We start from the raw sequence: 40,737 nt of genomic DNA on the forward strand, positions 1-40,737 counted from the left end.
GTAGCGGTAGGTGTAGTAGAGGAGGCCGTCGGGGCCTAGGTCTTGGCCCCAGGTTTCGGCTTGGTAGCTTAGGCGGAGGCGGTAGTAATCAGCCTGCAGGCCGAAGTACAGGCCCGCCAGCATGGCGCCTTCGGCCCCCGAGTTGGGCACGTAGAAGCGGGTACCGAGGCTGAGGCCGTGGCCGCTGACTTGGTCGCCGGCTTCGCTGGCGACTTTCGAGACGGAGGCCGGCACGGTGCCCGAAAGCAGCCGGGGGGACAGCGTGAGACTGAACTGCCGGGCCAGCCGGTATTCGGCCTGCAGCTCGTAGGTAGCCTCAAACAATGGCACAACGGCCAGCTTGAGCGCCAGCCGGGCCGAATCGGGGGCTATCTGGGCGCGGGTGGGGGCCGGGCTCAGGGCCAGCAGCGTGGCCAGGAGCCCGGCCCCGCGCCGGATAAAACGCAGCTGGCTCATTAGTTGGGCACCACCGGAATGCGGCTGAGCTGGGTCAGGTTGCCGGCGCCGGCGGCGGTGTAGCGGTACTGGTAGAGGCCGTCGGCGCCGGTGATGAGCAGCACGCCGCGGTGGGCAATGACGTCGGTGGCGGCGAGGTTGAACGACTGGAGCAGGCGCAGGGTGGGGGCCTGGCTGGTATCGAAAACCTTGATGCCGTTGTCGCACACGAACAGCTGGGAGCTGTCGGCACCCAGGCCGTAGGGCTTGGTGAGGGGGTAGGACTGGGCCAGCTGCGGGCGGCTCAAATCCTGCAAATCCACCACGTCGAGCTGATTGAGGCCGCGCGTGCAGGGGCCGTCGTTGCGCAGGGTCACGTAAGCGTACTGGCCGGCCACCACCACGGGGTCGCAGCTGACGGCGTGGGTGTAGGTGCCCACTAAGCGCGGGGTGGCGGGCGTGGTATCGAAGACGAACATGCCCGTCTGGCTCCCGATGAAGAGGTAAGGCGCCTGGGGGAAGATGGTTTCGACGCCGGTGCCCACGCTCACGACCGGGCCGGGGGCGGGCGTGCTGGGGTTGCTCAAGTCGAAGGTGCGCAGGTGGGTTTCATCGACGGCGTAGAGGGTGTTGCCCATGATGGCGAAACGAGCCATGGAGCCGGCCTGGCCGCTGGGGTTGGCCGAGTTGCCGCCGACGGGCGAGGCCGAGTCGGCGCTGTTGCAGCCGCTGCTGCCGAGCAATAGCGTGAGGCCCAGCAGGCCGCTCAGGCGGGAGAAAAGATTGGCTGGCATGGCTTAGCGTTTGTCCCAGCCCACGATGACCGTGTTGGCGGGGCGGTTGGCGGGTTGATAGGCAGTGGGCAGGGGCATGCCGAGGATGGGCGGGCTGAGTTCGGGCAGGGCGTTGCGGGTGCGGCCGGCGACGCGCGCCTGGGCGGGGTCGCTGATGTCGAACGTTACCAGGTCGGGGCCGCTGTCGGCGTAAAGCAGCGAGCCGCGCACGGCCAGGTCCACGTTGCCAGGGATGCGCAGGAACTGCACGGCTTTGGGGTGGGCGGGGTCGGCGTTGTCGAAGATATGAATGCCCTGGTACTGCTCATTCACAAATAAGTAGCGGTTGCTGATGAAGATTTTGCCGGGGTGGTGCAGCGCCTGGGGCGGCAGCCCGACAGCAGCGCTTTCGAGCTGCTCGCGGGCCATGAGCCGGGGCACGTAGGACACGGACATAACCGGCGATATGGAGTCCGCATTGCCGATGCAGCCGGCCAGGGCCAGACTCAGGCAGAATAAGTAAAGTTGACGCATGGAGTTGATTTAAGGGAGCAGGCGCAACCGCAGCGGGGCGGCCAAACGGGCGCACTAAAGTACAAGGGTTTTGGGCAGGACCCGGCTCCGGCTAAAATGGTTGCAGAGCGGGTTGTCGAAGGCTTGGGGCGTACTTTTGGGCTGGCCTACTTTATTTGCTGATGCTTCAATCGTCCGTCCCGGTGGCGCGGCTGGCGCCCACGCCCAGCGGCTTTCTGCACCTCGGCAATGCGGTGAACTTCGTGCTCACTTGGCTGCTCACGCGCCGGGCCGGCGGCCGCCTGTACCTGCGCATCGACGACCTCGACCGCGCCCGCCTGCGCCGGCCGTACCTGGACAATATCTTCCGCGTTATCGACTGGCTGGGCATCGACTACGACCACGGCCCCAGCGGCCCCGACGACTTCTTGCGCCACTACTCGCAGCTGCTGCACCTGCCCGACTACAACGCCGTCCTGCGCCGCCTCAGCCAGCAGCCCGGGCTGGTGCAGGCCGACGTGCGCTCGCGCACCAATCCGCAGGCATCTGCGGTGCCGCTCGATACACCGGGTGCCGCCTGGCGCGTGCCGGTGCCGTCCGGCACCCAAATTCACTTCTCCGACGGCTGGCAGGGCTCGCTCACGGTGCCGCTGGCTGCGCAGCTGCCCGACTTTATCATCCGCAAAAAGGACGGCGTGGCGGCCTACCAGCTGGCCTCGGTGGTGGATGATTTGCGGCTCGGCACCACGCTCATCGTGCGCGGGCAGGACTTGCTGCCCAGCACCGCCGCCCAGCTCTGGCTGGCCGCGCAGCTAACTGAAACGGCGCTTTTTAATACGCCCCGGGTGCAATTCTTTCATCACCCGCTGTTGACGGATGGGCGGGGGCAGAAACTCAGTAAGTCGCAACAGCAGCCGCTGGACGCGGGCGTGCTGGGCGAGGCCGACGGCCAACGGGCCGTATTGGAATCGGTGGCCGGGTTGCTGGCGCTGCCCGCCGCCGCCGCCGAAAGCCTGGATACCTTGCAGCGGGCAATGCGCGGCGTGCAGCTGCCCGCCCGTTAGGCGCAGGGTGCGCTTCACCGCACTTCGCGCTTAAATTCCTCGGCCCAGTGGTCGGCCAGGCGGGTGGGTTCCGGCAGCTTATAGCCTTTCAGGCAGGCCAGGGTGAGCCGCGTGGCGGTGGCCTGGTCGCAGCGGTGGCCGGGGCTCACGAAGAGCGGCAGCACCTTGTCTTTGCTGCGGATTACCTGGCCGATGAGCTCGCCGGTCTTGGCATCGGTGAGGGGCTCTATATGGCCTTTTTCGGGGGCGGGCTCGGTGAATTTGCCAGTCAGCTTCTGCTTGGCCACGCCGAAGGTGGGCATATCGAGCAGCACGCCGAGGTGGGCCGCGATGCCCATGCGGCGCGGGTGGGCAATGCCGTGGCCATCCACCATAATCACGTCGGGCTTATGCTGGAGCTTGGCGAAGGCGTGAATGACGTTGGGTGCCTCGCGGAAGGAGAGAAAGCCGGGCACGTAGGGCATGTCCACGGGGCCGTAGTTGTACACCTTCTCCACCAGCTGCAGCGACGGAAATTCCAGCACCACGAACACCGACAAAATGGTGTCGGGCGTGGGAAACGACGAGTCGCAGCCCCCGATGAGGCGCGGCTCCTGCGGCAGGGGCTCGTGGCGCAGGCGCTGCCGCAGCTCCTGCTGCTGGGCGGTGAGCTGGCTTACCAGAATGGGGTCGGGCGGGGGGCCGGGCGGGCGGTAGTAAGCCATTTTTTTGAGTTATGAGTTAGAAATTATGAGTTTTGAGTTGGGGTGATGAGACATTTCGGCTAACCGCGCTAACAAGCCTGGGACTTCTACTTTGAAATTCGCCGCCGCGATGCCTGAGCAGGAGCAAGCTCGGCTATAGCATCTTCTGCCTTGGTGGGGCGTATACGCAACCAGGGTTTGCGGTTACCAACTCACAACTCATAATTCTCAACTCATAACTCAAAACATGGCCCACGCCGAGCAAACCGCCGCCGACGGCTCCGGCTCCTGGCTGGAGCGCCGCTACTTTGTCGACCTGGCCCGGCCGCGCCTGACGCCCCTGGAGCTGATGGCGCAGGTGCAGAGCGAGCTGCCGAAGTTCTCGCCCGAGCTGCTGGCCGACTTCGAGCGCAAGGGCGGCGCCAGCGGCCTGCTGCGGGTCGGCGACGAGTTTCACATTGCCATCCTGGGCCCCTGGAACGGCTGCGTGCGCGTGACCGAGGCCGGCCCCACGTCCTTCGAGTTCGTAACCCTGGAGGGCCACCCCGAGGCCGGTCACATCCGCTTCGAGGCCCATTACCTCGACGCCGCCCCCGATGTGCTGCGGTTCGAAATCAGCTCCCGGGCCCGCTCGCGCGATGGGCTGGTAGCCTTCGTGTACGACACGCTGGGCGGCGGCAAGCTGATGCAGGAGGCCACCTGGACCGAGTTCTGCCACCGCGTGGCCGAGGCGGCCGGCGGCCAGGCCCTGGGCCCGGTAACCGTCGAAACCCAGCATATTGACGAAGGCGGCCATTCCCAACAATCCCGCTCATGAGTCAGCCTACCACCGCCCCGCCGCTCTGGGAGCAGCACCGCGCCCAGCTCGACGCCTACACCCACGCCGACTACAACTACGACACCACCCGCCAGAACGAGTACAACGCCGAAAACGGCTGGCGCATCGACGACTACGCCACCGACCTGCCCGCCGAGGCGCCCGGTCCGCCCGCCGCGCACGGCTCCTTCGCCGCGGCCCAGGAGGTGCTGCGCCGCTACTCCTTCCCGCCCCCCGACCTTATCACCGGCATCTTCGCGCCCGACGGCCCGCTCGAAAAGCGCATCATGCTGCTGCGGGCGCAGTTTCTGGGCTTTAAATTCTGGTTTGGCGTGCGCGTGAGCGGCGTCACCAATGAGGCCAGTCGCGACACGCCCGCCGGCCCCGAGCGGGTGTGGGGCTACGGCTACCGCACCCTCGAAGGCCACTTCGAGCGCGGCCAGATTGATTTCACCATTCACAAAAACCTGGCAACCGGTACGGTGCAGTTCCGCGTCCACGCCATGTCGCAGACGGGCAGCATCCGCAATCCGTTCTACTGGCTGGGCTTCCGGCTGTTCGGGCGCATGTTGCAGCGCAAGTTTGCCCGCGAGTCGCTGAAGCGTATGCGGGCGCAGGTAGCGGAGCTGATAAAGTAGGAGGGAGGAGATGTGATAAAGTAGAAGCGGGGGAGGGCGCAACTCCCCTCCTTGGAAAGGAGGGGATGTTTTGCCGCAGGCAAAACGGGGGTGGTTCGCCCGTCCGCGCCGGCTGGGCTTTCGAATATTATTTGGGGCTCAGGCAGCACGACGCAGGAATCCAAAAGCAGAATTACTGCCTTGTTCTAACGGCGCGGACGGGCGAACCACCCCCGTTCGGCGCTCTTCGCGCCTCACATCCCCTCCTTTCCAAGGAGGGGAGCTTCGTTCTCTCATACCCCCAATTACTGCCGACTAAACAAATACGGGTCCTGCTCCAGCCCATCATTCACCCGGATTTCCAATGTCTTCACCGCCCCATTCTCCACCGCGAAGATGGCCGGAAAAATCCCATAAGCCGCGTTGGAGTAGGTGCAGCGGAACTGCTCACCGTCCATGTAGTCGAGCGTGGCTATGAGCTTGGGGTGGTGGCTGAAACGAATGAGCAGCTGCTGCTTGCCCTGCGCTGCTACCGTAATGGGGCCGTAGAGCGGGTGCTCGTAGCTGCCGGCGTAGGCCGCGAGCTTGCGGGGGAGCTTGTTCTTTTTGGCTACGCGGGTGGCCTGGGCGGCTATGTCGCGGGCGGTTTCGTCGCGGCCGGGCTGGCCCAGCTTGTAGAGTTGGCGGCTGCGGTCCACGTAGGGCACGCCCAGGTAGGCATCCAGCAGCTGGTAGCGCAGGGCTTCGAAAAAGCTCTGGTTGTCCTGGTTGGTGAGTACGGCCAGGCCCAGGCTTTCCTCGGGCACGAAGCAGACGTTGGTGACGAAGCCATTAGCGCCGCCGGTGTGCCAGTAGATTTGGCGGCCGTTGTAGTCGGCGGCGAATACGCCCAGGCCATAGGTGCGGAAATGGCTGGGAAAAATCGGCGATTTGCTGGTGCCGCTGAGGGTGTTGCCCTCGCGGGTGCGGCGCAGCGTGGCCCAGGGTAACACCCGTTGCCCCTGATACTTGCCGCTATCGAGCTGGAAGCGCAGCCAGTGGCCGAGGTCATTCACGTTCGACACCATACTGGCCGCCGGGCCGAAGTTATCGACCTCGTCAAACGGCACCCGGGTGAGTGGGCCGAAGGCGTTGGTGTAGGGCAGGGCCACGTTGGGCCGCTGGGCGGCGCCAGTGGTGAGGGGATAGGTGTTGCTCATGCCCAGCGGCGTGAGCAGGCGCTGCTGCACCCAGCTTTCCCAGGTCTGGCCGCTGTTCACGACGGGGATAATTTCGCCGGCCGCCAGGAAGCCGGCGTTGCAGTAGCCATAGTTCTGGCGGAAGGGCTGCGTGGGCTTCAGCAGCCGCACCCGCCGGATGATGTCGGCCCGGCTGAGGTTGGAATCCCAGAAGGTAAAGTCGCCCTGAAAAGTCTTGGTGCCCAGGCGGTGGCTCAGGATGTCGCGCACGCTCACCAGCCGGGTGCTGGTGGAGTCGTAGAGGCGGAAATCGGGCAGATACTTGCGCACCGGGTCATCGAGCTTCAGCTTGCCTTCCTCCTGCAATTGCGAGATGGCCGTGCCGGTGAAGAGCTTGGAATTGGAGGCGATGAGAAAGAGCGTATTGCCATCGACGGGCGCGGCCTTGCCTGCTTCCTTGGTGCCAAAGCCCTGGCTGACGACCACCTGACCGTCCTTCACCACCGTCACGGCCAGGCCGGGGATGTTCCAGAGCTTGAGGCCGCGCTGCACGTAGCTGGCGAGGCTGTCGCGCACGAAAGCGGCACCATTGGCGGAGGGGTTCTGGGCAACAACGGGGGCGGCGGGCAGCGCCAGTAGCCCCAGCAACAGGGGCCGACGAAGAGACGAGTAATTCATACCCGAAAGGTAACGCCTGTCTGTCATGCTGACGAAGGAAGCATCCTCTCAGGGCAGAACAACTTAATTACTGCGTCGTTCGAGCTTGATAGGATGCTTCGCTGCGTTCAGCATGACAGTCGATGCCGTAAGTTTGACTTCCTATGCCCCGCCACCCGATTACCGACTTCCTCGGCACCACCGCCGGCCCCATCCTTGACGTGCGCGCCCCGGCCGAATACGCCCAGGGCCACATCCCCGGCGCCATCAGCCTGCCACTGTTCACGGATGAGGAGCGCGCCCGCATCGGCACGATGTACAAGCAGGTGAGCCCCGACAAAGCCGTGCTGCTGGGCCTCGATTTCTTCGGCCCCAAGCTGCGCACGATGGCCGAACAGGCCCGCCAACTCGCTCCCGGCCAGGAGGTGCGCCTACACTGCTGGCGCGGCGGCATGCGCAGCGGCGCCGTGCAGTGGCTGCTGGAACTGGCGGGCCTGCAAGTCAACTTGCTCGACAAAGGCTACAAAGACTACCGCCAGTGGGTGCTGGCCGAACTGGCCGCCCCGCGCCAGCTGCGCGTGCTGGGCGGCGCCACCGGCAGCGGCAAAACCGCCGTGCTCCACGCCCTGGCTGCCCAGGGCCAGCCCGTGCTCGACCTCGAGCAGCTAGCCCACCACCAGGGCTCGGCCTTCGGCGGACTGGGCCAGCCGCCGCAGCCCACTCAGGAGCAGTTCGAAAACAACCTCGCCGCCGCCCTGGCCGCTTTGCCCACCGACCAACCCATCTGGGTAGAGGACGAAAGCCGCACCATCGGCAGCGTGCACCTGCCCGCCGCCCTCTACGCTCAGATGCAGGCCGCCCCGCTGCTGGTGCTCGACGTGCCCCGCGCCGCTCGCGTGGCCTACCTCGCTGCCGACTACGGCCGCTACGATGCCGGGGCCCTGGCCGCGGCCGTGCTGAAGCTGCGCAAGCGGCTGGGCGGACTGGTGACCAAAGAGGCGCTGGGCGCTATTGCCGAGGAGGATATTCCGAAGATGGTGGAGTTGGTGCTGGGGTATTATGACAAGACGTATGCGTATGGACTGGAGGGGCGCCAGGCTGTGACGGTAGTGGCTGAGGGGACCGATGCGGTAGCTAATGCGGCGCTGGTGAGGCAAGCTGCCATCCAATGAAAGTGAAGCTGCGCAGGACTGAACCCCAACGGGGTTCCATAATCTAGTTCAGGGTTGGCGCAGCCTACCCTGGATTGTTTGAGAAGCCAACGGATGAACCCCAACGGGGTTCCGTAGACTCTCCCGGTAAGCTACGGAACCCCGTTGGGGTTCTTCGTACGGGAGCTTTCTTTGTCCCAGGGTAGGCTCCGCCAACCCTGGGCTAGGTTACGAAACCCCGTTGGGGTTTGCCCACACTACCCGCATGTCGCCGCTTTAGCTTGGCTGACTCTTGGTTGGGGCTGATTAACTGCTAACGATTTAACCCATGAATCCCGAAACCACCTCCACCCCCGAAATCCGCCTCACCCAATACTCCCACGGCGCGGGCTGCGGCTGCAAAATCGCGCCCGGTGTGCTCGATAAAATCCTGCACAGCAACCTGCCGCAACCCAACTACGAAAACCTGCTGGTGGGCAACGGCAGCCGCGACGATGCCGCCGTGTACCGCCTGCCGGGCCCGGATGGCCAGTGCGTCATCAGCACCACCGACTTCTTCATGCCCATCGTCGACGATGCCTTCGACTTCGGGCGCATCGCCTCGGCCAATGCCATTTCCGACGTGTATGCCATGGGCGGGCGGCCGCTGCTGGCCATTGCCGTGCTGGGCTGGCCCATCGACAAGCTGGCCCCCGAGGTGGCGGCCCGCGTCACGGAAGGCGCCCGCGCCATCTGCGCCGAGGCGGGCATCCCGCTGGCCGGCGGCCATAGCATCGACTCGCCCGAGCCCATTTTCGGGCTGGCCGTGACGGGTTTGGTTAATGAATCCAACCTCAAGCGCAACGACACGGCCACCGCCGGCAGCCGCCTCTACCTCACCAAGCCGCTGGGCGTGGGCATCCTCAGCACCGCCCAGAAGCGCGGCCTGCTCAGCCCCGCCGATGCCGACGTAGCCCCGGCCCAGATGCGCCAGCTCAACAAGATAGGCGCCGAGCTGGGCGCCATCGCCGGCATCACGGCCATGACCGACGTCACCGGCTTCGGCCTGCTCGGCCACCTGGCCGAGGTGTGCGAAGGCAGCCGCCTGCAGGCCGTCATCGACTACTCCCGGGTGCCGCGCATTGCCGCGGCCGACACGTACTTGCAGCAAGGCGCCGTGCCCGGCGGCACCATACGCAACTTCCAGAGCTACGGCCACAAAGTGAGCGAGCTAACGGCCGAGCAGAAACACTACCTCTGCGACCCCCAGACCTCGGGTGGCCTGCTGGTGTGCGTGACGCCCGGCCCGGCCGAGGACGAGGCGCGGGCCCTGTTTGCCCGGCATGGGCTGGTGCTGGAGTCGTTTGGGGAACTGCGGGCGTATGTGGCGGGGGAGCCGTGGATTGTGGTGGAGTAACGTTGCACCTACGTGCAGTTATCAGGCTCGTATGGCCACACAATCATGTCTTCATCGAACTCTTCCTCATCGTCAGCAGGAGGATATTCTAAGGAGATGTAACTCTTATATGCCTGGGTAATTTCTCTGATTTCCTTTTCTATCGCGTGAGCTTGGGAATAATTGTCGCCCCAATCCGTGATAGAAATCCCAAATACCACCTTTGCGTCGTAGGTGAATTTGATAATAACGGTCTTGATATCGGAACGTAGTGCGACCTGCGTGTAGAAATTGAAGCCGTGGGTTGGATTACGCTCGGCGTAGTCCGTTAATTCGGCGATGGAATGTATGTCAAGCTCAACCATTGGGACAGTCGGATATTTCTCACGAGGCCAGACCTGTAAGAATGTATCTGTCAGTGGCTCGAGGCCCGCGCGCCAGCAGAAACGAGCCAGAAAACGCTCGACAGTAGCCGAGTTGCGCTCCAGCGAAAGGCCATAGATGTCGTAAAACATACTACACCACGCGCATCATCGAATCGACGGCGGCCGTGGCCGAGGTGTGCTGCACCAGCGGCCACAAATCCTGCATGCCGTTGAAATGCAGGTACACGCGGGCCGTGGTCAGCACATCTTTCTCGCAGTAGGTTTTGATGCGGGCCAGGTCTTTCTCGACCCAGTAGGTGTGGCCCACCTGCGAGCCGTCGATGTCGTCTTTAGGGGAGGGGATGTTGAAGACCCCCGCCAGCAGCGGCAGGCTGATGAAGCCCTTGTTGTCGCCGAACTTCCAGAGGTCCATCGTGTCGAGCAGGTGGGGCAGTTCCCAGGGCTTGAAGCCGGCCACGTCGAGCATGGGCGGGATGCTCTGGCCGCAGATGAGCATGCGGCGGCCCAGGTAGCCGTAGTCGAACTCGCGGCCGTTGTGGGCGCAGAGGAAGTGGCCGTCGGGCGTGGCGGCTTCCAGCTTGGCGTAGCGGGCCGGGCCGTAGGGCTGGTAGCGGTCCAGAAACTGCCGGAAGCCGCGCAGCACCACGCACTCATCGTCGTCGGCAAAGGACTTGGTGCGGAACTCCAGGGTATTGTCGGGCAGGTAGCGGAAGAAGCCCACCGAGATGCACACAATCTTGCCGAACTCGGCGTAGAGGCCGGCGTTGGGGTAGAGCTCGGCGTGGGTCTGGCCGGCTTCGAGCTCCTTGGAGTGCCGTTTCGAGCAGAATTTCTCCCACAGCAGCGAATGCACCTCCGACAGCTCGCCGTGCGTGGCGTGGCCCGACACGGTTTCAATGTCCACAAAGAAGATGCGGTTGAGGTTGACGTGGCGGAGGATGTTCATGGCCGGCGGAGTGTTACGAAAAAGTAAAGATAAGCGCAGGGCCGCATCGGCGCAAACCAGGCCGGCCCCGGCCCGCAACCAGCAAACGGCGCGTACTTTCGCGGCCATGTTATTCAGCTTCGGCCTGCGCAGCTCCTTACTGCTGCCCTTCGTGATGCCCGGCCTGGTGGCGGCGCTGTGGCTGCTGGGGCGGGGATGGCGGCGCGGCACCCCCACCGACGGGCTGCTGGCCCTGCTCATCCTGCTGCCCACGCTGAACGTGGCGCAGTGGATGCTGGGCTACGCCGGCTGGTACGACAGTCACGACGGCTACTCCACCACCATGTTTTACGTGCCCTGGCAGCTGGGACTGGCCCTGGGCCCGGCATACTATCTGTATTTCCGCAGCCTCACCAATCAGGAATTCCGGCTGCGGCCGCTGCGGCGGCACCTGGGGCCGGGCCTGGCGCAGCTGGCCTTGTTCGGGGCCGCCGCCCTCTACGACCTGCTTTGGCTGCGCGGCCTGCGCGGGCAGCCCCTGCCGGAGCACTACGGCACCAAAGGGCCCGCCGCCGTGGCCCTCGATGCCCTGAGCACGCCGCTGGCGCTGCTGGGCTACGCGCTGCTGCTGGGCTACGGCCTGCGCATGCTGGCCGACTACCGCCGCTACCGCCGCTACCTCGACGACAACTTCTCGGACCCCGAGCGGCTGCGCTTCTCGGGCCTGCGCCAGCTGCTGCTGCTGCAGCTCACCTGGCTGGGGTTGAATCTGCTCTATACCGGCTTGGATGCCGTGCTGGGGCCGTTCAGCTACGACGAAGCCTGGAACTTCTTCGCCCTGCGCGGCGGGCTGATTTACGGGCTCATCGTGGTGGGCATTCAGGCCAACTACGCCGCCGCCAGCAGCCCGCTGCGCTTCGATGCCGCCCCGGCCCCCGTGCCGCCGGCGGCGGAGCTGCCGCCCGTTGTGCTGGCGGTGGAGGCCGCGCCGGCGGCCGCTGCGGCGGCCCTTGCGCCGGCTCCCGTTGCCGCCGCCGAGCTAACGCCCGAGCTGCTGGCCCTGCGCGAAAAGCTGCTGACTTTAATGGCCACCGAGCAGCCCTGGCTGGAGCCCGAGCTCAGCCTGACCGAGCTCGCGCACCGCCTCAAAGCGGCCCCGGCCCAGCTCTCGCGCACCATCAACGCGGGCTGCGGACAAAACTTCAACGACTTCGTGAACAGCTACCGGGTGCGGGCCGCCGCCGCCCGGCTGGCCGACCCGCGCTTTGCCCACTACTCGCTGATTGGCGTGGCGCTGGATTGTGGTTTCAATTCTAAATCAACCTTTAACCGGGTGTTCAAGAAGCTAATGGGCCACCCGCCCAACGAGGTGGCGCGGCCCAAATCATAACTTGGGACGTCCCAATTCGGGATATGGGGCGACGGGCGTGGGCTGGAAAAAGACCTTTGGGCCATTCTTTTTCCTCACCCCCATTACCCATGAAAAACCTCCTCCTTGCCGCCCTCGCCAGCCTGAGCCTGGCGGCGGCCCCCGCCACCCTCCACTCGCACCTGCTCATCGATGCGGGCAAACAGTTTCTGCTGGGCGGCGGCCAGCCCGGCGCCTTCACCGTGCAGGGCCGGAACGTGGGCCCCGTGCCGGTAGCAGTGCGCGAAGAGCCCCGCACAGGGCCAGCCATTGGGCGCGGCACGCTGGCCCCCGGCGCCACCGCCCGCCTGAAGTTTGCGGCCGGCTCCACCGCCCGGCTTATCAACCTGGGAACGAAGCAGGCCGTGCTGGAGCTGGACGTGACCGGCGACACCGGGCAGCTGCGCATGACCTACGAACCCGCCCAGCGCTAACCGGCCATGTCAAATAAAATAATCTGGCCAAAGGCAACGTTTGACCGTGCCCCAGCATCCATAGCCCGAATTTCGCTGCTTTACTCCTTCATCATGCGCCTAACTTCTATCTGCTCACTGCTGCTTTTGGCGCTACTGCTGGCCTCCTGGCCGATGTCCTCTCACGCTCAAGGCACCGCCACGGCCGCGCCGGTGGCTTCGCTGGGCAGCATCAGCGGCGTGGTGCTCGATTCATTGAAAAAGGAGCCCGTGCCCTACGCCACCGTGGCCCTGCTGCCCGCCGCCACTACCGACAACACGCCCGTGACCGGCGTGGCCGCCGATGAGCAGGGCCGCTTCAGCATCAGTAAAGTAGCGGCCGGTAACTACCGCCTGCAAATCAGCTTCGTCGGCTTCACTACGCAAAGTCGCAATATCACCGTAAGCGCCGGCGACGACACCAAGGTGGGCTCCATCCGGCTGGCCGGGGCCACCCAGCAACTGGGCGAAGCCGTGGTAGTGGGCACCAAGCCAGTGGTGGAAGTGCGCCCCGACCGCCTCGTGTACAACGCCGCCCAGGACGCCACCAACGCCGGCGGCAACGCCCAGGACGTGCTGCGCAAAGCCCCCCTGCTGGCCGTCGACGGCGAAGGTAACGTGACCATGCGCGGCTCGGCCAATTTCAAGGTGCTGATTAATAATAAGCCCTCGCCCACCATGGCGGCGAACCTCAAGGATGCCCTAAAAAGCATTCCGGCCGAAAACATTCAGAGCGTGGAGGTCATCACCACGCCGCCGGCCAAGTACGACGGCGAAGGCACGGCGGGCATCATCAACATCGTGCTGAAAAAGGGCGTGAACCAGAAGCTGAACGGCAACGTGAATGCCTTCGGCGGCAACCGCAACCGGGGCCTGGAGGCCGGACTGAACTTCCGGCAGGGCAAGTTTGGCTTCACCTCGTCGGCCAGCGTGGGCAACTGGTACAACCCCATGGAGTTCCAGCGCAACCGCACCAGCTTCGACGCCGCCGGCAACCTGCAAAGCCGCGTGACGCAGCGCAGCGAAGGCGACAATCAAGGCGGCTGGCAGTACGTGACGATGGGCCTCGACTTCGACCCTGCCGAGCACCACAGCTTCAGCCTGGCCGGCACCTTCAACCACTATGCCGGCGACAACAAGCAAACCCCGCTCAACCAGACCGTGCTGGCTGATGGCACGGGCAGCCTCTTCAGCCGACGCGCCGTCAATGTATTTAGCGGCACCAACGCCGACCTGACCGCCACTTACACGCGCACCTTTAAGCAGCCCCGCCGCGAGTGGAGCGTGCTAGGCCAGTATTCGACCAACGGCAGCACCTTCGGCTACGATTTCGACCAGTATTACAACCGCTTGCCCGATGCCCTGACAGGCCGCCCCGACTACACCGAGCGCAGCCGCGGCCGCCAGCCCGGCCACGAAATCACCCTGCAAACCGACTACGTGCAGCCCCTGGGCAAAGACCAGACGCTGGAATTTGGCGCCAAAGCCATTTTCCGCAACACCGGCTCCAACGCCGACGTGGACACGCTCACGGCGGCCACCGATACTGGTTTTGGCCGCTCGCTACGCCGGGCCACCGACTTCGATTACGACCAGAACGTGCAGGCGCTTTACGGTATCTACTCCTTTAAGCTGGGCAAGAAGCTGAACCTGAGCCTGGGCACCCGCGCCGAGCGCACCGACCTGAAAGCCAACTTCCGCACCACCGAAACCGGCTTTGCCCGTGACTTTATCTCGGTATTGCCCAACGGCAGCGCGCAATACGCCTTCAACGACACCACCAGCGTGCGCGCGGCCTACAGCCGCCGCATCACCCGGCCGTACATCGACTTCCTCAACCCCTTCGTCAACCGCGCCGACCCATCGAACATCAACTACGGCAACCCCAACCTCGACCCCGAGCTAACGGACTCCTACGAACTGAGCTACAATACGATGGTCAAGAGTGTGTCGCTGAATATGTCGCTGTCGGCCCGCCGTACCAACAATGCCATTGAGCAGGTCACCATTCCTTCCGACTCGGCGGGCGTGACGGAAAGCACTTTCCGCAACGTGGCGGCCAACGCTTACTACCAGTTCAACGTGTATTTCTCGGCCAAGCCCCTGCCCAAGTGGGACATCAGCGGCGGGCCCGACGTGCAGTACATCACCCGCCGCAGCCCGGCGCTGGGCATTCGCCGCGAGGGTTTCACTGGCGGCCTCAACCTGAACAGCTCCTACCGCCTGCCCAAAGATTTTACCCTCAGTGCCTTCGCCTTCGGCTCGTTGCCGATGCCCGATTTGCAGGGCCGCGGCCCCGCCAACCTGTTCTACGGCTTTGCGGTGAAAAAGCAGCTGCTCAAGAAGAAGGCCGACCTGACGCTGAACGTGGCCAACCCCTTCAACAGCTACTGGGCTTATCAAAACCGTCTCGATACGCCTTTCTTCAGCGAAAACAACGAGTTTCGAGCGTACCAGCGCAGCTTTCGGGTGTCGTTCAACTACCGCTTCGGGCAAGAGCAGCAAGGCAAGCAGCGCAAGCAGATTCGCAACGACGACGTGAAGGGCGGCGGCGGCCGCCAGGGCGGTGGACAGTAGCGCACCCCACCCCCCAGCCCCCTCCCCTTCGGGAGAGGGGGAGCCAATCATGCGCAGTATTGTTTTCAATTGAAAATCGTCAGGCTCCCCCTCTCCCGAAGGGGAGGGGGCTGGGGTTACTTCAACGCCCGCAGCACGTCCTGCCGGTAGGTGTTGCCCACCGGCACCTCGGCGCCGCCTACGCGCAGCACGTTGCCTCTCAGGCGCTCCACGCTGGCCAGATTCACCAGGTACGACTTGTGGACGCGCAGAAACCGGGCGCTGGCCAGCTGGCTTTCCATCTGCTTCATCGTCTCGGCGGTGAGCAGCACGCGGCCCGAGGCCAGGTGGCACTTCACGAAATTGCCGTAGCCTTCCACGAAGCACAAATCGGCCAGCCGCACCCGCTCGGTGCCGGCGTCGGTCTTCAGGAAAATAGAATCGGTAGCGGGCTCGGCGGGAGTGGGGGTGGGCACTGGTAGAGCCGGCGCAACTGCCGGGGCCGGGGTCGCAATATGGCCCGCGTGCAGCCGGTTGATGGTTTTAATAAACCGCTCAAATCGAATGGGCTTCAGCAGGTAGTCAACCACGCCAAGGTCGAACGCATCGAGGGCGTGGGCGGCGTGGGCGGTGCAGAGCACTACGGCCGGCGGCTGCGGCAGGGCGCGCAGCAGCTCCAGGCCAGTGAGCTCGGGCATGTCCACGTCCAGAAACAGCACGTCGACGGGTGTAGTCTGCAAAAACGTGAGGGCCTCGATGGCCCCGTAGCAGCTGCCGGCCCAGATGGCCAGGGCGGGCAGCCGGTCGAGGTACGTCCGCATGACGGTGTGGGCCAGCGGTTCATCATCAACCAGTAGACAGCGGAGCGGAGCGGGCATTGGAATTAAAAATTATGAATTAAAAATTAAAAATTGATTCCCAACACCCAACACCCAACACCCAACACCCAACACCCAATACCCAACGCCCAACGCCCAACACCCAACACCCAACACCCAACACCCAACAATCAGCTTTACAGTACCAGCGCTAGCGTAGCCTGGTAATGTGCTTCGGTAGCCTCTACCGTAAACTGGTGCCGATTTCCGGGATAAAACTGGTCCAGCCGCGCCCGCAAGTTAGGCAGCCCCAGGCCCGAGGGCGCGGGGCGGAAGTGCGGCGGCACGCTGTTGTCGGTGCGCAGGGTGAGGCCCACGTCGCTCTGGCTGAGTTGAATGCGAATGGTATTTTCGCCGCTGGGGCCGATGGCGTGCTTGAAGCAGTTTTCTACTAAGGGCAGCAGCAGCAGCGGGGCCAGCGGGCGGTCGGGGTAGGGGAGGTCGGTGGTGAATTCGACCTGGGTGTTGCTGCGCAGGCGCAGTTTTTCGAGGCCGATGTAGTTGGCCAGATATTCGGCCTCTGTCCCCACGGTCACGGTGTTTTGGCGCGAGCTGTCGAGCTGGTAGCGCATGAGGCCGGCCAGCTGCAGCAGCGCCTCGGGCATTTGCGCGGGGGCGGTGAGGCTGAGGCCGTAGAGGTTGTTGAGGGTATTGAACAGGAAGTGCTGGTTGACCTGCGCCTTGAGCAGGCTGAGCTCGGTTTCGAGCTGCAGGGCGCGGAGCTTTTGCATCTGGAAATGACTGATGATGCCGCGGCGGGTGTAGCGGATAACCGTGGTAACCAACAGGGCGAAGAGAATACCGGTGGACGCATTTGCAAAATCGGACAGGTCATACACTTCGTCGTTGCCAATGACCGTGATGCGCGGCGAGTCGAAAAAGGCATCGAGCAGGGTGCCAAACAGCACGATGCCCAGCGTGGCCAGCGCGTAGCGGCCGTAGCGGCGCTGCTCCAGCAAGCGGCCCAGTACCCAGAAATGCAAGTAGATGGGCACGGCCAGCAGCGCCAGGTGCAGCGGGATGCTGCGCAGCATTTCCTCGGCTTTGGCCGCCGGCAGCACCGCCAGAAACATCGCCGCGATGATGCTTACCAGCAGCAGCCAGCCCAGCAGGTGCCGCAGCACCCGGTTTCGCCAAAAACGATTGATTTTCATGCTGCAAAAGTATTGCCGGGTTCCCGCTGGCCGCAAACTGAAATGACGAACCGCGTTGGTCCGCCGGGAGTGGGCGTTGGTCATTTTCTGCCGCGTAAAGGTCACTAAAAATAGCGCATGCCGCGCCGGCTTCAGACCTTTGAGCCATCAAACCAACGCACCTGTTTTGCTTCTCACTATGAAGATTCATCTGTCCCTCGTGCTGCTGCGCTCCGTTAGCTATGTGCTGCTGCGCTCCGTTAGCTATATGCTGCTGGCCAGCCTGCTGCTTGCTACGGCCGCCCTGGCCCAGCCCACCGCCCCGCTCAGCGGCACCGTGATTGATGCCCGCACGCAATTGCCCGTGCCGTTTGCCACGCTGGCCGTGCCCGGCCGCCCGGGCGGCACGGTATCAAACATCGAAGGCAGCTTCCGGCTGGAACTGCCCGCCGGCACCGATAGCGTGCGGGTGCAGGCCCTGGGCTACGCCCCGCTCACGCTGGCCGCCCGGGCGCTGCCCATGCCGCTCATCCTGCGCCTGCAGCCCCAGAGCTATACCCTGCAGGAAGTGGTGGTGACGGCCCTGAAGCCCGACGCCCTGCTGCGGCAGGCCGTGCGCAACACGACGGCCCGGCTGGCCAGCCCGTTGGGTTTGCAGGCCTACTACCGCGAGTTTACCAACTACAACGGCCAGGTAGCCAAGTTTGCCGATGCGCTGGTGGACTACTACATCGAAGGCAACCCGCGCCGGCCGCGCAGCCCGCAGGTGCAGGCGCGGGTGCAGCAGTCGCGCGCCGGCCAGCTGGCGCTGAGCAAGCAGGATGCGGCGGCAGCCATTCCCAACCCGGTGAGCGTGGATAAAATAGGGGCCTTTTATGACCCGCTCTACCACAATCCTTTCCTCGACAGCACGAAGTTCAAGCTCTACACCTACGTGCTGCTCGAAACGCCCGCCGGTGCGGCCGAAGCGCCCTACTACGAAGTGCGCTGCACCCCCGCCACCCACGAGCAGGACCACCTGCGCCAGGCCATTGTGCGCATCGACCGCCGCACGCTCACCATTCAGCATATCGAGAGTGAGGTGCCGAAAAACTTACAGCAGTACCTGTTCGGCCTCAGCCTGTTTGGCACCAAGGCCCAGCTCACGCAATACCGCCAGCGCACCGATTACCGCGAGCACAACGGCCGGCTCTACCCCAGCTTCGTGCGTTTTGAGTACTTCATGGATGTGACCAAGGACGGCGTGCTGACGCGCTACGCCTTCACGAGCGACATGCTGGTGCGCAGCTTGTTGAACAACCCCGCGCCCATTCCCCGCAAGGAGCAGTACGACGGCACGCTCTACCAGCGCGGCACCAGCTACCAGCGGCCCTACTGGAATGAGGGCAACGTGGTAGCCGCCACCGCCGCCGAGGAAGCCGCCATCAAGGCCCTGGAAACCGGCAAGTAAGCGCCCGCTCATCTTACGAATAACTCCCAAGAAAGCCCGCTGGCCGGCGCCTTCTGGGCAACTATGTCCGCTGAAGTCGCATCAAGCGCCCAACTCGCTGGCCGGCTACTGATTTGTCTTACTGTCTTTTCAACCTTCACCATGCTGAAAAAACTAACCTCCGTTCTTTTCGCCGCCGTCTGCGGCCTGAGCACCCTGCTGGCCGGCGCTCAAACCACTGCGCCCGCTGCTGCTCACCACGTCTGCGGTACCGAGGTGGTGCAGGAGCGCTACCTGGCCCAACACCCCGAGGCCCGCGCTGCCCAGCACGCGCTCTACCAGCGCCTGGCAACGATGGGCGCGGCGCAACAGCGCAGCACCACGGCGGCGGCCGATGTGACCATTCCGGTGGTCGTCCACGTCATTCATGCCGATGGGGCCGATAACATTTCGGATGCCCAGATTGCCTCGGCCATTGAGCTGCTCAACATTGATTACCAGAAGCAGAACGCCGACACGGCCAGCACTAGCCCGCTGTTTCAGCCGCTGGCGGCGGCCGTTGGCTTCCGGTTTCGGCTGGCCCGGCTGGACCCCAGCGGCGGCTGCACCACGGGCATCACCCGGCACTACGCCCCGGGGCTGGTGGTGGATGATTTCTCGGGCCGCCTGCAAAACCTCGTGAGCTGGGACACGCAGCGCTACCTCAACATCTGGGTGGTGAATGCCATTGTAGTGCCAGGCCTGAGCGGCACCATCGGCGGCTACTCGCCTTTGCCCCAGATGGCGGCGGGCCCGATGGATGGCCTGGTGGTGCGCCACGACTACTTCGGCAACTTGGGCACCAGTAGCCCGGCCAACGCCCTGCGGCGCGTGGCCACCCACGAAATTGGCCACCACTTTGGCCTGCTGCACACCTGGGGCAGCAGCTACGTGAGCAGCGGCAATTGCACCGACACCGACTACGTGGCCGACACCCCGCCCACCGATGGCAGTACCACTTGCAACCTGACGTATGCGCCCTGCGGCCCGGTAACCAACGTGCAGAATTACATGGACTACTCGGGTTGCTCCACCATGTTTACCCAGGGCCAGCGCACGCTGATGCGCAACGTGCTCCAGACCATACGCACCCAGGTTGCGACCCCCGCCAACCTGCTGGCTACCGGCACCAACGATGGCTACGTAGCCCCGGCCTGCCCGCCGGTGGCGCAGTTCTACCCCAGCCAGACGGTGCTGTGCGAGAACGCGGCCGTGACGTTTCACGACCAGTCGTACAACGTGGCGCCCGGCACGGCCCTCACGTACAGCTGGTCGTTCCCGGGCGGCACGCCGGCCACTTCCACCGCCGCCGCACCCACGGTAACCTACCCCACGGCCGGCTTCTACGACGTGAGCCTGACAGTGAGCAACGCATTGGGCAGCAGCGCTCCCACTACCTTCAGCCAGCTCATCCAGGTAAGCGGCGCCAGCTCGGGCGAAGTGGCCCCGCTGGCCGAGTCGTTTGAGCCCTACACCACTTTCCCCAACTACTACCCGGCCCCCACGCAGCGCAACTACGCCACGCGCTTCGAAAGCGCGACCAACCAGGCGCCCGGCAACGGCTGGGTGCGCCGCCAGGCCTCGGCCACCGTGGCGGCCGCCGATGGCAGTGCCTACCTCTGGGTGCCCAACCGCGCCCTCACCGGCGGCTTCGGCACGGCCACCAGCACGCTCATCACGCCCAACATCGACCTGCGCGCCCTCAACAACCCGGTGCTGAGCTTCAGTGAATTCTACGGTGCGGCCTCGGCCGCCGCCAACGTGGCGCTGACCGTGGCCGTCAGTCTCGACTGCGGCACCACCTGGACCGACGTGGCCACTTACGACAACGCGCAGCTCAACCTGACCGGTACCGCCTACTCGCGCAACGCCGCCCCGGCCACGCCCGCCGACTGGCGCAGGCTGCAGCTGCCCATTGCGCCCGCCTACCGCCAGAGCCCCCACTTCAAAGTGCGCTTCACCGCCACCCACGATGCCGCCGTGGCCGACAACCCGCTATACTTCGACAAGCTAAACATCTGCGAGGTGCTGAGTACGCAGGCGGCCCTGGCGCAGCGCAGCATCCGCGTATTCCCCAACCCACTCACTGCCGCAACCGCCGTGCAGTTCGACCTGCCCACTAGCGCCCAGGTGCAGGTGAGTCTCACCGATTTGCTGGGCCGTGAGGTGCTGCGCCTGCCCGGCCGCCGCTACCCGGCGGGCGCTTCGGTACTGCCGCTGGGGGCGGCAGCGAGCACGCTCCGGCCGGGCCTCTACGTGCTGCGCCTGAGCCTCGATAGCGAAACCTACAGCACGAAGCTGACCGTGGAGTAGTGACTTGTTAAAATTTCAAGGCAAACGGAAGCTAACGCAAGGCAAATGACTGCTATTTGCCTTGCGTTAGCTTCCGTTTGCTTTGTGTTTGGTGTAAACACAATTGAGTTTACGCCAAACACGATTGAGTTTACGCCAAACACGATTGAGTTTGCATCAAACACAATTGAGTTTATGTCAAACTGCTTTGTGTTTGTGCCAAATCATCTTAAATACCAGGTGCTATTACGACTGCCGTAGTCTTTCACAATCATTGTTGCGGCACAAAATCATTAGGCAAGCGCTACCTTACGGGCAACTATAGCCCTGCCGGCTGCATCATTCGCCCGGCTATTTCTCTACGCTTTTACACCTTCTCACCTCACCTATGCCGCTCACCATTACCAATCTTAGCAAGACCTACGCCAACGGCACCCGGGCCCTGCAAAACGTCAATCTGACCATCCCCACGGGCATGTTTGGCCTGCTCGGGCCCAACGGCGCGGGCAAAAGCTCGCTCATGCGCACCATCGCCACGCTGCAGGATGCCGACACCGGCTCCATCATGCTCGATGAGCTGAACGTGCTGGAAGACAAGGATGCCGTGCGCCGTGTGCTGGGCTACCTGCCCCAGGAGTTCGGCGTGTACCCCCGCGTATCGGCTGAAGAGCTGCTCGACCACCTCGCCGTGCTCAAAGGCATTGCCAACAACAAGGAGCGCAAGGAGATAGTGGAAGCCCTGCTGCAGCAAACCAACCTCTGGAACGCCCGCAAGAAAAACCTGGGCGGCTACTCCGGCGGCATGAAGCAGCGCTTCGGCATTGCCCAGGCCCTGCTCGGCAACCCCCGCCTCATCATCGTGGACGAACCCACCGCCGGCCTCGACCCCGCCGAGCGTAACCGTTTCCACAACCTGCTGAGCGAGATTGGCGAGAACATCATCGTCATCCTCAGTACCCACATTGTGAGCGACGTAACCGACCTCTGCCGCCACATGGCCATCATCAGCCAGGGCCAGGTGCGCCTGACGGGCGACCCGCTCTCGGTGATGGAGCAGCTGCGCGGTCAGGTGTGGCGTAAGCTGGTGAGCAAAGACGAGGTGGCCGCCGTGCAGGCGCAGCACCACGTTATCAGCTCGCGCTTGTTTGCCGGGCAAACCATTGTGCACGTGCTGAGTGATACGAAGCCGGAGGCCGGTTTCGAGGAAGTGAAGCCGGATTTGGAGGACGTGTATTTCGCGCAGATTAGCGAGCGGCGCTAACCCCACCCCCCTGGCCCCCTCCCCTTCGGGAGAGGGGGAGCATCTACTGCCTGTTCTGGCATCGTCAGGCTCCCCCTCTCCCGAAGGGGAGGGGGCCGGGGGGTGGGGTGAACCGGCTGCAAACTCTCACTTCAAATTCCTGCATCATGTTCTTACCCATATTTCTCTTCGAATTAAAATACCGCATCCGCCGCCCGGCTACGTGGATATACTTCATCCTCATGACGCTCATGGCGGGCCTGCTCACGGCCGCCGCCGGCGGCATCTTTGGCTCCGGCGTCAACGTCAGCCTGGGCGGCGACGGCGGCCGGGTGTTCATCAACTCGCCGCACTCCACCGCCGGCACGCTCATGGCCCTGAGCATGTTCGGCATGCTCATCACCTCGGCCGTGATGGGCAACCCCGTGTACCGCGACTTTGAGCACCGCACCTACTCGCTGTTCTACACCACGCCCATCACCAAGGCGGGCTACCTGGGCGGGCGCTTCTGGGGCTCGTTCGTTATTTGCGCTTTGATATTCAGCGGGCTCATGCTGGGCAGCTGGATTGGCGCGCTGCTGCCGGGCGTGGAGGCCGACAAGGTCGGGCCCTTCCACCTCAGCTCTTACCTCTGGCCCTTCGTGCTGCTGGTGCTGCCCAACCTGCTGCTGACGGGCGCCATCTTTTTCACCCTGGCCACGCTCACGCGCAACGTGTTGAGCATCTACATCGGCTCGGTGCTGCTGCTGATGCTCTCGCTGATGTCGCAGTCCTTTATCCGCGACCTCGACAGTGAGACGCTGGCCTCGGCCATCGACGGCTTTGGCCGGGCGGCCTTTACTTACACGGCGCGCTACTGGACGGCCGCCGAAAAGAACACCCGCCTGCTGCCGCTCAGCCACTATCTGGTGCTGAACCGCGCCGTGTGGCTGGCCTTCGCGCTCGGGCTGCTGGCCTTCTGCTACGCCCGCTTCCGCTTCTCGGCCTTCGCCGCCGATAAGGCGCCTTCGAAAGCCAAGCGCGCCGAAGCCGCGCTTGACCTGCCCACCGCCGTGGCCGGCATGGGCGGCCGGCTGGTGCTGCCCCGCGTCAGCCAGCTCTTCAGCGGCGCCATGAGCGGCCGGCAGTGGTGGAGCCTCACTAAGCTGGAGTTTCGCAGCATCGTGCGCAGCGTGTACTTCGCGGCCATCGTGGGCGCGGGCGTCATCTTCACGCTCACCGTGGGCTGGCAGGTGGGCAAGATGTACGACACCGAAACCTACCCCGTCACCAACGAAATGGTGGGCGTGCTGAGCGGCAACTTCTCGCTCTTCATCCTCATTATCATCACCTACTACTCGGGCGAGCTGGTGTGGCGCGAGCGCGACGCCGGCGTGGCCCAGATTACCGACGCCCTGCCCGTGCCCAACTGGGTGCCCTTCCTGAGCAAGCTCACCGCCCTGGGCCTCATTCAGGTGGTGCTGCTGGCCGTGGTGATGGCCTGCGGCCTGCTGCTGCAAACCGTGAAAGGCTACTTCCACTACGAGCCGGGCCTGTACCTGGAATCCCTGTTCGTGGTGCAGCTGCCTGATTTTCTGCTCATCTGCGTGCTGGCTATGCTGGTGCAGGTGCTGGTAAACAACAAGTACCTCGGCCACTTCGTGATGGTGGTGTACTACCTCTCGAACATTTTCAAAAGCCAGCTCGGCCTCACCCACAAGCTGCTCGACTACGGCGGCGACCCGGGCGTGAGCTACTCCGATATCAACGGTTACGGGCATTTCCTGTGGGGCTTCGGCTGGTTTAAGCTCTACTGGGCGGCGGGCGCCGTGCTGCTGGCCCTGGTAGCTAACCTTCTCTGGCAGCGCGGCACCGAAGCCCGCTTCAGCGGCCGCCTCACCGAGGCCCGCCGCCGCTGGGGCCGCCCGGCCTGGACGGCCCTGGCCCTGGGTGGCCTCACGATGCTCGTTACCGGCAGCTTTATTTTCTACAACACCAACGTGCAGAACGAGTACGTAACGCCCAAGGTGCAGGAAAAACGCCAGCTGGCCTACGAGCAGCAGTACCGCCGCCTCAAGGACGTGGCCCAGCCGCGCATCACCGAAGTCAACCTCAAAGCCGACATCTACCCCGAAACCCGGGGCGTGCACCTCGCCGGCTACTACTGGCTGAAAAACAAGCACGCCCGCCCGCTCGATTCCATCGTGGTGGTGTTTGCCGCCGCGCCCCGCGTGCGCCAGCTGGCGCTGGGCCGCCCGGCCACGCTGGTTATCAACGATACCACCTCGCACCTGCGTCTCTACCGGCTGGCCCAGCCCCTGGCCGCCGGCGACTCCCTGCGCCTCGACCTGGTGCTCGACTACCGCGAGCAGGGCTTCCCCAATTCCGGCTCCAACACCGACATCGTGCAGAACGGCACGTTCTTCAACTCGCAATACCTGCCCGGCATCGGCTACAACGAGGGCGGCGAGCTCGGCGACGATGACGTGCGCAAGCGCAACAAGCTCAAGCCTAAAGACCGCGCCCGCCCCGCCACCGATATGGCCGCCCGCCAGAACATGGGCTTGAGCCAGGACGCCGACTGGATTCGCTTCGAGGCCGTGGTGAGCACCAGCCCCGACCAGACGGCCATCGCCCCCGGCCGCCTCCTGAAAACGTGGACCTCCAACGACCGCCGCTACTTCCACTACAAGATGGAGCAGCCCATGCTCAACTTCTACACCTTCCTCTCGGGTCGGTACGAAGTATATAAGGATGCCTGGACCGACACCGCCGGCCACCGCACGGTGCCCATCGAAATCTACTACCAGAAGGGCCACGAGTATAACCTCAAGCGCATGGCTGAGGCCGTGAAGGCGTCGTTCGAATACTACACCGCCAATTTCAGCCCCTACCAGCACTCGCAGGTGCGCATCGTGGAGTTTCCGAAATACGCAAGCTTTGCCCAGAGCTTCGCGGGCACCATTCCCTTCTCCGAGAGCATCGGCTTCATTGCCAAGGTCAACCCCGACGACCCCGAGGATGTGGACTACCCCTTCTACGTGACGGCCCACGAGATGGCGCACCAGTGGTGGGGCCACCAGATTGCCGGCGCCAACGTGCAGGGCGAGACGATGCTCGTCGAAACCATGGCCCAGTACTCAGCCCTGATGGTGATGAAGCAGCGCTACGGCGCCAACAACATGGGCAAGTTCCTGAAATATGAGATGAACAGCTACCTCAGCGGCCGCGCTTTCGAGCGCAAAAAGGAGGTGCCGCTGGTGAAGGTTGAAAACCAGGGCTACATCCACTACCGCAAGGGTTCGGGCGTGATGTACGCCCTGCAGGACTACATCGGCGAGGCCAACGTCAATAAAGCCCTCCACAATTTCCTGCAAAAGCACGCCTACGAAACCGCGCCCTACAGCACCGCCCCGCAGCTGGTGCAGGAGTTCCGGGCCGTCACGCCCGACTCGTTGCAAGGCCTCGTCACTGACCTTTTCGACCGCATCACGCTCTACGAAAACCGCCTCACCGACGCCACCGCCAAGAAATTGCCCAACGGCCAGTACCAGGTCAGCCTCACCATCGAGAGCAAGAAGCTGGTGGCCGACAGCCTCGGCACCGAGCGCCCCGCGCCGCTCAACGACTACCTGCCCCTGGCCATCTTCCCCGAGCAGCCCGACGGCCAGCAGAAGCTGGTAGCCCCGCTGCTGCTCACCAAGCGCCGCCTGCACGCCGGCACCAACAAGCTGCAATTCGTGGTGCCCAGGCTGCCCGAGCGGGCGGCCATCGACCCGTATAACGAGCTGGTAGACCGCGTGCTGGCCGACAACAGCAAGAAGGTGAGCTTGTAAAAGAACAAAGTGGTAGTACGAACCAAAGGTCGGCGGAGCCAATTCCCCGCAGGGGTTCGTACTACCACTTTGCCGTTAGCACCATTAGCTAGCAGTTATAACAACGTCTAAGCGGTAGTACGAACCCCTGCGGGGAATTGGCTCCGCCGACCTTTGGTTCGTACTACCGCTTCGTTCTTACCGCCGCACCGAGCGCGAGGCCTTGCGCGACTGCTTGCGGGCGGTTTTCATGTACACTTTCAGGCTTTGGTTGCGCTTCACTTTGATGAAGTGAACCTTGGCCAGCGACACTTTGGTGCCGGCCTCACTGGGATTGAGGATGATTTCCTCGTCTTCGAAACCGGCGAAGCTCACCGTGGCCACTTGCGGCCCACCATCCGCAAGCACCGCCAGCTGAAACTCGCCCTCGGCATTGGCCACCGCTAGTTGCTGCGTGCTCCGGAGCTTGACAACCGCCCCGGGCAGGATGCCCGCCGGGCTCACCACCTTGCCGCGAATGACCGTGGTGGCGGGAGCCGTAGGCTCGGTAGTAGCGGCAACCACGGGCGTGCTGCCGGCCAGCGCATGCCGGGCCTGCGCCAGCGGAGCGGCAAACAGGGTGGCCGTGAAAGCAGTAGTCAGGGTCAGGAGTACGAACTTGCGCATAAAAGAGGGGCGTAAAAGCGGCGGTGTGTTTTGATGATACAAACCTAGCTTTAGCTCCCGGGCGCTATGCTTTTCTTCGTTCAAGTCCAGCCCCGGCCCGGCCAATGGCGACTTTATGCCCGGCGAAGGAACGCCGCAAAAAGCCCCGGCCGTAGCGGGCCGGGGCTGAGTAGTAGCGCGGACTTTGTAGTCCGCGAGTGGAAACGCTTGCTTTTGCGGACTACAGAGTCCGCGCTATTGTGCTACTTCGTAACGCGCTGCACCCGTTGCTTCAGCAGTTCGTAGGGCGTGCGCAGGTTGGTGCCCAGGTGGGCGGGCGCTACGGGAGCGGGGCGCAACAGCTGCAGCGTCGGGGCGGGCGCGTTGGCATCCAGGGTCAGCACTTCGGCTTCGAGGCCGGCGTAGGCGCAGGTTACTTCTACCTGGCTCAGGCCTTCGGGCAGGGGCAGGGCAAACTGCCCGTTGGCATCGGCTACGGCGATGGTGCGGGTGTGGGCCAGCCACACGGTGGCGCCGGGCAGGGCCCCCTGCGGCCCGCGCACCGTGCCGAAGAACACCCGTCCGGGCGCGGCCGTAAGCAGGGTATCGGTGGGAGCAGTGGGCGGGGTGGCGCGGCCGGGCAGCGAGCAAAACGACAGACCGAGGAGCAGAAAGAAGGTGGTAGTTTTCATGGGAAATGGTACCATTGAGAGAATGGAGTAGATTGTTCTGCCCCCTTTGATGCAGAAAACCCCGAGGCCGTTGCCCCGGGGCTTTACTAAAAGTCATGAGTTATGCTACCTGTAAGCACCAGCTCAAAACGCATACTTAATTAACGCATAACTCACTGTCTATTTCAACGCCCGCGACTCGCGCCGGGCCTGCTTGTGGGCAGTTTTCATGTAGGCTTTCAGGCTTTGCTTGCGCTTCACCTTGATGGGGTGGGCCGTGGTGAGCCGCAGGGTGGCATCCTGGGTGTTGGGGTCGATGGTGATTTCCTCATCCTCGAAGCCGGCGAAGCTAACGATGGCCGGCAGCGGCGCCCCGGCCGGCACGTTGAGCAAAAACATGCCGTTGGAATTGGTGATGGCCGAATGGGTGCCACCCTTGAGGGCGACGATGGCGCCGGGCAGCGGCCCCTCGGGCCCCACAATCTGCCCACGCAGGGAGATGGTATGCCCATCGGCGGCTTTGGCGTGGGAGCGGGCGGGGGTGGGGATGGTATGAGTATTGGGCTGGGCCAGGACCGCTGTGGTCAGGCCGAAGCTGAGCAGGACAGCCCCCAGAAGAGTCGAAGTGTGCAACATAGCGGTAGGAGAAAAGGACGAATAACTGCGGGCCCGCCGACCAGCCCAGAATGGAATACGAAAAAGCCCCGGAACGGGTGGTTCCGGGGCTGGCTTAACGGGGAAAGGCAAACAAAAGTGCCGCTGCCGGGCGTTATGAAACGGCTACGCGCTGGCTTCGGCCGGGGTGCTATCGGCGGGGCGGGGGCGGCCCCAGGCGGCACTGCAGCGGTCGCGCATCTGCTGGCGGAATTTCTCTTTTTCCTCGGTGCTGAGCTTGCTCATGCGCTCGGCCATGTGCTGCTTCATCTTGTAGTGGCGGGCCCACTCGCGCTTGTTGCCGCCGGGCTTGAAGCCGAACAGCAGGCGCCCCAGCAGCAGCAGCCCGTAGGCCTGGAGCAGGTTGATTTGGGGCAGCTTGAAGAGGTCCGGCATCAGCCAGTTCCACAAATACATGGTGCCGAAGCCCAGCGCGGCAATGAATAAGGCGGCGAAGAAAGCGAAGCGAAGGCCGCGCAGCAGCCAGAATTTACGGTTCATGATAAAGGATAAAAATCGGGGTGGGAAGAAGAGACAAATAAAGGAAGTACCTGCACTTGGCGCGGCTGGCTCTCGGCTTTTGGTGTTAGGTTTTTGGGTATTTGGTGTTAGGTTTTTGGGTATTTGGTGTTGGGTTTTTGGTCTTGGGATTCGTACGCTACCTAACACCTAACACCTAACACCTAACACCTAACACCTAACACCTAACACCTAACACCTACTCCGTAAACAGCTCATCATACAATGTCTGCAACCTTTTTCTAAGGTGCTTCACCGCGTAATGCTTGCGCGAAATAAGCGTTTTGAGCGGTACCCCCGTTTCGGCCACCATGTCGTTGAAGGACTTATCCTCCAGCTCGTGCCACACGAATACCTCGCGCTGGTTGGCGGGCAGCTCAGCCAGGGCTTCGCTGAGGGCTTCCATGAGGGTTTCACGCAGCAGGCGGTTTTCGGGCGAGTCGGTGGCGGCGGGCAGCAGGTCGGCCAGCATAAGGCCCTCGCCGTCGTCGTTGGCCTCGGCGCTGCCGAAGGCTTCTTCGAGGCTCACGGGGCGCTTGCGGCGGTAGAGGTCGGTGATGCGGTTGCGGGCCACGCGGAAGAGCCAGGCCGCGGCCTGCTCCACGGGCTTGAGCAGGCGGTAGCTTTCGACGAGCTCGGCGAAGACGTCCTGCAGCAGGTCTTCGGCCTCGGCTTCGTCGGGGATGCGCCGGCGGATGAACTGCAGCAGCCGGGGCCGCTGCTGCCGCACGGCTTCGGCAATCTGACGGTCTTGCTGGGCCGTGCTCATCGGGGGCGTAAGGGGGTGGGGGAGGGACAGGGTCATTCGGAATTCCTAAACTGACTGCGCAGACGCGGAGATTCCCGGAATATTTTACCCGAAGTAACAACAAATAAAAAGCGGCCCCGTAGCGGGGCCGCTTTTGCTATATTTCTCGCAGCGGGCTGCTACTCTACCGCCAGCCGCCGCACCACGGTGCCCGCGCTACTCACGATGCGCAGCGAGTACAGCAGCGCCAGCCATACTTACTACACCGCCCCCACCACCGCACTGCGCCGCTCCAGCAGCACCGTGTTGCGCCACTCGCCGCGCAGCTGCCCGATGCGCTCGCGCCGGCCTACCGTACGGAAGCCCTCGGCGGCATGCAGGCGCAGGCTGGCGTCGTTGTTTTCGAAGATGCCGGCCTGCAAGGTCCAGAGGCCCTGCTGCTCGGAGGCCTCGACCAGGGCGGCCAGCAGCTGCCGGCCCACGCCCTGCCCCCGGGCGGCGGCGGCCACGTACACGCTCACCTCGGCCACGCCGGCATACACGCAACGGCCCGACACGGGCGTGAGGGCGGCCCAGCCCAGCACCTGGCCATCGGCTGCGGTGGCCACCAGGCGGCAGTGGGGCAGGTGGGCCTGGTCCCAGGCTTCCCAGGCGGGGGCGGTGGTTTCGAAGGTGGCCAGGCCGGTGGCAATGCCTTCTTCGTAGATGGCGCGCACGGCGGGCCAGTGGGCGGGGAGCAGGGGTTGGATTTCCATAAAGAGGAGAGAATTAGGAAACAGCGTACAGCCGGCGGCGCAGCCAGCGGGCGGCATTCACTAATAAGATAAGGGCCGGCACTTCGATGAGCGGGCCCACCACGCCCGCAAAGGCCTGCCCCGAGTGCAGCCCGAATACTCCGATGGCCACGGCAATGGCCAGCTCGAAGTTGTTGCCGGTAGCGGTGAAGGCCAGGGCGGTGTTTTCGGCGTAGGGCGCGCCCAGCCACTTGCCTAGCCCGAAGCTCAGGAAAAACATCAGCCCGAAATACAAGCCCAGCGGCAGGGCAATGCGCAGCACATCCAGCGGAATGCGCACCAGGTTTTGCCCCTGCAAGCTGAACATAACGACGATGGTAAACAGCAAGGCCACCAGCGTGAGTGGCCCGATGGCCGGCAGAAACACCTGTTCGTACCAGGCCGCGCCGCGCCAGCGGCGCAGGCCCCAGCGCGACGCAAAGCCCGCCGCCAACGGCAGCCCCAGGTACAGCGCCACGCTCGGCGCCACGTCGGCCATGCCCACGGCTACGGTGGTGCCGCGCAGGCCCAGCAGCGGCGGCAGCACCGTGAGCAGCAACCAGGCCAGCACCGGGTAGAAGAGCAGCTGGAAGATGGAGTTGAGCGCCACCAGCCCGGCGGCGTACTCGCGGCTGCCGTCGGCCAGGTCGTTCCACACCAGCACCATGGCAATGCAGCGGGCCAGCCCAATCAGCAACAGGCCGGTGAAGTAGGCGGGGTGCCGGGGCAGCAGCCAGGCCGCCAGCCCAAACATCAGCAGCGGCCCCACTACCCAGTTGAGCAGCAGCGAGAGGCCGATGAGCCGCTTTTGCCGGAACACGGCCGGTAGCTGCTCATACTTCACCCGGGCCAGCGGCGGGTACATCATCACGATAAGGCCCAAGGCCAGCGGCACGTTCACGCTGCCCACGGTGAAGTAGTTGACCGCCTCGCTCACGCGGGGCACGAAGTAGCCCAGGGCCACGCCCAGCGCCATGGCCAAAAATATCCACAGCGTGAGGCCGCGGTCGAGGGCCGAGAGCCGGCGGGCAGCCAGCGCGGCGGGGGCGGGCGGCGCTGGCAGGGGCTTAGTAGGCACGGCGGAGCATGTCGGCGTATTCGTTGGGCAGGGGCGAGGCCTCCACGGCGCGGGCGGCCTGCTCCACGTCGTAGGGCACGCGCACCAGCTCGGCGCGCAGGCTGTGCGGGTCGGCGAGGGTGGTGTTTTCGTCGAGGTGCAGCAGGAGGTAGGCGGCGCGCGGGTCGCCGTCCTTGGGCTTGCCCACGGAGCCCAGGTTGAGGGCGTGGCGGTAGCGGGTTTCGCCGGTTGCCGTCTGGTAAGGCAAGGCGCGGTGGTAGGGCTTGTGGGTGTGGCCGAAGAGCAGCACGTCGGCCCCGGCCTCGGCCAGCAGGCGGTTGAAGCTGCCTTCGGGGAAGTCTTCAAACAAATACTGGTTAATGCGGCGCGGCGAGCCGTGTACCATCAATAGGCTCAGCGTGCAGGGCTCGTCCTGAAAGTCGAGGCGCAGGTGCTTGGGCAGCAGGCGCAGGTAGCGGCGCTCCTCGGGGCCGATGACCTGGTTGGTGAAGGCAATGCTTTGGGCGCCCAGGGCTTTGTCGGCGTCGGTCTGGTAGGCGCAGCCGCAATCCGACGAGGCGAGGCCGATGCCCTGGTCGTAGTTGCCGGCCAGGGTGGGGATGCCGCGGCGGCGGATTTCATTAACCACCTCGTTAGGCCAGGGCGCGTAGCCCACCAGGTCGCCGAGGCAGAATACCATGTCGGGCCGGCGCTGGTCGAGGTCGGCCAGCACGGCGTGCAGGGCCGGCAGGTTGCCGTGAATGTCGGAGAAAAAGGCAATGGTCATGGCCGTCGGAATGGTCTGGAACGCCTAGCAGCACCCGCCGCCCGGCGCGCAGGCCAGCACCGGCAATTGCGGCAGCGCCACGGCCGGGATGCCGCAGGCATCCGAGGCCAGGCAGGCGGTTTGCTTGAGGGTAAGCACGAAGTCGCGCCCGTCGAAATCGAGCCCGAACTTGCCGATGGTGGCCTGCTGGTACTCCACTTCGATGGGCAGGCTCTCATCCGGCCCCAGGATTTTCTCCGACAGCCGCAGGATGTGCAGGAACTTCTGCGGGGCCAGGCGGTGGTCGTAGTCGCCGGCCTCCCAGAGCTGGAAGTTGGCGGCGGTTTCGCGGCGCTCGGTGCCGCCGCAGTCGATGAAGTGCTTATTGACCAGCCCTACCTCCGTGACGTGGAAGTGCGCGGGCAGGTACGTGCCGTCGGGCAGGCGGAAGTTCACGGCGTCGAGTGTGGGCAGGGCGGTTTTCAGTTCGGCAATGGTCATGGGGAAGGAGGGAAAAGAAGAAGAGAAACTAACAATCACAGGAAGAAGCCTCAGGCGGCAGGGCGGCCAGCAGCTCGCCCCACAGCCGCCGGGCCAGCTCCCAGCCCGCCGGGGCCAAGCAGTAGCAGGTGCGCGGCCCGCTGATTTCGCCCTGCACCAGCCCGGCCGCCCTGAGCTCCTTGAGGTGCTGCGACACGGTGCTCTGCGACAAGGGCAGCTCGCTCACCAGCTCGCCGCACACGCAGGCGTTGCGGGCGGCCAGCAGCCGCACAATGGCCACCCGCGCCGGGTGGCTCAGGGCCTTGGCCACGGCCGCCAGCTGCTGCTCGGCCTCGGTGAATTCGGAACGTTTGGCGTGGGCCATGGGGCAGGGCTTATCGTATGTTTACGATGGCAAAGGTAATACTCTTATCGTATTCGTACGATAGGCAAGCTGAGTTTTTTTCGGCGCGCCCGCCGCGTCAACGGATACTTAGCCCCCAACCGCTACAAAAAAGTGCCCTCCCGGCTACAGGAGGGCACTTTTGTGCGCGACTGCTGCGCTTGCGGAATTGGGTTCCGCAGCCAGTCCTTCAGGCGTCGTGCTCGGTATCGAAATACGCCCGCCTGGTGTCGATAATGGACCAGTCGTCGTCGGGAAACAGGAAGGGCAGCAGCCGGGGCAAATCGTACACCTGGCGGCGGTCAACCATATCCAGACGCTTGAAGTCCTCGAGCGAGCAGTAGAGCAGCTGCCAGTTGCGGGCCCCGTGCCAGGCCAGGGCTTTGCGCACGTACTCGCCGGGCGTGAGTTCGATGGGCACGATTTCGGGGCGCAGGAACACGGCCAGCCCCTTGTACGCGCGCGCGGCTTCGTCGTAGAGCAGCATCGTCGGGATGCCCGTGTCCAGCGGCGAGGCCATGTCGAAATACCGGGCGTATTCCTTCAACGGGTCATAGGCACTCATTTGCAGCTTGTTGCCTGGGTCGCGCACAGTGGCTCCAATGGCGTTCAGGTCAATGCTACCGTCGAAATAGTCGTAGCCGCCCGGCAGTTCGAGCCCCGGTTTGTGCGTCCAGATGACGTGAATAATCTCGTCCAGCGAAAACAGCCCCCAGTCGTCGGGCGGGATGGCAAAGCCATATTCTTCCTCAAAGAATGCTGCTAGTCGGGCAAGCCAGCTTGCCGGCTGGGCATTATAATCCGATTCCCGGTAGCACAACTCTATCCGGGGATTAGCGGCCAGCCGGCCGATGTATTCCTGCATCTGCAGAGAAAAGTTTTCCATGAGGGGTACGGGGGTGGGGGGAAGAAGCAGGGTTATCAGGGCGCCGCTCAGGCGGCCAACTCGGTGTCGAAGTACGCCCGCTTGGCTTCGATGATGGACCAGTCGGCGTCGGGAAACAGGCGGGGCAGGGCGTCTTTGAGGCGGTACACCTCCCGGCGCAGGTATAGCGGCAGGCCCTCGAACTCCTCCAGGTCGCAGTAGAGCAGCTGCCAGCCGTAGGCGCCGTGCCAGGCCAGGGCGGCGGCGGCGTACTGGGCCAGGTCGAGGTCGAGCTTCACCAGCTCGGGGCGCAGGAAGGCGTAGAGGCCCAGCAGCTGGCGCTGGGCGCGGTCGTAGAGCAGCATGGTGGGCAGCACCGTGTCCTGGTGGCCGCTGTTGTCGAAGTAGCTGGCGTGTTCGGCGCCCGGCTCGGGCACGTCCATCTGCAGCCGGTACTTTCGGTGGCTGACGCTCATGCCGATGGTCACCATGTTGAGGCTGCCCACGAGCGGGTCGGCCAGGGCCGGGTGGCTGGGGTCCGGGTGGCTTACCCAGGCAATGTCCATGCCCTCGCCGTACATGCTGAAAAACAACTCCCACCCTGCTTCCGGCACTACAAAGCCATATTTGCTCAACTGAAAGGCGGCCGCATCGGCTAACTCAAGCGCGGGATTAGGCACATAGCTGAACTTCTCTTCCAGTAATTCGATGCGGGGATTCGTAGCTAGTTGCGTGAGCAGGTGCTCAAACTGGGCGAGGAGGGAAGCCATCAGGGAATACATGCGGGTGAGCCGGCAAGATAGCAGGGCCGCCGCGTTACGGGGCGGCTCGGCCGGCGGCGTCGGCCGCAGGAGCGCGGCAGTAGCGGGCATTTCACTTATCCGGTCCCTACAAAGCCCGTTCCCGACCTGCCCCAAACGCACTCCGGGCGGCCCCGCCATGCGGAGCCGCCCGGGGCTGGCCTTATATAGGATTTACATTTTTCAGACACCTTCAAAAAGCCAGGGGCTCTGAAAAACGTTTTTCAGAGCCCCTGGCTTTTTGAAGTACCTTGTAAAACGTTTTTCAGGCACCTTCGAATTGCCAGGGTGTCTGAAAAACGTTTTTCAGACGTCGTAGCTTTTCGAAGGTGCCTGAAAAACGTTTTTCAGACCGGCTGGCTTTCCGAAGGTGTTTCCGCGTCGTCGGCGTCGGACTTATGGTAGGAGGGCGGCAGCACCGAGAAGTCGAAGTAGTCGGCCACGCGCTCCGGGGTTTTGTAGTAGTGGGCCAGCAGGGCGGCATACACGCCGAAGAGCTCCACCAGCACATCCGTTTCGTCTTTGACCAGGTCGGTGCCGGCGGTTTTCACCTGCTTCTTGCGTTTGTCCTGCGTCTGGCGGGCGGTTTTAAACCCTTCCAGCAGCGCGTTGGCATCGGCCAGCAGGGCCGCGCCCTCGGGCACCTTGCCTTTGTTCGCCGTCAGGGTTTCCACGAAGGTGCCGAAGATGGTGCCCAGCTCCCGGCGCGAGGCGCTGGAAAACTGCGTGCGCCCCTGCGGGAAAAACAGCTTGAACACATCCGGGGCTTTTACTTCCAGCGAGGCAAAGTTCACCTTGTAGGCGTTTTTCATAAACTGCTTCACGAGGCGGTAGGCCGTTTCGGCCAGCAGCGTTTGCTGGCCCTGCCCGGCCAGGGCCCCCGCCTTGCCGGTGAGGCCGGCGTCGAAGTCGTCGTAGAGCGGCTGGATAATGTCGATTTTCTTCTGCCACAGGTCGCCGTCGTTCAGCAGCGCCTGCAGGGTGTAGCCGAGGATGGACTTCAAATCCTGCCGCGACACGACGAGGAACAGCAGCCAGTTCTGAAACTTGCGGCCGAAGAGCTTGAGCTTGGTTTTGGGCATGGTGGTAAGGGGTTTGGGGTGAGATGGTGAGAAAAAGTACGGGGCAAAGCTACCATTTGCAATAGGGGGTGCGCATCGGTAATTCTACCTATTCTCAAACACGCCAAAAAGGGCCAAAATGACAGGTTTGTTGGTAGGTTGCCAGTGGTTTAGCTGTCCGTTTTTAACACCTCTTTAGTAAAGCCCATTACGTGTTTAGCAAACCCCATTACGTGCTGGGAGCAGCCAATAAAAAAAGCGCCCGGGCAAACTGCCCGGGCGCTTTTCAAATCAAGCAACTGAACCCGTTTACTCCACCACCAGCTTCTGCACGAAGCTGCCGGCGCTGGTTTGCACCGTCAGCACGTAGAGGCCGGCGGGCAGGGGCTGGGCCAGCGGCACGGCTACATCGGCGGCGGTGAAGTCCACCACCTGCTGGCCCACGCGGCGGCCGAAGGCATCCGTCAGCAGCACCGTGGCGCGGCCGGCGGGCAGGTTGGTAGCCGCCAGGCGGAAGCCGGAGCCCTGGCTGGGGTTGGGGTAGGCCACCACGGTGGGCGCATCGGCCTTACCGGTGAAGCGCACCGCCACCACCGGCGAGTAGCTGAAGGTAGCATCGGCATCCACGAGGCGTAGGCGGTAGTAGCTCAGGCCGGGCAGGGGCTGGGCATCGCGTAGCGAGTAGCTGCGCGGCGTCGAGCTGAAGCCGGCGGCTTCCACCCGGCCGATGGGCGTGAACGTGCGGCCGTCGGCCGAGCGCTCGACCTCGAAGTAGGCGCTGTTTTTCTCGCTGGCGGTGCTCCAGGCGGTGGCCACGCTGCTGGCCTGGGCCGTGGCCGTGAAGCGGGTCAGCTCCACGGGCAGGGGGTTGTCCACGCTATTGGTCGAGGCCAGGGTGAAGAGCGAGTTATTGGTGATGCTGGTGGCGCCCGACACGGCGTAGCCGCGCGGGAAAGCCGGCGAGTACACACCCGAGCCGCCTTCGTTGGTCCAGGGGCCGGTGGCGGCGGTGCTGCGGGCAATGCGCAGGTTGCCGGGCACGTTCACGAACTCATCCAGCAGGCCCTCGGTGTTGAAGCTGAGCTGCACCGTGGGGCTGCCAATAGTGCCCGCGAGTAGGAACACGCGGTAGTAGCGGGCCCGCGAAAGGTTCGACAGCGAGGGGTCGATGCTGCCCGTGGGCTGCACCGGAATCACCTCCACCAGCACCACCGGATTCGAGCCCGTAGCCTCCTGGCGAATGGTGACGGGGCGGTACTGGCTGTTGGCGCCCACCGGGAATTCGCGGCCCATGCTGGCCGTGTTGGGGAAGCTGATGGCCAGGCGGCCCTGCACGTAGGCCGTAGAGCTGGTGCCCACGATGGGCTGCGTGGCGGTATTGGTCAGGAAAATCGTGTTCGGGCCCGTGATAAAGAAGCCGTTTTGCAGCGTCAGGATGTTGGTCACCGTCATATCGGCGTTGATGGTGCGGGCGCCGGTGCCCAGCTTCTGCAGGTTGTAGAAGGTAGTGGCGCCGTTCACGGTGGAGGATGCCCCCGACAGGAAGCGCACCAGGCTGGTGCCGGCATTAAAGGTGCCGGAGTTGGTGAAGCTGCTGTAGATGTCGAGCGTGCTGCTGGCCCCGGCATTGAAGGTGCCGGAGTTGACGTAGTTGCCGTTCACGCGCAGCAGGTTGGTGGCGGCGGTGTAGGTGCCCGCATTGGTGAAGGTGGTGCCGGCGATGATGTCGCCGGTGCCCGCCACGAAGGTGCCGCCGCTGCCGTTGGTGAAGGTGGTGCCGCTGCTCAGCGTGGCCGTGCCGCCGTTGAAGGTGCCGGTGTTGCTGAAGCTGGTGCCCACCGCGATGGGGGCGTCGGTAGCCGAGAAGGTGCCGCCCGGGCCGTTGCTCAGGCTGCCGCTCACCGTGATGGCGCCGGTATTGGCCAGCAGCGTGCCGGTGTTGCTCAGCGTGGTGCCGATGCCCACCGTGCCGCGGCCCAGGTTCAGGCTGCCGGTGTTGTTCAGCCCGGCCGCAATGCTCAGGTTACCATCGTTGAGCACGAAGGTGCCGTTGTTCACGAAGCCCAGCGTGCCGGAGGTCAGGGTCAGGTTCTGGCTGGTGATGTTGGTGGCTGCCGTGCCCGCCGTCACCGTCAGCTGGCCGTTGATGGTCAGGTCGAGGTTGCTCAGGGTTTTTGAGTTGCCGCCCGACAGTAGCAGGTTGTTATAGGTATCGCGGGCCGGCAGCAGCACGGCGGCCGAGTAGTCCACGGTGCCGCCGGTGCTGGCCACGAAAGCCGCGTAGTTGCCAGCCGGAAACAGCGCCGAGCCGATGCGCAGCGTGCCGGTGCCGGTCACGGTGTTGAAGTTGTTGGCCGCGCCGGCGCCCAGGTCCAGGATGCCGTTCAGCTCCAGCTGGGCCGTGCCGCGGCTGCTGCCGTTGGCGTTAATCTGGTGGCCGGGCAGAATCACGGTCGGGTTAGCGGCCGTGGGGAAAGTGCTGGGCAGCGCAATCGGGGCGTCCGAGCCATCCGCGTTGAGCGTCCACGACGACGCCAGGTCCCAGTTGGCCCCGCCCGGCAGGCCGGCCGTGGCCGTGCGGCTGTAGAAGGTGGGCACGATGCCGAACTCGGCGGTGTAGCCGCCGGTGTAGTCGCCGCTGAGGTAGTTCACGCCCGTCAGGGTGAGGGTGTGGGCCGTGGCGTTCACGGTGCCCGAGGTGCCGCCCACCGGCGTCCAGGCGGTGTTCAGGAAGCGGCCGGTCACGTAGCTGCTCTCGGTGCCCTGCACGTCGCCCACGAGGTAGGTGTAGGTGTGCGTCACGGTGAGGCCGCTGAAGCCGGTGCGGCTTACTTTCCAGTAGTAGTTCAGCTCGGTGTTGGCCGGGTCGGTGGTGGAGGGGTGGGCCGTGTTGATGGGCCGCACCGTGATGGCGCCGGCCGCCGTGTTGGCCGTCACGTTGAAGCGGGCCGGGGTGTACTTGGCCGCCACGCCCACCGGGAAGGTGAAGTCGCCGGCGCCGCTGGGGTAAGCCTTACGCAGGCCGAGGTCGGCCACGATGCCGTTGGTGCGGATGTAGCGCGTCGAGCTGGCCCCCACGATGGCGCCGTTGGCGGTATTGCTGAGGTACAGCAGCTGCGAGCCGATGGTGAAGACGCCCGCCGTCAGGGTCAGCACGCCGGTCACCTCCTGGTTGGCGGTGGCCGTGGCGCCGTTGGCGTTGTTCAGCGTCAGGTTGCCGAATTTGCCGGTGCCGTTGCCGCCCACGTTCTGGTTGAGCAGCGAAGTGCCGCCGATACCCAGCACGATGGCGCCGCTGCCGGTGCTGGCGTGGGTGGCCGAGTTCAGCACGTCGCCGAGGGCCGTAATGGTCTGGCCGTTGTCGGCCAGGGTGCCGCGGGTCAGGGTCAGCACGCCGCCCACGCGCACGTTGCGGTTGGCTTGCAGAGTCAGGTTGCCGGCAGTCTGGGCGTTGTTGAGCACCAAGTTGCCGAAAACGGTCAGGTTGGTGCCCGCCACGCCGGTGCCGGTGAGCTGCTGGTTCACGATGCCGCCAGTGAAGGTGGTCGTCTGGGTAGCCACGCCGGGGCGGAAGCCGCCGCCCGTCAGGCTGGTGCTGGTCGAGGAGTTGCCGTTGTTCAGGTTCTGGGCAATGTTCAGGCCCAGGCCGTTGGCGTTGAAGACCGCGAAGTCGTTGCTGATGCTCAGGCTGCCTTTCAGGGTCAGGGCGTCGGCCACGAGGCGGCCGGTGTTTACGTTGCCGGTGGTGCTGGGCTCCACGCGCAGGTCGTAGAGCGGCACGGTGCTGTCCACGTTCACCGTCACGTCGCCCAGGGTTGAGCCTGCCGTGCCCAGGGCTACCACGCCGCCGGTTACGCTGGTCGAGTCGGGTACGAGGTACAGGTCGGCCACCACGGTCGGGTTGCCGTTCGAGCGGTGCAAAGCCAGCGTACCGCCGCTCTGGCGGAAGATGCTGCCCACGTTCAGCACCTCAAATAAGCCGCGCTGGTTGCCGGTGCCGGTAGCGGCGAGGCCGTAAATGTCCACCAGGCCGCCGCTCTGGTCGAAGTGCAGCGAGCCGGCGGTGTTGGAGTTGTTGCGACGCACCTGGCCGTTCACGCGCAACGTGCCGTTGGTCACGGTGATGGTCGGGAAGCCCGCGCTGGCATACTCGATGTCGTTGCCGGCGGTGGCGGCCGTCAGGCTGGGGTCGCCCACGTTGATGGTGCCGTTCAGCACGTTCAGGCGGCCGCCCAGCATCAGGTCCGAGTTCACGTCGTTGCCCGTGGCCACGGTCACCACGGCCGCGCTGGCGTCCACGGTCAGGGCGGCGGCTTCGGGGATGTTGTAGGCCGAGGCCGCGTCGTGGATGGTCAGCGTCGAGCCGGGCTTGGCGTAGCGCAGGGTGCCGCGGGTCAGGGTCAGCCAGCTGTTGGTGGGCGTGGTCAGGGTGCCGGCCACGTCCACGGTCAGCACCGGGGTTTGGTTGGTGCCTTTGTCCACGGTCATCGTGGCCAGGGTGGTGGTGGCGCTGCCGTTGGTGCCGGTGAGGGCGGCATTGGCGGCGCCCGTAAAGGTCACGGCCACCGTTTTGCCGGTGTTGTTGAAGTCCACCGTGCCGTTGTTCAGCAGGTCGTTGGTAATGCGCAGGGTGTTGGCCACGGCCGCCCCAACGCCGTTGGCGTCGAAGGTGGCGCCGCTGTTCACCTGCACGCCGCGGTTGGCGATGATGCTGCGCAACGTGCCGTTGGGGTAGCGGAAGGTGCCGCGCTCCACGCTCAGCAGGCTGTCCACGGTCAGGTTGCCGTTGGTGCCGCTGCTCAGTAGCGCCAGGCCGGTGAAGCCGGCCAGATTACCCACCCGCAGGCGGTTGTACATGCGTAGGTCGCGGGCCGGCAGGGTGATAAGCTGGCCCGCACCCGGGTTCAGCCACAGGTTGCGGTAAGTGCCCAGGCTCTGGCCCGTAAACGAAGTCAAAGGAATAGTAAAGTCCTGGCTGCCGCTGGTGTAGTACTCCACCGTGCCGCCCGTAGCCGAGAGGAAGCCGCCGAAATCACCGCCCGGGAACTGCGCCGTGCCGGTGGCCGACGAAATCCGCAGCCGGCCCGAGCCGCCCACCACGGCATCCGGCAGCGAGCCGAAGTTGTGGCCGGTCAGGGTTTGCACGTCGAGCGTGGCGCCCTTGTCAATCTGCAGGCTGCCCGATACGGCGTTGTTGGTCGTCACGGTTACTACGTGCGTCAGGTTAGTCGCCGCATCGCCGATGAACACCGGGTTGCCGGCGCCGGGCGTGGTGGTAGCCGCCGCGCCGCTGTGGCTCACCGTGCTCCAGGGCGTAGTGGCCGGGTTGGTGTCTTCCCAGTTGCCGCTGCGGATGCTATAGTAGGCCGTCACCGGCCCGAATACCGTCGATTCGCCGGCCGTGTACTCGCCGTCGAAGTAGCCCACGTTCGGGAATTGAATCACCGACGTGGTGGCGCCTTCCACTACCTGGTTCACGTTGTTGGTGCTGGTCCAGGTG

At 64.3% G+C, this 40,737-nt stretch carries 35 protein-coding genes (1 of these 35 cut by a window edge); 12 read left to right on the top strand and 23 right to left on the bottom strand.

The features are described from left to right. The 3 genes in view from Q5H93_RS20285 to Q5H93_RS20295 are tightly spaced (at most 3 nt apart) and all read right to left on the bottom strand, a layout consistent with a single transcriptional unit that may run on beyond the window. Positions 1-456, bottom strand: partial view of a hypothetical protein gene (locus Q5H93_RS20285; RefSeq protein WP_305008514.1) — the 5' portion only. 228 nt of this gene lie to the left of the window's left edge; the window shows 456 of its 684 coding nt (coding positions 1-456); its start codon is at positions 454-456; its stop codon lies off the left edge, out of view. Beyond that, positions 456-1,229 (bottom strand): LVIVD repeat-containing protein, encoded by a 774-nt coding sequence (locus Q5H93_RS20290; RefSeq protein ID WP_305008515.1) that lies wholly within the window; start codon positions 1,227-1,229, stop codon positions 456-458. The genes Q5H93_RS20285 and Q5H93_RS20290 overlap by 1 nt, the downstream gene beginning before the upstream one ends. 3 nt (positions 1,230-1,232) lie before the next feature. Further along, positions 1,233-1,742, bottom strand: a complete 510-nt coding sequence (locus Q5H93_RS20295) for an LVIVD repeat-containing protein (RefSeq protein WP_305008517.1) — start codon at positions 1,740-1,742, stop codon at positions 1,233-1,235. Positions 1,743-1,903: 161 nt separating this feature from the next. On the opposite strand from Q5H93_RS20295, the gene Q5H93_RS20300 reads away from it, so the two are divergent. Continuing rightward, positions 1,904-2,785: a glutamate--tRNA ligase family protein gene (locus Q5H93_RS20300; RefSeq protein ID WP_305008519.1), complete on the top strand. Its 882-nt coding sequence runs from the start codon at positions 1,904-1,906 to the stop codon at positions 2,783-2,785. 14 nt (positions 2,786-2,799) lie between these two features. Here Q5H93_RS20300 and nfi read toward each other — a convergent pair whose 3' ends face one another. Then, a complete protein-coding gene (gene nfi, locus Q5H93_RS20305; RefSeq protein WP_305008520.1) occupies positions 2,800-3,489 on the bottom strand; it encodes a deoxyribonuclease V in 690 nt (229 codons plus the stop codon). Positions 3,490-3,715: 226 nt separating this feature from the next. Between nfi and Q5H93_RS20310 the strand changes: the two genes are divergently transcribed. Both Q5H93_RS20310 and Q5H93_RS20315 read left to right on the top strand, forming a co-directional pair. Continuing rightward, positions 3,716-4,285: a DUF1990 domain-containing protein gene (locus tag Q5H93_RS20310; protein ID WP_305008521.1), complete on the top strand. Its 570-nt coding sequence runs from the start codon at positions 3,716-3,718 to the stop codon at positions 4,283-4,285. After that, positions 4,282-4,923: a DUF1990 domain-containing protein gene (locus Q5H93_RS20315; protein ID WP_305008522.1), complete on the top strand. Its 642-nt coding sequence runs from the start codon at positions 4,282-4,284 to the stop codon at positions 4,921-4,923. The genes Q5H93_RS20310 and Q5H93_RS20315 overlap by 4 nt, the downstream gene beginning before the upstream one ends. 284 nt (positions 4,924-5,207) lie before the next feature. On the opposite strand, the gene Q5H93_RS20320 is transcribed toward Q5H93_RS20315, so the two are convergent. Then, the gene (locus Q5H93_RS20320; RefSeq protein WP_305008523.1) at positions 5,208-6,758 is read right to left on the bottom strand and encodes a serine hydrolase; all 1,551 of its coding nucleotides are present in this window, start codon (positions 6,756-6,758) and stop codon (positions 5,208-5,210) included. 143 nt (positions 6,759-6,901) lie between these two features. Between Q5H93_RS20320 and mnmH the strand changes: the two genes are divergently transcribed. Next, positions 6,902-7,909, top strand: coding sequence for a tRNA 2-selenouridine(34) synthase MnmH (gene mnmH / locus Q5H93_RS20325; protein WP_305008524.1), 1,008 nt, complete (start codon positions 6,902-6,904; stop codon positions 7,907-7,909). A gap of 307 nt (positions 7,910-8,216) precedes the next feature. Further along, on the top strand, positions 8,217-9,284 hold the full coding sequence (gene selD, locus Q5H93_RS20330) for a selenide, water dikinase SelD (RefSeq protein WP_305008525.1): 1,068 nt from the start codon (positions 8,217-8,219) through the stop codon (positions 9,282-9,284). Positions 9,285-9,292: 8 nt separating this feature from the next. Here the strand turns inward: selD and Q5H93_RS20335 are convergent, their stop codons facing one another. Further along, positions 9,293-9,778, bottom strand: coding sequence for a hypothetical protein (locus Q5H93_RS20335; RefSeq protein WP_305008526.1), 486 nt, complete (start codon positions 9,776-9,778; stop codon positions 9,293-9,295). 1 nt (position 9,779) lies between these two features. Further along, positions 9,780-10,595 (bottom strand): 3'-5' exonuclease family protein, encoded by an 816-nt coding sequence (locus Q5H93_RS20340; RefSeq protein WP_305008527.1) that lies wholly within the window; start codon positions 10,593-10,595, stop codon positions 9,780-9,782. 106 nt (positions 10,596-10,701) lie between these two features. On the opposite strand from Q5H93_RS20340, the gene Q5H93_RS20345 reads away from it, so the two are divergent. The 3 genes from Q5H93_RS20345 (at position 10,702) to Q5H93_RS20355 (ending at position 15,011) form a co-directional block, all read left to right on the top strand. Continuing rightward, entirely contained in the window at positions 10,702-11,964 is a 1,263-nt protein-coding gene (locus Q5H93_RS20345; protein WP_305008528.1) for a helix-turn-helix domain-containing protein, read from the top strand. A gap of 89 nt (positions 11,965-12,053) precedes the next feature. Then, on the top strand, positions 12,054-12,416 hold the full coding sequence (locus tag Q5H93_RS20350) for a hypothetical protein (protein WP_305008529.1): 363 nt from the start codon (positions 12,054-12,056) through the stop codon (positions 12,414-12,416). A 93-nt stretch (positions 12,417-12,509) separates the two neighbouring features. Then, positions 12,510-15,011 (top strand): TonB-dependent receptor domain-containing protein, encoded by a 2,502-nt coding sequence (locus Q5H93_RS20355; protein WP_305008530.1) that lies wholly within the window; start codon positions 12,510-12,512, stop codon positions 15,009-15,011. A gap of 116 nt (positions 15,012-15,127) precedes the next feature. Here the strand turns inward: Q5H93_RS20355 and Q5H93_RS20360 are convergent, their stop codons facing one another. Together Q5H93_RS20360 and Q5H93_RS20365 are read right to left on the bottom strand one after the other, a co-directional pair. Next, positions 15,128-15,868, bottom strand: coding sequence for a LytR/AlgR family response regulator transcription factor (locus tag Q5H93_RS20360; protein WP_305008531.1), 741 nt, complete (start codon positions 15,866-15,868; stop codon positions 15,128-15,130). Between the two features lie 137 nt (positions 15,869-16,005). Beyond that, the gene (locus Q5H93_RS20365) at positions 16,006-17,022 is read right to left on the bottom strand and encodes a sensor histidine kinase (RefSeq protein WP_305008532.1); all 1,017 of its coding nucleotides are present in this window, start codon (positions 17,020-17,022) and stop codon (positions 16,006-16,008) included. 178 nt (positions 17,023-17,200) lie between these two features. Between Q5H93_RS20365 and Q5H93_RS20370 the strand changes: the two genes are divergently transcribed. From Q5H93_RS20370 to Q5H93_RS20385, 4 genes are all read left to right on the top strand, one after another. Further along, positions 17,201-18,451, top strand: a complete 1,251-nt coding sequence (locus Q5H93_RS20370; RefSeq protein WP_305008533.1) for a carboxypeptidase-like regulatory domain-containing protein — start codon at positions 17,201-17,203, stop codon at positions 18,449-18,451. A 141-nt stretch (positions 18,452-18,592) separates the two neighbouring features. Further along, a complete protein-coding gene (locus Q5H93_RS20375; protein WP_305008534.1) occupies positions 18,593-20,782 on the top strand; it encodes a M43 family zinc metalloprotease in 2,190 nt (729 codons plus the stop codon). A gap of 367 nt (positions 20,783-21,149) precedes the next feature. Further along, the gene (locus tag Q5H93_RS20380; RefSeq protein WP_305008535.1) at positions 21,150-22,022 is read left to right on the top strand and encodes an ABC transporter ATP-binding protein; all 873 of its coding nucleotides are present in this window, start codon (positions 21,150-21,152) and stop codon (positions 22,020-22,022) included. A 146-nt stretch (positions 22,023-22,168) separates the two neighbouring features. After that, entirely contained in the window at positions 22,169-25,816 is a 3,648-nt protein-coding gene (locus Q5H93_RS20385) for an ABC transporter permease/M1 family aminopeptidase (protein ID WP_305008536.1), read from the top strand. Positions 25,817-25,993: 177 nt separating this feature from the next. Here Q5H93_RS20385 and Q5H93_RS20390 read toward each other — a convergent pair whose 3' ends face one another. From Q5H93_RS20390 to Q5H93_RS24260, 14 genes are all read right to left on the bottom strand, one after another. Next, positions 25,994-26,461 (bottom strand): peptidase associated/transthyretin-like domain-containing protein, encoded by a 468-nt coding sequence (locus Q5H93_RS20390; protein ID WP_305008537.1) that lies wholly within the window; start codon positions 26,459-26,461, stop codon positions 25,994-25,996. Between the two features lie 242 nt (positions 26,462-26,703). Further along, the gene (locus Q5H93_RS20395; RefSeq protein ID WP_305008538.1) at positions 26,704-27,132 is read right to left on the bottom strand and encodes a carboxypeptidase-like regulatory domain-containing protein; all 429 of its coding nucleotides are present in this window, start codon (positions 27,130-27,132) and stop codon (positions 26,704-26,706) included. Between the two features lie 159 nt (positions 27,133-27,291). Beyond that, the gene (locus tag Q5H93_RS20400; RefSeq protein WP_305008540.1) at positions 27,292-27,747 is read right to left on the bottom strand and encodes a carboxypeptidase-like regulatory domain-containing protein; all 456 of its coding nucleotides are present in this window, start codon (positions 27,745-27,747) and stop codon (positions 27,292-27,294) included. Between the two features lie 144 nt (positions 27,748-27,891). Then, positions 27,892-28,266: a hypothetical protein gene (locus Q5H93_RS20405; RefSeq protein ID WP_305008541.1), complete on the bottom strand. Its 375-nt coding sequence runs from the start codon at positions 28,264-28,266 to the stop codon at positions 27,892-27,894. Positions 28,267-28,483: 217 nt separating this feature from the next. Further along, on the bottom strand, positions 28,484-29,089 hold the full coding sequence (locus Q5H93_RS20410) for an RNA polymerase sigma factor (RefSeq protein ID WP_305008542.1): 606 nt from the start codon (positions 29,087-29,089) through the stop codon (positions 28,484-28,486). Between the two features lie 203 nt (positions 29,090-29,292). Further along, on the bottom strand, positions 29,293-29,787 hold the full coding sequence (locus Q5H93_RS20415) for a GNAT family N-acetyltransferase (RefSeq protein ID WP_305008543.1): 495 nt from the start codon (positions 29,785-29,787) through the stop codon (positions 29,293-29,295). 13 nt (positions 29,788-29,800) lie between these two features. Beyond that, entirely contained in the window at positions 29,801-30,883 is a 1,083-nt protein-coding gene (gene arsB / locus Q5H93_RS20420; RefSeq protein WP_305008544.1) for an ACR3 family arsenite efflux transporter, read from the bottom strand. Continuing rightward, the gene (locus Q5H93_RS20425; protein ID WP_305008546.1) at positions 30,873-31,649 is read right to left on the bottom strand and encodes a metallophosphoesterase family protein; all 777 of its coding nucleotides are present in this window, start codon (positions 31,647-31,649) and stop codon (positions 30,873-30,875) included. Before Q5H93_RS20425 ends, arsB begins: the two co-directional genes overlap by 11 nt. A gap of 24 nt (positions 31,650-31,673) precedes the next feature. After that, a complete protein-coding gene (locus Q5H93_RS20430) occupies positions 31,674-32,129 on the bottom strand; it encodes a DUF6428 family protein (protein WP_305008547.1) in 456 nt (151 codons plus the stop codon). 28 nt (positions 32,130-32,157) lie between these two features. Beyond that, positions 32,158-32,493 (bottom strand): ArsR/SmtB family transcription factor, encoded by a 336-nt coding sequence (locus tag Q5H93_RS20435; RefSeq protein ID WP_305008548.1) that lies wholly within the window; start codon positions 32,491-32,493, stop codon positions 32,158-32,160. A gap of 208 nt (positions 32,494-32,701) precedes the next feature. Then, positions 32,702-33,397, bottom strand: coding sequence for a hypothetical protein (locus Q5H93_RS20440; protein ID WP_305008549.1), 696 nt, complete (start codon positions 33,395-33,397; stop codon positions 32,702-32,704). A gap of 47 nt (positions 33,398-33,444) precedes the next feature. Further along, positions 33,445-34,146: a hypothetical protein gene (locus Q5H93_RS20445; protein WP_305008550.1), complete on the bottom strand. Its 702-nt coding sequence runs from the start codon at positions 34,144-34,146 to the stop codon at positions 33,445-33,447. Between the two features lie 377 nt (positions 34,147-34,523). Further along, positions 34,524-35,258 (bottom strand): hypothetical protein, encoded by a 735-nt coding sequence (locus Q5H93_RS20450; protein WP_305008551.1) that lies wholly within the window; start codon positions 35,256-35,258, stop codon positions 34,524-34,526. A 288-nt stretch (positions 35,259-35,546) separates the two neighbouring features. Further along, the gene (locus tag Q5H93_RS24260) at positions 35,547-36,689 is read right to left on the bottom strand and encodes a T9SS type A sorting domain-containing protein (protein WP_369811078.1); all 1,143 of its coding nucleotides are present in this window, start codon (positions 36,687-36,689) and stop codon (positions 35,547-35,549) included. Positions 36,690-40,737: the final 4,048 nt, after the last annotated feature.

This window comes from Hymenobacter aranciens (assembly GCF_030580865.1).
Classification (GTDB): domain Bacteria; phylum Bacteroidota; class Bacteroidia; order Cytophagales; family Hymenobacteraceae; genus Hymenobacter; species Hymenobacter aranciens.

Excerpts from the sequence above, each read along its gene's own strand:
- Q5H93_RS20290 (WP_305008515.1), bottom strand. The coding sequence starts at position 1,229 with ATGCCAGCCAATCTTTTCTCCCGCCTGAGCGGCCTGCTGGGCCTCACG.
- Q5H93_RS20295 (WP_305008517.1), bottom strand. The coding sequence starts at position 1,742 with ATGCGTCAACTTTACTTATTCTGCCTGAGTCTGGCCCTGGCCGGCTGC.
- Q5H93_RS20300 (WP_305008519.1), top strand. The coding sequence starts at position 1,904 with ATGCTTCAATCGTCCGTCCCGGTGGCGCGGCTGGCGCCCACGCCCAGC.
- nfi (WP_305008520.1), bottom strand. The coding sequence starts at position 3,489 with ATGGCTTACTACCGCCCGCCCGGCCCCCCGCCCGACCCCATTCTGGTA.
- Q5H93_RS20310 (WP_305008521.1), top strand. The coding sequence starts at position 3,716 with ATGGCCCACGCCGAGCAAACCGCCGCCGACGGCTCCGGCTCCTGGCTG.
- Q5H93_RS20315 (WP_305008522.1), top strand. The coding sequence starts at position 4,282 with ATGAGTCAGCCTACCACCGCCCCGCCGCTCTGGGAGCAGCACCGCGCC.
- Q5H93_RS20320 (WP_305008523.1), bottom strand. The coding sequence starts at position 6,758 with ATGAATTACTCGTCTCTTCGTCGGCCCCTGTTGCTGGGGCTACTGGCG.
- mnmH (WP_305008524.1), top strand. The coding sequence starts at position 6,902 with ATGCCCCGCCACCCGATTACCGACTTCCTCGGCACCACCGCCGGCCCC.
- selD (WP_305008525.1), top strand. The coding sequence starts at position 8,217 with ATGAATCCCGAAACCACCTCCACCCCCGAAATCCGCCTCACCCAATAC.
- Q5H93_RS20335 (WP_305008526.1), bottom strand. The coding sequence starts at position 9,778 with ATGTTTTACGACATCTATGGCCTTTCGCTGGAGCGCAACTCGGCTACT.
- Q5H93_RS20340 (WP_305008527.1), bottom strand. The coding sequence starts at position 10,595 with ATGAACATCCTCCGCCACGTCAACCTCAACCGCATCTTCTTTGTGGAC.
- Q5H93_RS20345 (WP_305008528.1), top strand. The coding sequence starts at position 10,702 with ATGTTATTCAGCTTCGGCCTGCGCAGCTCCTTACTGCTGCCCTTCGTG.
- Q5H93_RS20350 (WP_305008529.1), top strand. The coding sequence starts at position 12,054 with ATGAAAAACCTCCTCCTTGCCGCCCTCGCCAGCCTGAGCCTGGCGGCG.
- Q5H93_RS20355 (WP_305008530.1), top strand. The coding sequence starts at position 12,510 with ATGCGCCTAACTTCTATCTGCTCACTGCTGCTTTTGGCGCTACTGCTG.
- Q5H93_RS20360 (WP_305008531.1), bottom strand. The coding sequence starts at position 15,868 with ATGCCCGCTCCGCTCCGCTGTCTACTGGTTGATGATGAACCGCTGGCC.
- Q5H93_RS20365 (WP_305008532.1), bottom strand. The coding sequence starts at position 17,022 with ATGAAAATCAATCGTTTTTGGCGAAACCGGGTGCTGCGGCACCTGCTG.
- Q5H93_RS20370 (WP_305008533.1), top strand. The coding sequence starts at position 17,201 with ATGAAGATTCATCTGTCCCTCGTGCTGCTGCGCTCCGTTAGCTATGTG.
- Q5H93_RS20375 (WP_305008534.1), top strand. The coding sequence starts at position 18,593 with ATGCTGAAAAAACTAACCTCCGTTCTTTTCGCCGCCGTCTGCGGCCTG.
- Q5H93_RS20380 (WP_305008535.1), top strand. The coding sequence starts at position 21,150 with ATGCCGCTCACCATTACCAATCTTAGCAAGACCTACGCCAACGGCACC.
- Q5H93_RS20385 (WP_305008536.1), top strand. The coding sequence starts at position 22,169 with ATGTTCTTACCCATATTTCTCTTCGAATTAAAATACCGCATCCGCCGC.
- Q5H93_RS20390 (WP_305008537.1), bottom strand. The coding sequence starts at position 26,461 with ATGCGCAAGTTCGTACTCCTGACCCTGACTACTGCTTTCACGGCCACC.
- Q5H93_RS20395 (WP_305008538.1), bottom strand. The coding sequence starts at position 27,132 with ATGAAAACTACCACCTTCTTTCTGCTCCTCGGTCTGTCGTTTTGCTCG.
- Q5H93_RS20400 (WP_305008540.1), bottom strand. The coding sequence starts at position 27,747 with ATGTTGCACACTTCGACTCTTCTGGGGGCTGTCCTGCTCAGCTTCGGC.
- Q5H93_RS20405 (WP_305008541.1), bottom strand. The coding sequence starts at position 28,266 with ATGAACCGTAAATTCTGGCTGCTGCGCGGCCTTCGCTTCGCTTTCTTC.
- Q5H93_RS20410 (WP_305008542.1), bottom strand. The coding sequence starts at position 29,089 with ATGACCCTGTCCCTCCCCCACCCCCTTACGCCCCCGATGAGCACGGCC.
- Q5H93_RS20415 (WP_305008543.1), bottom strand. The coding sequence starts at position 29,787 with ATGGAAATCCAACCCCTGCTCCCCGCCCACTGGCCCGCCGTGCGCGCC.
- Q5H93_RS20425 (WP_305008546.1), bottom strand. The coding sequence starts at position 31,649 with ATGACCATTGCCTTTTTCTCCGACATTCACGGCAACCTGCCGGCCCTG.
- Q5H93_RS20430 (WP_305008547.1), bottom strand. The coding sequence starts at position 32,129 with ATGACCATTGCCGAACTGAAAACCGCCCTGCCCACACTCGACGCCGTG.
- Q5H93_RS20435 (WP_305008548.1), bottom strand. The coding sequence starts at position 32,493 with ATGGCCCACGCCAAACGTTCCGAATTCACCGAGGCCGAGCAGCAGCTG.
- Q5H93_RS20440 (WP_305008549.1), bottom strand. The coding sequence starts at position 33,397 with ATGGAAAACTTTTCTCTGCAGATGCAGGAATACATCGGCCGGCTGGCC.
- Q5H93_RS20445 (WP_305008550.1), bottom strand. The coding sequence starts at position 34,146 with ATGGCTTCCCTCCTCGCCCAGTTTGAGCACCTGCTCACGCAACTAGCT.
- Q5H93_RS20450 (WP_305008551.1), bottom strand. The coding sequence starts at position 35,258 with ATGCCCAAAACCAAGCTCAAGCTCTTCGGCCGCAAGTTTCAGAACTGG.
- Q5H93_RS24260 (WP_369811078.1), bottom strand. The coding sequence starts at position 36,689 with ATGACGGTGACCAACATCCTGACGCTGCAAAACGGCTTCTTTATCACG.